This is a genomic window from Pseudomonas sp. SWRI77 (genome assembly GCF_014269105.1).
Taxonomy (GTDB): Bacteria; Pseudomonadota; Gammaproteobacteria; order Pseudomonadales; family Pseudomonadaceae; genus Aquipseudomonas; species Aquipseudomonas capeferrum.
Map to the genome: position 1 here is coordinate 1 of NZ_JABWRV010000031.1, position 57,671 is coordinate 57,671.

The 57,671-nt window shown below is 63.1% G+C and carries 34 protein-coding genes and 1 pseudogene; 16 read left to right on the forward strand and 19 right to left on the reverse strand.

The window, feature by feature from the left end; genetic code table 11:
- Positions 1–104 precede the first annotated feature (104 nt).
- The 5 genes and pseudogenes from HU766_RS23220 (at position 105) to HU766_RS23240 (ending at position 5,043) form a co-directional block, all read left to right on the forward strand.
- Complete coding sequence (locus HU766_RS23220) at positions 105–1,262, forward strand: phage major capsid protein (RefSeq protein WP_238338667.1); 1,158 nt, start codon at positions 105–107, stop codon at positions 1,260–1,262.
- Positions 1,263–1,391: 129 nt separating this feature from the next.
- Positions 1,392–1,589: a hypothetical protein gene (locus HU766_RS23225; protein ID WP_033698165.1), complete on the forward strand. Its 198-nt coding sequence runs from the start codon at positions 1,392–1,394 to the stop codon at positions 1,587–1,589.
- Positions 1,590–1,846: 257 nt separating this feature from the next.
- Entirely contained in the window at positions 1,847–2,206 is a 360-nt protein-coding gene (locus HU766_RS23230) for a hypothetical protein (RefSeq protein ID WP_186661015.1), read from the forward strand.
- A pseudogene (locus HU766_RS23235) lies at positions 2,206–2,806 on the forward strand (tail assembly protein). Before HU766_RS23230 ends, HU766_RS23235 begins: the two are co-directional and overlap by 1 nt.
- A gap of 398 nt (positions 2,807–3,204) precedes the next feature.
- Positions 3,205–5,043 carry an AAA family ATPase gene (locus HU766_RS23240; RefSeq protein WP_238338668.1) on the forward strand — a complete coding sequence of 613 codons (1,839 nt, stop codon included), beginning with the start codon at positions 3,205–3,207 and terminating at the stop codon, positions 5,041–5,043.
- Positions 5,044–5,564: 521 nt separating this feature from the next.
- Here HU766_RS23240 and HU766_RS23245 read toward each other — a convergent pair.
- Positions 5,565–6,695: a hypothetical protein gene (locus tag HU766_RS23245; protein ID WP_186661018.1), complete on the reverse strand. Its 1,131-nt coding sequence runs from the start codon at positions 6,693–6,695 to the stop codon at positions 5,565–5,567.
- Between the two features lie 401 nt (positions 6,696–7,096).
- On the opposite strand from HU766_RS23245, the gene HU766_RS23250 reads away from it, so the two are divergent.
- The gene (locus HU766_RS23250) at positions 7,097–7,513 is read left to right on the forward strand and encodes a hypothetical protein (protein ID WP_186661020.1); all 417 of its coding nucleotides are present in this window, start codon (positions 7,097–7,099) and stop codon (positions 7,511–7,513) included.
- A gap of 93 nt (positions 7,514–7,606) precedes the next feature.
- On the opposite strand, the gene HU766_RS23255 is transcribed toward HU766_RS23250, so the two are convergent.
- Positions 7,607–8,029: a VOC family protein gene (locus HU766_RS23255; RefSeq protein WP_186661022.1), complete on the reverse strand. Its 423-nt coding sequence runs from the start codon at positions 8,027–8,029 to the stop codon at positions 7,607–7,609.
- Between the two features lie 493 nt (positions 8,030–8,522).
- Here HU766_RS23255 and HU766_RS23260 point away from each other — a divergent pair, with 493 nt between their 5' ends.
- The 3 genes from HU766_RS23260 (at position 8,523) to HU766_RS23270 (ending at position 10,726) form a co-directional block, all read left to right on the forward strand.
- Complete coding sequence (locus HU766_RS23260; protein ID WP_186661077.1) at positions 8,523–9,170, forward strand: trypsin-like peptidase domain-containing protein; 648 nt, start codon at positions 8,523–8,525, stop codon at positions 9,168–9,170.
- Positions 9,171–9,258: 88 nt separating this feature from the next.
- The gene (locus HU766_RS23265) at positions 9,259–9,738 is read left to right on the forward strand and encodes a GNAT family N-acetyltransferase (protein ID WP_186661024.1); all 480 of its coding nucleotides are present in this window, start codon (positions 9,259–9,261) and stop codon (positions 9,736–9,738) included.
- 97 nt (positions 9,739–9,835) lie between these two features.
- Positions 9,836–10,726: a bestrophin family ion channel gene (locus HU766_RS23270; RefSeq protein ID WP_047583873.1), complete on the forward strand. Its 891-nt coding sequence runs from the start codon at positions 9,836–9,838 to the stop codon at positions 10,724–10,726.
- A gap of 29 nt (positions 10,727–10,755) precedes the next feature.
- On the opposite strand, the gene phnE is transcribed toward HU766_RS23270, so the two are convergent.
- From phnE to HU766_RS23290, 4 genes are read right to left on the reverse strand one after another with little or no spacing between them, the layout of a single operon-like run.
- Entirely contained in the window at positions 10,756–11,523 is a 768-nt protein-coding gene (gene phnE / locus HU766_RS23275) for a phosphonate ABC transporter, permease protein PhnE (RefSeq protein WP_186661026.1), read from the reverse strand.
- Positions 11,520–12,347: an ABC transporter permease subunit gene (locus tag HU766_RS23280; RefSeq protein ID WP_033701209.1), complete on the reverse strand. Its 828-nt coding sequence runs from the start codon at positions 12,345–12,347 to the stop codon at positions 11,520–11,522. The genes phnE and HU766_RS23280 overlap by 4 nt, the downstream gene beginning before the upstream one ends.
- Positions 12,341–13,144, reverse strand: coding sequence for an ATP-binding cassette domain-containing protein (locus HU766_RS23285; RefSeq protein ID WP_186661028.1), 804 nt, complete (start codon positions 13,142–13,144; stop codon positions 12,341–12,343). The genes HU766_RS23280 and HU766_RS23285 overlap by 7 nt, the downstream gene beginning before the upstream one ends.
- Positions 13,141–13,995, reverse strand: a complete 855-nt coding sequence (locus HU766_RS23290) for a putative selenate ABC transporter substrate-binding protein (RefSeq protein WP_186661030.1) — start codon at positions 13,993–13,995, stop codon at positions 13,141–13,143. The genes HU766_RS23285 and HU766_RS23290 overlap by 4 nt, the downstream gene beginning before the upstream one ends.
- Before the next feature lie 126 nt (positions 13,996–14,121).
- Here HU766_RS23290 and selD point away from each other — a divergent pair, with 126 nt between their 5' ends.
- Together selD and mnmH are read left to right on the forward strand one after the other, a co-directional pair.
- The gene (selD, locus tag HU766_RS23295) at positions 14,122–15,156 is read left to right on the forward strand and encodes a selenide, water dikinase SelD (RefSeq protein WP_186661032.1); all 1,035 of its coding nucleotides are present in this window, start codon (positions 14,122–14,124) and stop codon (positions 15,154–15,156) included.
- On the forward strand, positions 15,156–16,253 hold the full coding sequence (mnmH, locus tag HU766_RS23300; RefSeq protein ID WP_186661034.1) for a tRNA 2-selenouridine(34) synthase MnmH: 1,098 nt from the start codon (positions 15,156–15,158) through the stop codon (positions 16,251–16,253). Before selD ends, mnmH begins: the two co-directional genes overlap by 1 nt.
- A 105-nt stretch (positions 16,254–16,358) precedes the next feature.
- Here mnmH and HU766_RS23305 read toward each other — a convergent pair whose 3' ends face one another.
- The 13 genes from HU766_RS23305 to hmpA all read right to left on the reverse strand — a co-directional run bounded on the left by HU766_RS23305 (position 16,359) and on the right by hmpA (position 29,136).
- Complete coding sequence (locus tag HU766_RS23305; RefSeq protein ID WP_033701215.1) at positions 16,359–16,742, reverse strand: lysozyme inhibitor LprI family protein; 384 nt, start codon at positions 16,740–16,742, stop codon at positions 16,359–16,361.
- 20 nt (positions 16,743–16,762) lie between these two features.
- Positions 16,763–17,302: a hypothetical protein gene (locus HU766_RS23310; RefSeq protein WP_186661036.1), complete on the reverse strand. Its 540-nt coding sequence runs from the start codon at positions 17,300–17,302 to the stop codon at positions 16,763–16,765.
- Positions 17,303–17,438: 136 nt separating this feature from the next.
- Positions 17,439–18,002: a GNAT family N-acetyltransferase gene (locus HU766_RS23315; protein WP_027595514.1), complete on the reverse strand. Its 564-nt coding sequence runs from the start codon at positions 18,000–18,002 to the stop codon at positions 17,439–17,441.
- 372 nt (positions 18,003–18,374) lie between these two features.
- A complete protein-coding gene (locus HU766_RS23320; RefSeq protein WP_033701218.1) occupies positions 18,375–18,758 on the reverse strand; it encodes a YkgJ family cysteine cluster protein in 384 nt (127 codons plus the stop codon).
- Between the two features lie 170 nt (positions 18,759–18,928).
- Complete coding sequence (locus HU766_RS23325; RefSeq protein WP_186661038.1) at positions 18,929–20,056, reverse strand: hypothetical protein; 1,128 nt, start codon at positions 20,054–20,056, stop codon at positions 18,929–18,931.
- 113 nt (positions 20,057–20,169) lie between these two features.
- Positions 20,170–21,378, reverse strand: a complete 1,209-nt coding sequence (alaC, locus tag HU766_RS23330) for an alanine transaminase (RefSeq protein ID WP_186661040.1) — start codon at positions 21,376–21,378, stop codon at positions 20,170–20,172.
- Between the two features lie 335 nt (positions 21,379–21,713).
- On the reverse strand, positions 21,714–22,601 hold the full coding sequence (gene cyoE / locus HU766_RS23335) for a heme o synthase (RefSeq protein ID WP_186661042.1): 888 nt from the start codon (positions 22,599–22,601) through the stop codon (positions 21,714–21,716).
- An 11-nt stretch (positions 22,602–22,612) separates the two neighbouring features.
- Positions 22,613–22,945 (reverse strand): cytochrome o ubiquinol oxidase subunit IV, encoded by a 333-nt coding sequence (gene cyoD, locus HU766_RS23340; protein WP_186661044.1) that lies wholly within the window; start codon positions 22,943–22,945, stop codon positions 22,613–22,615.
- Positions 22,945–23,568, reverse strand: a complete 624-nt coding sequence (gene cyoC, locus HU766_RS23345) for a cytochrome o ubiquinol oxidase subunit III (protein WP_033701226.1) — start codon at positions 23,566–23,568, stop codon at positions 22,945–22,947. The genes cyoD and cyoC overlap by 1 nt, the downstream gene beginning before the upstream one ends.
- Before the next feature lie 3 nt (positions 23,569–23,571).
- Positions 23,572–25,590 (reverse strand): cytochrome o ubiquinol oxidase subunit I, encoded by a 2,019-nt coding sequence (gene cyoB / locus HU766_RS23350; protein ID WP_033701227.1) that lies wholly within the window; start codon positions 25,588–25,590, stop codon positions 23,572–23,574.
- Between the two features lie 3 nt (positions 25,591–25,593).
- Complete coding sequence (cyoA, locus tag HU766_RS23355) at positions 25,594–26,538, reverse strand: ubiquinol oxidase subunit II (protein ID WP_012316183.1); 945 nt, start codon at positions 26,536–26,538, stop codon at positions 25,594–25,596.
- Between the two features lie 558 nt (positions 26,539–27,096).
- On the reverse strand, positions 27,097–27,603 hold the full coding sequence (locus tag HU766_RS23360; RefSeq protein WP_033701229.1) for a disulfide bond formation protein B: 507 nt from the start codon (positions 27,601–27,603) through the stop codon (positions 27,097–27,099).
- Positions 27,604–27,957: 354 nt separating this feature from the next.
- Positions 27,958–29,136, reverse strand: coding sequence for an NO-inducible flavohemoprotein (gene hmpA, locus HU766_RS23365; RefSeq protein WP_156310420.1), 1,179 nt, complete (start codon positions 29,134–29,136; stop codon positions 27,958–27,960).
- A gap of 154 nt (positions 29,137–29,290) precedes the next feature.
- Here hmpA and norR point away from each other — a divergent pair, with 154 nt between their 5' ends.
- From norR to HU766_RS23390, 5 genes are all read left to right on the forward strand, one after another.
- Positions 29,291–30,841 carry a nitric oxide reductase transcriptional regulator NorR gene (gene norR, locus HU766_RS23370; protein ID WP_186661046.1) on the forward strand — a complete coding sequence of 517 codons (1,551 nt, stop codon included), beginning with the start codon at positions 29,291–29,293 and terminating at the stop codon, positions 30,839–30,841.
- A 186-nt stretch (positions 30,842–31,027) separates the two neighbouring features.
- Positions 31,028–52,795, forward strand: coding sequence for a BapA/Bap/LapF family large adhesin (locus HU766_RS23375; protein WP_186661056.1), 21,768 nt, complete (start codon positions 31,028–31,030; stop codon positions 52,793–52,795).
- Between the two features lie 64 nt (positions 52,796–52,859).
- Entirely contained in the window at positions 52,860–54,296 is a 1,437-nt protein-coding gene (locus HU766_RS23380) for a TolC family outer membrane protein (protein ID WP_033701236.1), read from the forward strand.
- Entirely contained in the window at positions 54,293–56,455 is a 2,163-nt protein-coding gene (locus HU766_RS23385; RefSeq protein WP_186661059.1) for a type I secretion system permease/ATPase, read from the forward strand. Before HU766_RS23380 ends, HU766_RS23385 begins: the two co-directional genes overlap by 4 nt.
- Positions 56,452–57,636: an HlyD family type I secretion periplasmic adaptor subunit gene (locus HU766_RS23390; protein WP_033701238.1), complete on the forward strand. Its 1,185-nt coding sequence runs from the start codon at positions 56,452–56,454 to the stop codon at positions 57,634–57,636. Before HU766_RS23385 ends, HU766_RS23390 begins: the two co-directional genes overlap by 4 nt.
- Positions 57,637–57,671 lie beyond the last annotated feature (35 nt).

A 57,671-nucleotide genomic window follows, 5' to 3' on the forward strand; every position in this document is an offset into this window, starting at 1 on the left:
GCTTTGCGACGGATACCGACTGAGGACGTCGAAGTTAACCGCTGACCGGGGTGTGCGTGCGCGCATAGGGTAGATGGCATTACTTAGACACCCCGGAGATACCCATGCCAGGCCCCTATCAGCAGGACATGACCGAGCTGAATTCAACCCTCAAAAACATCGGCACCCAGATCACCGACTTCAAATCGTCCTCAGCCGAGAAGCAAACCGAGTTCGGCGCCCGCCTCTTGGAAATCGAACAGAAGCTGGTGAATGTCAGCACCCGCCGAGGCGCCAACGACGACTCCACCGACTCCAATGCCGTGACTACCCAGGTCGTGGCCGCTGATGGCATCACCGGCTTCAGGGCCGGGATGAAATCCACTGGCCAGATCAGTTGCAAAGTCGGCGTTCGTGCGGCGATCACCAACCCCAACAAGGGCGTCACTGGTTCGACCAGCTACCCAACCGCCCCGCAGCGTGACGGCGCCGGCATCCGTGGCATTCCGCAGCCGCGGCTGAGCTTGCTGGATGTGCTGCCGATCGTGCCGGTCACCAGCGCTACCTACGAGTTCGTTCGCCTCGACGGCTACATCAACGGCGCGGCCTACCAGAAAGAAGAAGGTGAGGAGAAGGCCGAAGGGTCGATGCCCACCAAAATGGAGCGGGCGGAGATCGCCACCATCGCTACCTGGATTCCGGCGAGCCTCCAGGTGCTGCAGGACAATGACCAGCTTGAGGGGCAGATCAACACGCTGATGAGCGTGGGGGTTCGCCAGAAGCTGGAGGCCGAGCTCATCAACGGCGACGGTGGGCCAGGTGAAATCCTCGGGTTCAAGAAGCAGGCAACCGCTGCTGGCATCACCACCGGCAAGCCAGCTGACCGCATCGGCGCAGCCCTCACTGACCTCAAGGCCGAAGGTTGGAACCCGAACGTCATCGTGATGAACCCGCGTGACTGGTTCGCCATCGAGAGCGAGCGCGCCGAGGATGGCGACGGCCAGTATGTGATTGGCACCCCGCGCGATCCAGCGCCGCCCAGCCTGTGGGGCACCCCTGTAGTCGTCACCAACGGCATGCCGCAAGGCGAGGCATTGATCCTCGATACCAGCGTGGCCGCGTTGCTGGACCGCCAGGAAGTGACCGTGGAGGCTAGCCGCCACGACGGCGACAACTTCCGCCGCAACATGGTGACCATCCTGGCAGAGCTGCGCGCTGGCCTGGCTGTGTTCGCTCCCACAGCTACTCGACTCGTCACGCTGGCCGGCACGCCGACACCGTAACAACGAGCGTGGGTTAGCTGTGAGTGCCACGACCTCCTAACCGCAGCAGTCGGAGCCCTTCTTTCCTTTGTGGGGTGATCCGGCACTGGCCCGCACTCGCGGGCCTTTTCATTCACACCGGAGAAGACCATGAGCCATACCCATCTACCCAAGCCAGTTCAACGAGCCCTCAACCAGATCGCCCACAGCCGCGCCCTGTTGCGCCAGATGGAAGAGCGTGAGCGGTTGAGCAAAGAGATCGATCGCCTGTTGGCCAGCGGCCTGAGCGCAGCCGAAGCGCTGGAGCAGATCCGGTCGGCGCCGCCGTACATCGCGCCGACCTACTGAGGGGGGCGGGTCGAAAGTCTGGAAGGTTCGCTGACCTAGACCGCCTAGGACCCCACGTGCAGATTTTTTCCCCCTTTAACAAAAAATGTTAAAGCGACGTTAACACCCATGCCGAACGTGCATGGGGCTGTAAGCCACGGAAACAGCGGCATAGACGGCGTTAGGGCCCTCTGGCGGATGTTAACCGGGTTAACAGCTTTAACCTCGAAAAGTTAACGCTTTAACACCGACGAATTAACACTGGAGGCTAACCGCTGATGACCATTCAACCAGCTCCGTCCACCTTTCAAGAGCGTTTCGCCCGAGCCTGCGACGTGGCCACTTTCACCCTAGACAAAGGCGGCCCGTGCTATCTGCTGTGGGAAGTCGATCATGTCCAGGCCTGCCAAAGGGTGAAGCTCGATGGCGTATTTTTCACCGAAGAGGAGGCGCGCATATCCGCCGACTTGCTGCGTGGCACCCTGCGCGGAGCCCGCGCTTCCATGTGCAGCTATGCGCCCAACTGGAACCCTGATCCTGCCCGTGAGGCCGCCATCCGCCTGGAGGCGTTGCAGTGTCGCGAGATGCTTGCTCGGCGCCTGGGCGTTCACCTGGCTATGCCACAGGAGGCAGTGTGATGGCCGCAACCGCGATTGATTACGCGCCAAAGACCAAGATCCGCCTGGGCGGCTTCTTGGGCAAGAAGTACGGCAAACATCACCACTTCTTGCTGGAACGCGGTGACGCTAAAGAGGCCGCCAAAGCGTTGGATGCCAACTATCCAGGCTTCGGCCGTGACCTGGCGGATGCAGAGAGTCGTGGCCTGCGCTTCGCTATCTTCAAGAACGGCAAGAACATTGGTGGCGGTGACCTGGATCGAGGCGGGGCACGGGAGCTGTGGTTTGTCCCAGTCATTCACGGCAGCAAGCGCGGCGGGCTGCTGCAAACTGTTATCGGCGCGGCTCTGATCGTCGCCGCTTCATTCGCCTCGGGCGGCCTCGCTGCCGGTTTGATGGGCGCTGGTATTGCTAACGTGGCCGGTGGAGTGCTGCAGATGCTTAGCCCACAAGCCAGCGGGCTAAGCCATAGCGGCTCGCCCGAGAATCAGGCGAGCTACGCCTTTGGCAGTGCCAAAAACACTACAGCTAGCGGTCTACCGGTACCGATCTGCATCGGTGAGCGGCGTTGGGGGGGGGGCCATCATCTCTGCATCGATCGAGGCGCAGGACAAGGCTTGAAGTGAGCCTGGATCACTTTACATATCCCTGATCCCGGGTATGTAGGGGGTGTCCTCAGTTCTGAGGGCACCCAAAAGCGTTGCGCTCCTGCTGACGCTACTGAATGCCTACCCTTTGCACACGGCTTATGATCTATCAGCTGCAGAAGGACCCCACTGGCTGAGCCTGGCATCCATCCGGACCATCCAGGAGCTCTGCCCTTTGGCGATTGAAGCGCCTTTATGGGAGAGGGTTAGTGATTTTCAGTTCTAATTATCGTGGCTCACCTCTTTCCTCTGTGCTTTGGGTCTGGTGAGCGCGCGTGATGCGCTAGGGCCTCACTCAGCAAGCCTTTACCAAGCGGGCAGATTTTGCATACGACCTTTGGAGATTGAAAAAAATCGCCGGCTTAGGTAATGATGTCATTTGGATATCAATTTGATATCGATTCAGGGAATGATGAAAAAATGAGACTTCATAAATTAGAAATAGCTGGTTTCAAGCGAATCCACTCAGCAACAGTTGAGTTTGGCGAAGCGACGTTTTTGATTGGAGCGAATAACGCGGGGAAGAGCTCAGTACTGCAGGCAGTGGAGTGGCTGCTCTCGGCTAAGACTGTAATGGATCCGTCGTTCTATTGTTCAGAAGCTGATCCGGAAACAGGTGAAAATAAGATTTCGTGTAAGACCATCACACTCGAAGCTGAATTTCGTGATGTTCCAGAAAAATCATCTGACTGGAGAGGATTTAAGGGCAGAGTCTTTAGCTATGATCCAGGTGAGTCAGGAGAAACAGGGAAGAGTATATTTTACCGAAAGACATATGCCTTGGGGGAGAGCGTAGTTACCGAGTTAAAGTCTTTCGCTCGCACCCTCAACGAAAAATTTGCCGCAGTTACCAAGCCGGCAGAATTATTGGCTCTAGGTATTGATGAGCAAGTAGTTAAAGAGTTATTCAAGGATGCGGATAAGAAGATTGGTGCTGCCGATCGCTCCAAGCTAGAGTTGATTGATGAGATCTGGGATGTTTCAGAGGAAGAAGTTTGGGATAAAAACCCTGGCGGTATTGGCGGGGTAGTACTTTCAAAGCTGCCAAATTTCTTACTTATACCTGCCGAATCCTCATCTCACGAGTTCGATAAGGCTGGTGTATTACATAAGACTCTTAACGAGCTTTTTAAAGATGTCAGAGAAACTTCTGAACATTTTAAGTCCGCTCAAGATAGTTTAAATCTTCTTGCAAAAGAGCTTGATCCTTCCGACGATGCTTCGGAATTCGGAAAAATGATGCAAGAGCTGAACAAAGTCCTGAGTGGAGTATTTCCAGAGTCGAGGATTTTCGCTTCTGCAGATCTTTCCGGGCCAGAGTCTCTGAATCCGGTTTTCGCAATTGAGATGTCGAGTAACATCCGCACCACCATCGCTAACCAAGGTACGGGAATGGTGCGAGCTGCGGTATTCGGGCTTCTACGGTTCCGTCAACAATGGCTCAAAAAAAGGGGCGGAAATGATGATCGTGGACTTATAATAGGCTTTGAAGAGCCGGAAATATTCCTTCATCCAAGCGCAGCAAACCAAATGCGCGATCTGATTTACGAGCTTTCTGGCGGGACATCCCAAATTGTAGCAACTACACACTCTCCGTATTTAATTGATCTGGCGCGAAAGCCGAAGCAAGTTTTAAATCGATTCCATTATGAGCAAGGGCACTCTACGATACATGCCTTTTCAGTTTCTGAAAAATTTAAAGCGCTACAAGGAAATGATAAAGATCAAGTAAAGATGCTAATTAAGCTTGATGATCATGTGTCACGTATATTTTTTACTCGCAAGGTGGTTGTGGTAGAAGGGGACACTGAAGAAGTCCTAATTAAAGAAGCTATTCGTCGAATGTCCCCACTACAACGGGCAAAGCTTTTGTCTGGAAGCGAAATAATCAAAGCCAGAGGTAAGGCCGCCATCATAGGATTAGTAAAATACCTTAAAGCGTTGAATGTTAATTTTTATGTCATTCATGACAGAGATCAAGGTACCGCTGGCGCCGAAGTTTTCAATCAGCCGATTGCCGATGCTGTGGGGGACAATGCCAAAGTCACTATGCTGCACGAATGTGTTGAAGACTTAATAGGGTATGCTGCCCCCGCTACAGAGAAACCATTTAAGGCGTACAAGGAAACCTTAAATTGGGCGGACAATTGGGAAGGAGTGCCGCAAGCTTTGAGAGATGTAATGGCTAAAGCTTTTAGCCCTTATATCTAGTTTGTATTTCTAGGCCGTTCGCTAGCCATTGCCAGATTCAAAGGGTGAGCTGCCAGTTTCAATGAAAACGTGGATCTCAAGGATGAGATCCCTAATCAAATCCACTGCTGACACATAGTAACCCGCCGCGGGTATAGCCTGAGAACGGGCCTAGGTGTTGAGAAGGGGCGTAGACAGCGGCCCCTCCTCCAACCCTGAGCGTGATCCCACATTGAATCTCAGCTGCTGCCAGGTAGCCCCTGGCATTGGGTTGGCGGTTGTTCCAGCTCCGTATGACTGCTGGCGAGCTGGACAAACGGGGACGGAACGGGGAAAAACGAGAAGCTGATACACGAATGGCTTAGTCTCTTTAGACGTAAGCCATTGATTTTGTTGGTGGGCCCACACGGACTCGAACCGTGGACCAAAGGATTATGAGGCCCTTCCCCTCCAAATTTCAGATCTCGAAACGCCTGTTTGAACAGGCGTCTATTCCAAGAAACAACGTCATTTGAGCCAGAAACAAATGGTAAATACTCAAGTCAAGCTTCAGCGATGAAAAAATCTTTGATCCCAGGAATTCCGTAATCACTAGCGTTTTTTACAGCATCTTCCAGAGTAAAAGTGCACCCCTCACAATGGACCCGATGAGTATAGCGACGATAGTTTACCAGCTCATCAGTTTGTTCATCGTAGTCATAATCGGTCTCCTCGTGAACAATCAGGGATTTAGCACCACATGTCGGACACTCAGTTACGTGATTGTAATCTTGAGCGGCCTCACTTTTGGCAATCCTTTCCGCTCGCGCCTTCCTTTCAGAACCAAACATGGTATCGAAAATAAACTTTTTAGCCTCCTTCGATCTTTTTTTCACTTTAGTCACTGGAGGCAATCTGTTTTCGTATGCGGATCGTCCAAGCTCCTTGAAGAAGGCGACCTTTCCCACATCGTAAGTTTCGTTTGCAAAGTGCTTGATTATTTCTGCAATAGGATCTAAGCCACAAGCTAACGACTTGTACTTCCAATTAATCTCCTCGCCTTTAAACAGGGGGTGATTTAGAGTATCTACTACGTATGGCAGCAGGTAGCGCCCAACGAATTCGTCCAAAGCCGTATATTTCAGCACATACAACCCGCGATGCCAGACTCTATTGCGCAAACTATTCAGCTGCACAAGTGCATCATAATGCGCTAGAATAAATCCTAGCTTTTTACTTCCTTTCAGCTGGCCAGTCTTAACCAGATCCCTAAGCCTAGTCAGAGACTCCCCAAACTCCGCACTAAAAAGTTTTTGTTCCTCGTCAACTGTAAGCTTCTTTTTGTGCACCAGCTTGTGCAGCAACTCAGGAGCTCTGATAACACTGTCCGCCAAAAGCTGATGATCGTTCCGCAAAAAACTCTTGCAGCTAAGTTCGGCAAAATGTTGAAAATGAACAATGCATTCCGTGTACGCCTCGCAATACGCGGAGCGATGATTTAATATTATTTCTTCCTCGCTGGAGGCATTCTTTGCGTCGAGAGACCTGATTCGGTAAGAGAAACTTTTATAGGTAGCAAAATAAGCCTTGAGTGCAAGCCTAAGTGATATCAGGGCCAAATTTATGTTGGAAGATCCATCTTCATCAAGTTTAAATCCTTGCTCGGTTACCCGTTTGATATCCTTTGCCGTCATTCACAGTTCCTTTATTTACATCGTCAGTAAGCATCAGCCATTAATCTCTAGATTATATGCCATCTCCAGACGGTTCGGCGTTGTCGTTGCGAGATCATCAAACAGAGACAATGTGAGTAGATTTGTGAGTAGAAATTCAGAGCGAAGACCTACCAACCCTATTTAACAAGGATCAGCAGACCATGTTCGAGTCTCCCTCGGGCACCAAAATCCAGAAAAAACCGACCTTATGGTCGGTTTTTTTGTGCCTGGCGTTTAGCAATCCTCAAGCACCGTCGCGCGGCCCCTTGGCACAACTGCCCTCTGCCCCGGCTCAGCACCCTTCCCTACGCTGGCCCTTGCCTTCATCCCTCGTGCAAGGAGCCGCAAAATGAAAATGAACCCTGCAGGCGCCGATCACAGTGCAGGCCGGTGAGCCCGAGATCAGTGGCGCCTTCGAACTGGCCTATCAATTCGAACCGCGCGTGCAGGGCGACGACAGACCGCTGAGCCTTTCCAGCCTGGAATACGACCCCTTCAACAAGCGCCTGCTGGCCACCACCAGCCATGAGCAGGGTGACCAGATTGGTGGCTATTTGTGGGCATTGCCATTGTCACTGCTTGAACCGGACGGACCGGGTACACCGCTACCGTTCCTCGGGCCCGACGGCTCGCCCTTGTGGTTCGATAACAAACCGGAAGGCGTTGTAGCGTTGAATGCCCGCCAGGTACTGGTGGTCCACGATGATGATCGGGTTCAGGTTGCCGAGTCTGCGCGCGGCAAGGCCAAGCAGGCCAACGAGTTCACCTATAGCGTGATCGAATTGGGCAGTCCGTAGAAATGGCCAGCACACACTGGGACATCGAATGGCGCCTTGGATGATAGCGATGATCCAATCAACCCGAATGGGTAGTCGCTTTGACCGGTGCGGCTAGCAGGGTTTGCTGCCGATAGCTTCTGCAAAACGGAGCAAGTAACCATCCGGGTCGAGCAGCAGAAAATTGCGCTGACCAAACAGTAATTCACCGCTGCGGTACCAATGCTCTTCAACCGGGTTTCTGAGGGGATACCCGGCCGCCTCCAGTGTCGACACCAGCGCTGAAGCGTTCGGGCATTCGATGGACAGGTTGATACCACGCCCATAAGGCGGCTCAAGAGGCCCGACCCGCCAAGGCGATTCACTGTGCCAGTCCTGTTCCAACATAAGTTGGCTGCCGCCGAAAGAAAGAAAAGCGAAATGATCTTCTGGCCGCTCGTACTCGACCTTGAAGCCGAGTATGTCGCAGTAGAAGGCAAGGCTTCGTGTGAGGTCGGAAACAATGAGTTCGGGGACCAGGGGATTGAGCTTCAGCATGTTTGATTCCTTTCAGTTTTGATCTATGAATACGTGCGACCAATGCCCTGCGTACGCCTCGTCAACGTGGGCGTCCGGCCTTGATCCACGCTTGCACCTGGCTCATGCCCAGCCGATACCTGGCACAGTTATTCAGTGTCAGGGTATCCAGTTCAGCCTGCAACAAGGGCTCAAACTGCAGCTTCTCACTGTCCGACAAGCTCAATACAGCTCAATGGAGCTCAATGGAGCTCATCACCCTCATCGCGAGTGATGAGTAACACGAAAAACGCGCCCTTGATCCCTCATCAAATTGACGCCGCGTGCCTGGCGAGCGGGGCAGCAGCCATGCCTCGAATCTATTGGCTAGCCTCCTCCCCCCTACTTAAGATGTTACTCGTCGGATATATGCACAAAGTATTGCCAGAGTGATAGCACTTAGCCATATTTGCGCTCCCATTTTTCCATGACTGTGTGACACATGAAAACAACCGTGCCCTGTCTGGCGGCAATGATGCTGCTCAGTGGGTGCAATGGAGTGCCAACGTCCTACGTCTCCGATCCCGTCTACAGCCAGGCTTTCGTGGTCACCTCCGGTGCGCCGTTGCCGATGTTGCTGATGGCCAGTGCCATCCAGTGGAACGAAGACTACGCAGTGACCGCAAAACACACCCCCTTCCTGCGCAACGTGGTCCACGAGGGCCTCGGTGATGTCGTGTTCTTCAAGCACAAGGCGCGTGAGGTACCGCATTGGCGGCAATACGTGCCAGGTGAGTCGGTCACGGCCGTCGGCTTCAACAGCCTGATGATGCCCGTACAGGGCAAGGGCCATGCCCTGCCAACACTGGTACGCCTCGAAGGCACCCCGGGCAGTGTCTTCTACTCGTTGCACGACGGCCCCATGGTCAAGGGCATGTCGGGCGGGCCGGTGTTCGCCGATGACGGCCAGGTGGTGGGTATCAATGTCGCGTTCATCCCCAAGAACGAGATCGACGTGCGCGCTCGCCCGGACCTCGCCGATAAAGAGCGCGTCAGCGTGTTCATGTCGTACAGCGAGATCGACAAGGAATGGCGGCGCTTCCAGTACCTGCTGGCACGCAAGGCCAAACCGCATGCGCCTGCCGCGATCAAGGGGTTTGTGGCGGTGGCCGCCAAACCTTGAGCGGCGGCCAGGCGCTCCCGACAGGCCCGCGCCCCATGCGCAGTGCTACGCTGTGAGCGCCAGCCACACGCCTGTAAAAGGACCTGCCATGCACCTCAGCCACCGCCCTGTACAGCCCAATGACATCCCCGCCATCTGCTGCTTCCCTCAAGGCCCGGACGAACTGTTCTACATGTTCCCCAAGGCCACCTACCCGCTCACGCCCGCGCAACTGACCGACGCCATCGCCCAGCGCAACGGGTCCACGGTGGTGGAAGGCGGCGGCATGGTGCTGGCCTTCGCCAACTTCTACAAAGCCGAGCACGGCGGGGTATGCGCCCTGGGCAACGTGGTCGTGGCCCCAGCGGCCCGCGGCCATGGTGTGGCCAGCTACCTGGTCAACGCCATGGTCGAGCTGGCCCGCAAGCAGTTTGCGGCACGGGAGGTTTGGGTGTCGTGCTTCAATCACAACACGGCGGGGTTGCTGCTTTATCCACAGATGGGCTTTGTGCCGTTCGGCATCGAGGCGCGCCAGGCGCCAAATGGGGAGCGGGTGGCGTTGGTGCAGATGAGGCAAATACTTGGGTAGCTCGACACTTCTGTTAACACCCTAAGAGAGACTACACCGAACCATAACCCTCACTCGGCGTCCGATCCTGCATCCCCCGCGTTCCGAGGTACCCCGTGTGAAAGAGATCATCGCCCGCAAGTACCGCCTGGTCGTTAAGACCATCGGTTACATCGGCTGGTCGCTGTTCTGGCTGCTGATCTGGGATGTGCTGGTCACCATCGACTTCATGCTGTTCTTCAACAGCAAGTTCACCCTGCCGCTGATTCCATTGACCTTGCTGGGTTCGGCGCTGGTGGTGCTGGTGAGCTTTCGCAACAGCAGTGCCTACAACCGCTGGTGGGAGGCGCGCACGTTGTGGGGTGCCCTGGTCAACAGTTCGCGCAGCTTTGCCCGGCAGACGCTGACCCTGATCGACGACCCGGACGATAGCCTGAACCCGGCCAAGGCCACCTTGCTGCGCCGCCATATCGCCTATGTGAACTGCCTGGCGGCGCACCTGAAGGGTGACCGTTGCCCGGATGAACTGATGGCGTTCATCCCCCCAGCGGAGTTCGAGCGGCGCAACCGCTCGAACAACTTCGCCAATGACATCCTCAGCGGCTCGGCGGCCCTGCTGGCGCGGGAGTACCAGGCCGGGCGCCTGGACAGCATCCGCCTGGCGAGGCTGGAGTCGACGCTGGTGGACCTGTCCAATGCTCAGGGCGGAATGGAGCGGATTGCCAACACACCGCTGCCCTACCCTTATGTGTATTTTCCGCGGCTGTTCATCACGCTGTTCTGCCTGATCGTGCCGGTGGGGCTGGTCGAGTCGCTGGGCTGGTTTACCCCGCTGGCCTCGACGGTGGTGGGGTTCATGCTGCTGGCCATCGAGCGCATCGGCACCGACCTGCAGAGCCCGTTCCGGTTCAGCGAGCACCAGATCCAGATGGATACCATCTGCGAGACGATCGAGCGCAACCTGGAGTCGATGCAACGGGAGGCGCAGCATGGGGAACAGGTGACCTGACGGCTGTCGGGGCCTCTTTGCAGCCCCGATCAGGCGCGCACATAGCGCTGGCGCAGCACATCACTCAACGCATCCACCAGCAACACCAGCACCAGCATCGCCAGGATCACCGTGCTGGCCTGCGCCTCCTGGAACAGGCTCAAGGTGGTATAGAGCATCTGCCCCAAGCCACCCGCCCCAACAAACCCCAGCACGCTGGCCATGCGGATGTTGTTCTCCCAGCGGTACAGGCTGTAGGCCAACAACTGCGGCCACAGGTTGGGCAAAGTGCCAAAGCAGAACGCCGCAACCTGGCTGCCACCCTGCAAACGAATGGCGGCCGCAGGCTCGGCCGGCGCGTTCTCCAGGGCCTCGGCAAACAACCGGCCCAGCACCCCGGCGGTGTGCAACGCCAGGGCCAGGGTGCCGGCATTCGGGCCAAGCCCTGCTGCCAGCACGGTGAGCGCCGCCCAGACCAGCTCGGGGATGGCCCGCAAGGCATTGAGCAGCACCCGCGCCGCAGCCTGCAGCGGCCAGCCGAACCGGCCCGCCGCCGGCAACGCCAGCAGCACACCCAGCATGACTGCCAGCAAGGTACCCAGGCCAGACATGGCCAAGGTCTCCAAGGCGCCACGCCCCACCGCGCGCAAATGCTCGGCGGACAGGTCTGGCTGCAGGAAGCGCCGCGCATATTCGGCCATCTGCCCCAACCCGCCGTCACCTACCAGCGCCTGCAGGTCCAGCTCCAGGTAAGCGAACGAGGCCACCACCGCTGCCACAAGCGCGCCGAGCACCAGCAGGTTGATCACCCGGTTCATGCCAGCCTCGCCCGCAGGAAGCGGCTGAGCATGTCAGCAAAAGACACCAGCAACAGGAATGTCAGCAGCATGCTCGCCACTTGCGCACCGGCAAACATGCGCATCGACAGGTCGATCTGCTGCCCAAGGCCGCCGGCACCGACAAAGCCCATCACCACCGAAGCCCGCACCGCGCACTCCCAGCGGTAGACGGTGTAGGACACCACCTCCGACACGGCATTGGGCAAGATGCCGTAGAAGAAAGCCATCAGCCGGCCACTGCCCGCCTGCAACAGCGCATGGGCCGGGCGCTGGTCGACTGACTCGAAGATTTCCGCATAGACCTTGCCGAGCATGCCGCTGTAGGTAATGGCGATGGCCAGCACACCGGCCGTTGGCCCAAGCCCTACGGCACGCACGAACAGCAAGGCCCAGACGATTTCCGGCACGCTACGCAGAAAGATCAGTAGCCCGCGCACCGGCATGCGCAGCACCCGCGACAACAGCCCGGCCCGGCCGCCGCGCGAGGCCGCCCGCAACGACAAGGCGCGGCTGGCCAGCAGGCTGGCCGGCACCGCCAGCAGCAGCGCCAGGGCCATGCCGGCCGTGGCCACGGCAAGGGTCTGCAGCGTGGCCTCGAACAGCAGCAGCAAAAACTCGGCATCATGCGCCGGTGGCCAGAACGCCTGGGTGAAACTGGCGATCTGCTGACGATTCTCGGCCTGCCACAGCACACCCGGGTTCAGCTCGCTCAACTGCACCCCCGGCCATAACACCGCCAAGGCCAGCAGGGTCAGCAGCAACCGTGGCAGCGCCGCTGGGTCGCGGGTATCGGCCTTCAGCATCGTGGGATCTGTACCGTCAGCGCAAGCGTAGGCCCCGGCGTGGGCGGCGGCGCCAATTGTTCGTTGGCGTAGAGTGCCGCCAGCATCTGCGGGCTGACGGCTGCGGCCGGGCTGTCGAACACCACCTGCCCCTCACGGATACCGATCACCCGCGGGAAGTGCGCCAATGCCAGCTCGACCGCATGCAGGCTGGCCACCAGCGTGACGCCGTTGGCCTGGGCGTGACGGTTGAGCAATGCCAGGCTGTGGTCGGCCAGCACCGGGTCCATCGCCGACACCGGCTCGTCGGTCAGCAGCAGTGCCGGCCGCTGATACAACACCCGGGCGATGCCCACCCGTTGCAACTGGCCGCCAGACAGCTGCCCGCACTGCACGAAAAGCTTGTCGGCCAGCCCCAACTCTGCCAACGCCTGGCGCACGCCTGCTACATCGGTCGGGTACAACAGGTTGAGCAAGCCACGCAAGGTGCCCCACTGCCCCAGCCGCCCCGCCAGCACCGCCGTGACCACCCGTTGGCGCGGCGGCAAGGGCGGCGCCTGGTGCACCAAGCCAACCCGCGCCCGCAACCGCTGACGCGCCCTGCCAGACAGCGCCCAGGGCAGTTCACCGAACAGCTCCAGCCCCCCGTCACTGGGCTGGATAGCGGTGGCCATCAGGTGCAGCAAGCTGGACTTGCCCGCCCCTGACGGGCCGATGATCGCGACCCGCTCGCCCTGCTCGATACTCAGGCTCACCGCTTCAAGCGCACGCACCTGGCCGTGGCGCAGGCTGGCACCGTGCAAACGAATAGCCGTCACTTGAGCAGGCCGGCCTCGCGCGCGGCTTGTTCGGTGCCCAGGTAGTTCTCAGGTTTGGTCTCGATGAAACGGCTGGCCGCCTGCAGGTCGAGAATCGCCTTGTGCTCGGGGTTGGCCGGGTCGAGGTCGAGGAATGCCTTTTTGATCTTCGCCTTGAGTGCCGGGTCCATGTTGCCGCGTACGGTCCAGTTGTAGTCGAAATAGGTGGGCGTGGTGGCGAACACCTTGACCTTGCTGGTATCGACCTTGCCGGCATCCACCAGCTTCTGCCAGACACTGGCATTGAGCACCCCAGCATCGACCTTGCCCGCCTGCACCCAGGCCGCAGTGGCGTCGTGGGCACCGGAGTAAGCCACACGGCTGAAGTAGTCCTCAGGCTTTATCTTGTCCTCTTTGAGCATGAAGTAACGCGGCATCAGGCTGCCCGAGGTGGACGATATCGACCCGAACGCGAACGACTTGCCCTTGAGGTCGGCCAGGCTCTTCACATTGGGGTTGGCGGTGATGAACTTGGACGTGAACTGCGCGTCCTGCTCACGCTGTACCAACGGCGTGGCATTGGGGTCTTTGAGATGTACCTGGACAAAGGTGAAGCCGCCCAGCCAAGCCAGGTCGAGGCGGTCCGAGGCCAGCGACTCGACCACCGCCGGGTAGTCGGAGACCGGCACGAATTTCACCTCCATGCCCAGCGTGCGGGACAGGTACTCCCCCAGCGGCTTGAACTTGCGTTGCAGTTCGGTGGGGGCTTCGTCGGGGATGGCACTGACCCGCAGCGTTTCTGCAGCCTGAGCGATCACGGCACAGCAGGACAGCACGAGGCTGGCGACGAGCGCCACAGGGCGTTTGAACATTGACATCTCCAGGGCATTAGTGGGCTTAGGGGCGGCTGCCGCGCCGTCCGTGCAAATTATAAGGCGCCACGGCGCAATGACCAGCTTTGCTACAATCGCGCAACGATTTGATCTGCTGAGGAACGTATGAGCGAGCCAATCCGCCTGACCCAGTACAGCCACGGCGCCGGTTGTGGCTGCAAGATTTCCCCCAAGGTGCTGGACGTGATCCTGGCCGAAAGCGGCGCCCAGGCCCTGGACCCCAAGCTCTGGGTCGGCAATGCTTCACGCGATGATGCCGCCGTGTATGCCCTGGACGAGGAACGCGGCGTGGTCTCGACCACCGACTTCTTCATGCCGATCGTCGATGACCCCTACGACTTCGGCCGTATCGCCGCCACCAACGCCATCAGCGACATCTACGCCATGGGCGGCGACCCGTTGATGGCCATCGCCATCCTTGGTTGGCCGGTCAACGTGCTGCCGCCGGAAGTCGCCCGCGAAGTGATTCGCGGCGGGCGTGCGGTGTGTGCCGAAGCCGGTATTCCGCTGGCCGGCGGCCACTCCATCGACGCCCCAGAGCCGATCTTCGGCCTGGCCGTCACCGGCGTGGTCAGCAAGCGCCACCTCAAGCGCAACGACACCGCCACTGCAGGCTGCCAGCTGTACCTGACCAAGCCGCTGGGCATCGGCATCCTCACCACCGCCGAGAAAAAGGCCAAGTTGCGTGAACAGGACCAGGGCCTGGCACGCGACTGGATGTGTACCCTCAACACCCCCGGCAGCCGCTTCGGCAAGCTCGACGGTGTCATGGCGATGACCGACGTCACCGGCTTCGGCCTGCTGGGCCACCTGGTCGAACTGGCTGAAGGCAGCCACCTCACCGCCCGGCTGAACTACGCCGCAGTCCCCCGCCTGCCGAGTGTCGAGCATTACCTGGCCGAGGGCTGCATCCCAGGCGGCACGCTGCGCAACTACGACAGCTATGGCCACAAGATCGGCGCCTTGAGCGATGAGCAAAAGCACCTGCTGTGCGACCCGCAGACCAGCGGTGGCCTGCTGGTGGCGGTCAGCCCTGAGGGTGAAGCGCAGTTTCTCGCTGTGGCCGCCGAACTGGGCCTGGCGCTGGCACCCATCGGCACCCTGGTCGAACGACAGGGCCATGCAGTCGAGGTGCTTTGATGCGCCCCGACTGCACCGACTACCGCCAGCTGTTCTTGAACGACGTGCCGATGATGGACATGCGCGCGCCCGTCGAATTTGCCAAAGGCGCCTTTCCGGGTGTCGTCAACCTGCCCCTGATGAACGATCTGGAGCGGCAGAAGGTCGGCACCTGTTTCAAGCAGCAGGGCCAGGCCGCCGCCATCACCCTCGGCCACCAACTGGTCAGAGGCACGACCAAGCGTGAGCGCCTGCACGCCTGGGCCAGCTTTGCCCGGGCCCACCCTGACGGCTATCTGTATTGCGCGCGCGGTGGCCTGCGCTCGCAGATTGTCCAGCAGTGGCTGCGTGATGAAGCGGGTATCGACTACCCCCGCGTCAAGGGCGGCTACAAGGCCATGCGCACCTTCCTCCTCGATACCACCCAGGACGCCGTGGAGCACTGCGATTTCGTCCTGCTGGGTGGCCTTACCGGCACCGGCAAGACCGATGTGTTGCAGCAACTGAGCAACGTCCTCGACCTTGAAGGCCACGCCAACCACCGCGGTTCCAGCTTCGGCAAACGCGCCACGGCGCAACCTGCGCAGATCGACTTCGAAAACAAGCTGGCCGTCGATGTGCTGAAAAAGCGCGCACGCGGCATCGAGCAGTTCGTGCTCGAAGATGAAGGCCGTATCGTCGGCAGTTGCACGGTGCCGCTGGCGTTGTACCAAGGCATGCAGCAGTACCCGTTGGTGTGGCTGGAGGACAGCTTCGAGAACCGTGTCGAACGTATCCTGCGCGACTACGTGGTCAACCTGAGCGCCGAATTCGTCGCGCTGCACGGCGAAGAGCTGGGGCGGCGGCTGTTCGCCGAGCGCATGCTGCAGAGCCTGGCCAATATCCACAAGCGCCTGGGCGGTGAGCGATTCCAGCGGTTGTCGGCGGTCATGCGTGAAGCGCTGGACGAGCAACTGCGCTGTGGCTCGGTGGATTTGCACAGGGGTTGGATCGAAGGGTTGCTGACGGAGTATTACGACCCGATGTATGCCTATCAGCGCGATGCCAAGGCCGAGCGTATCGAGTTTGCCGGGGACGCTGTAGAGGTGCGCGAATACCTCAAGGCCCGCTCGTCGTAGGAGCGGCCTTGCGTCGCGAAAGGGTCGCGTAGCGGCCCCAAAATATTCGCGGCGAAGCTGAAATCTGGGGCCGCTACGCGACCCTTTCGCGACGCAAGGCCGCTCCTACACGGGCCCCAACACCCGCTCCAGCTCCGCCGCCCGGTCACGGGTCATGTCCATCACGCACGTGCCGCCTTCCAGCTGTGCCATGGTTCCGCCACTGGCCTGCACATGGAACATGCAGTTGCCATCACGGTAGGCCATCCACTTGCGCTGTACATCCCGAAGGGTCTTCTGCTGCCCGGCATCCAGCTTGCCCATCAGTTGCTTGTATACCCGGTTCAGGCGCTGGTCCTGCACGTGGGTCTCGGCGTTGATGCACTCGCTCATGGCCAGGGTGCTTGAAGCCTTGTCCATGCACTGCCCATAGGCCGGCGTATAGTCGTCCGCCACCGCCAGCGGCAGCACGCAGGCCAGTGCCAGGCCTGCCAGGTAATGCTTGATCATGCAAACCCTCCTTGTGAGTATCAAAATGACTGCGGTTGCTCCGGCGGCATCAGCACCTTGCCCGGCTCGAAACGCAACGACGGCATCTGCGTGGCGGCATACAACGCCACCCCCAGCGCAGCAATCAAGGCCACATCAAGCCAGCGCCAGCCAGGCATGTCGGCTGCGCTGCGGGCCTTCCAGCAATGCCAGGCCTGGCCCGCGCAGAACACTACGATCGCCGCAAGCCACAGATAAAAGCCCGCACCAAAGCCGGTGCGTGCATTGAAGTCGTAGCTCTGGCTGTCTGGCAGGCGGTCGATGCCAAAGCTGCTGGCGGCCAGATACAGCGCGGCCAGCCCGCACGCCAACGCCATCCGACGGAACCGCTGGTGGGCAAGAATTGCCACCGCCAACAACGGGTTGGCAAACCACTGGTACAACCCGAACGGCATGCCCCAGGGCCCATACAGCAACATCTGCAAGGCCGGCATGTGGCGGCCGCCACTCATCAGCGCGCCATCGAAAAAAAGCGCGAGCAAGTACAAAAGCAGGCTGATGCTCAGGTAGAAAACGGGCAAGGGGCACACCTGGGGGAAAACGGGACAGGCTGCGACCATAACCCAGGCCCTGCCCCGCTTCCAGATCTAAGTAGGTGCCGCGAAAGGCCAACTACGGTGGTGTGATACTCGGCGGGCGTTGATGCTCGCTACAACATCAAGCAACAGGTGGCTCCAGCAGCAAGCCGTAGATACCCGAGTCGGACAGCTCGCCGGCCACGCACCAACGCGCCCGCAAGGTGCCTTCGAGCACGAAGCCTTGACGCTCCAGCGTGCGTGCCGAACCCTGGTTGCGCGGGTCGATTTCGCCCTCAAGGCGGCGCATGTGCAGGGTATGGGCAAGGTAGTCGATGAAGCAGGTCAATGCCTCGTCCATGTAGCCCCTGCCCTGTACGGCGCTGGCCAGGCAGTAGCCGATTTCGCCACGGCGGGAAACGTCGTCGATATTGAACAGTTGGACCATGCCGATCAGTTCGCCGTTGTCACGGCGGTACATGCCTAGCTTGAGCTGGTCGCCATTGGCATAGGCTTCGCGGTCAGCGGCCAGTGCGCTTTCAGCCTCGGCAAGGTCTTGCCAGGGTGCATGATGCCAATAACGCATGACCTCGGGGTCGGCCATGATCGCCAGCCATTGCGCGGCATCGCCATGGCGCATCGGGCGCAATTGCAGGCGGGGGCTGTCGAGGCAGAGGTCACTGGGGAAACTGCGGGGTGGGGTCACGCCGGATCTCCTGTCCATTGCTGGGGAGATGACAGTTTAACGTCAAGCGGGGCGGCTGGGGGATGCCTTGGGTTTTTATAGTGTTTTGGGGATCATTTTGGGGTCTTGCGGTGGGGCGCAAAGTGTGATCGTGATCGTGATAACCAGCCTGCCGGATGGGTGCAACCCTTGCTCCGGCTTTGCGCAAAGCATGGCTGGATGGGCTGCTACGCAGCCCACTTGAGGGCCCCAAGCTGCACCCAATGCGCCGCGCGGGCGGCGCTCGATCTCAAGAGCGCTGCAGCCCTTGCGTCATGCACCTTTCAGCCATTACTCGCGCCCCGACAGGCCATTCAGGATGACCCTCTCGCGGGTACAGGCCACTCAGTAACCTCAAGCTACCTCAGCCCCGTCATCCGGCCAATGTGGCTCGTTAGCCCCTGGCGGGGTCAGCGGCGGTAGCCCATAGGCCGCGCGAGCATCGTCGCAGCTGGGGTTATGCACCCCACCCTCCCACGACGCTTCAAACTCTCGGCAAGGGCTCGAGCGGTTGGCGTAAATGGTACACGCCACCTCTTTGCCAATCTCGCCCGCAAGGCTCACGCAGCGGCAAGGCTTGGCATCGGTGCCGATCATGGCGACCCGGGTGGGGTTGATCTGCACCACCAGGTCGTCAGGCACAACGCCCCCGGCAGACTGGCATTCGCCCCAGAAGAAGGACACACGGAAGTACCCGCAGCAGGCGCCGCAGTCAAGGCAAGGGTTATATTCGGACATGAGGCCACGGAGGGAAGGTTGTTGTTATCGGGGCAGGGCCCGCTGCGCCATTTTCAATCCAACCGGGGCCGGCTGGATAGAGGGGCAATGCAAAAAAAATCGCCGCTGATCCGGGAAGCCCGAAGCCCGAAAAACAGGCGGCCAGCTCACTGGATGGCCGCCCGCCTGACCTATCGCAGGGCCTTGTAAGTGCTGGCATCCCAGTGTTGCAAGCCAAGGCCTTCGCCTGGGTCATAGCTTTCGCCGCTCACTTGGCTGAAGTGCGCCTGGGCTTCGCCGCAGTGCACCAGCCGGTCGTCCTTGCTGCCTTCGGTGAAGACGGTATACGATTGGCTACGCATGGCCTGGTATTGCTCATCGGCAGTGGCCATGGCCAGGTGATGCCGCATCAACTGGTCGTCATCCAGCGCCAGTCGCCTGTCCAAATCGACACCCCAACGGGTCAGGCACACTTCGGCGAAATGCCGCACGATCAAACCGGGCTCAGTCAGCACTTTGCCGTCGCCCGCGCCATCGACCGACGCATTGCCGACCAAGGTGGCATGCCGGCCCGGCATCGGATAAATGCAAATGTGCGTGCCGCTCTCTACAGAGGGGATCACGCAGGCAAAACCTTTGGAGCGCTCATCCCGCGAATAGAAACCGACGTACTCTCTGACATTGCCCGCCAGTTTTACCCGTTGCGTCTGGATGTTGCCAATGCCTGGCACCGGGTCGATGGCAAAAATGTTGACCGGGATATCTCGCAGCACCGGGTCTTGCGCCATCGCATTGGCCAGCATATGGCAACTGATACCACCCCGGCTCCAGCCCACCAGGTTGACCTGGGTGGGCAGGCGCGGCTTGCGGAACATGCTGATGATCTGCTCCTGCAGCTCCTGTGGGGTTGGGTGGCGGTCTCCATAGTCGTAGGTTCGCCAGAACCAGGATGCCGTTGCGGACGCATCCGGGATCGGTACGCCCGCGTCTTTGAGCCTTGTGTACGCATCCTCGCTAAGCTTGGTGCGCTGCCAGTTACTTTCGCCCTTGATGACTTGCAGCACATGGTTCACGTTTTCTTCCCAGCCGCGGCCGAACAACTGGCCACTCCAGTTGAAGTAGCCGCCTGGCTCGACGAACAGGTTGTCGTCCTGAAGGTTGCCGCTACCAGGCCCATCGACTGCAATCCAATGAGCGAACTCGAACCCTTTATCGTTGCTGGCCAACGTCGAGACCAGTTCACCGTTCCAGAAATTGGGGTTTGCATCATCGAAACGGTTGGAAGCGGTACCGCAGAAATAGGCTGTGAATACACTCATTTGAATACCTGAACAGGAAGAATGAGTGCTGAAGGTATTGGCGTGCATAACGGGCAGGCAGACGGAAGGCCAACCTCCTGCCCGATGGGGGCCGCGTTGCGGCCCCGCGCGGTTTACTTGTGGGTCATGCCGTCGGCCCTGAACATCTGGCGGATACCGCGGATCGCCTGGCGAATACGGTCCTGGTTCTCGATCAGAGCAAAGCGCACGTGGTCGTCGCCATAATCACCAAAGCCAATACCTGGCGACACGCAGACCTTGGCCTCGGCCAGCAGCTTCTTGGAAAACTCCAGCGAGCCCAGGTGCGCATACTCCGGCGGAATCTTAGCCCAGACGTACATCGACGCCTTGGGGTTCTCGACCATCCAACCCAGCTCGTGCAAGCCCTTCACCAGCAGGTTACGGCGTTGACGATACTGCTCGGCGATGTCCCGCACGCACTGTTGGTCACCTTCCAGCGCGGCGATGGCGGCCACCTGCAAGGGCGTGAAGGTGCCGTAGTCGTGGTAGCTCTTGATGCGTGCCAGGGCATTGACCAGCTCTGGGTTACCCACCATGAAGCCGATACGCCAGCCGGCCATGTTGTAGCTTTTGGACAAGGTGAAGAACTCCACCGCGATGTCTTTGGCCCCGGGCACCTGCATGATCGACGGCGCTTTCCAACCGTCGTAGACGATATCGGCGTAGGCCAGGTCATGCACCACCAGCACGTCATACTGCTTGGCCAGGGCCACCACCCGCTCGAAGAAGTCCAGCTCGACGCACTGCGCGGTGGGGTTGGACGGGAAGCCGAGGATCATCATCTTCGGCTTGGGGATGGACTCGCGAATGGCCCGTTCGAGCTCATTGAAAAAATCCACACCCGGCACCAGTGGCACCGAACGCACCTGGGCACCGGCTATCACTGCACCATAGATATGGATCGGGTAGCTGGGGTTGGGTACCAGCACCGTGTCGCCCTGGTCGAGGGTGGCGAGCATCAGGTGGGCCAGGCCTTCCTTGGAGCCGATGGTGACGATGGCTTCGCTTTCCGGGTCGATGTCGACCTCGTAGCGCTCCTTGTACCAATTGGAGATGGCCCGACGCAGGCGTGGGATGCCGCGGGAGGTGGAGTAGCCGTGGGTGTCTTCGCGCTGGGCGACCTGCACCAGCTTCTCGACGATGTGCGGCGGGGTGGCGCCATCGGGGTTGCCCATGCTCAGGTCGATGATGTCTTCGCCACGGCGGCGGGCGGCCATCTTGAGCTCGGCAGTGATGTTGAAGACGTAAGGGGGGAGACGATCGATGCGCGCGAAGCGGCGCGGCAAACCTGGGTTGGCCATGGTTTCCTCTGCAGACGTAAGCGCCCGGAACCGTCCGAGCGACGTTGGCCGATATAGCGGCCTGGATCAGAAGATAGTGCCGAAACAGGATACCTGTAAAGGACAATTTCCTGTTTTATTATATTTTTTCAGATGTATTTTTTGAAAATTAGAATTTTATGTTTTCAGGGCCGACCTCTTCGTGGGGCAAGCCCGCTCCCACAGGGTTACACAGGCATTGGGACTTGCCCTACACCTGTGGGAGCGGGCTTGCCCCGCGAAGAGGCCGGCACAGGAAATACAGGTAAAAAAAACCCCGGCACATGGCCGGGGCTTTCGTGTAACAGGCAGCGGTATCAGCGTGCGTAGGTCATCAGCACGTCCGCAGCAGTCTGGCTGTCCACCGACATCATCACGCTCAGGGCGGTAACGGTGAGGATGGAGAAGCCAAACACCTTGCGGGCCCACTTGCTGTCGTCCTCGGCCTTGTAGCCACCCCAGGCAATATACAGCCAGTACAGGCCCATGGCTGCCGCCACGGCCATGTAGCCGAGGCCGGCGTAACCGCCGAGGGTAAGCATCAGGGTCGCGAGCACGAAGGCCAGCACGTACAGCACGATCTGCTTCTTGGCAGCAAGAATGCCGCGCGCCACCGGCAGAACCGGGATGTTGGCAGCGCTGTAATCCTTGAAGCGGAAGATGGCGATCGCGAAGCTGTGCGGCATCTGCCACAGGCTGAACATCACCAGCAGGGTCACTGCAGCCAGGTCGAAGCTGTTGCTGACGGCGCAGTAGCCGATCACCGGAGGCATGGCACCGGACAGGCTGCCGACCAACGTGCCGTGCACCGATTTACGCTTCAGCCAGAGGCTGTAGAAACCGACGTAGACGATGAAACCGATCAGCGCACAGAACGCCGACAGTGGGTTGGCCTGGACATACAGCAGGCTGAAACCCGCCACCCCAAGCAGGGTGGCGTAGATCAGCGCGAGGGTCAGCGACATGCCGCCCTGGACCATGACGCGGTTCTTGGTACGTTCCATCTTGATGTCGATGTCGCGGTCGATGCAGTTGTTGAACACACAACCGGACGCCACCACCAGGGAAGTACCAACCACCACCGCCAGGAACAGGGCGAAGTCCACATGGCCCTTCGCGGCAAGGAAGAATCCGCCTGCCACGGAAAGCACGTTACCGAAAATGATCCCCGGTTTGGTGATTTGGATAAAGTGCTTAACGGACATGCAGTCTTACCTCACTTGGCCATCATTTCGATGTGGATGTTGAACATGATCCACAGCGACAGGCCGACCAGCAGTGCAATTACCATGGCGGTGAACAGGAACGTCGACACGTTGGAACGCTGCTCTTGCGAGCGGTCCATGTGCAGGAAGTACACAAGGTGCACTACCACCTGGATGACGGCCATGGCCACCACGACCAGGACGGTCAGGTTCTTCGGCAGGCTTGGGAACATCACCAGGCCGAACGGGATCGCGGTCAGGATGATCGACAGAACAAAGCCGATCATGTAGGACTTCACGCTACCGTGATTACCTTCGTGATGAGTGTCGTGTGCGTTAGCCATTACAGAACCCCCAGCAGGTAAACGACGGTGAATACGCAGATCCAGACCACGTCCAGGAAGTGCCAGAACAGGCTCAGGCAGCTCATGCGGGTCTTGGCGGTCGGCGTGATGCCGTGCTTGTTGATCTGGTACATCATGATTGCCATCCAGATCAGGCCGGCAGTCACGTGCAGACCGTGGGTACCGACCAGCGCGAAGAACGCCGACAGGAAGCCACTGCGCTGCGGGCCGAAGCCCTCGGCGATCAGGTGATGGAATTCATAGATTTCCATCGCGATGAAGCCTGCACCGAACAGGAAGGTCACAGCCAACCAGCCCAGTACACCTGCTTTATTGCCAGCGAACATCTTCAGCATGGCGAAGCCGAAGGTGATCGAGGACAGCAGCAGGAACGCGGTTTCTACCAGCACGAAATCGAGCTGGAAGATGTCATGACCCGACGGGCCGCCGGCAAAACTGCCGGACAGCACCGCGTAGGTGGCGAAGAGCGACGCAAACAGGATGCAGTCGGTCATCAGGTACAGCCAGAAACCGAGTACGGTCATCTGGCCCGAGTCGTGGTGGTGGTCGTCATGCCCATGGTCGTGACCATGAGCAGCGCCGTGCATTACTTGACTGGACATTGATTACACCCGCTCAAACGATTCGACACGTGCGCCGGCAGGCAGAGCACCTGCTTTGGCCAGCGCTTTCATGCGCTCGCCTTCGATGCGCGCCACTTCTTCGGCCGGAACCATGAAGCCCTGGTCGTCACGCGCGGCGTGGCGAACGAAGACAGCGATGGTTGCAACCAGGCTTGCGCCAACCAGCCACCAGATGTGCCAGATGAAGGCAAAGCCGAAGACGGTCAGGAACAGGCCCATGAACAAACCGGTAGAGGTGTTGCTCGGCATGTGGATGGCGTCGAACTTGGTCGCCGGCTTGTAGGCAACGCCGGTTTCCTTGGATTCATGCCATGCATCCAGACCAACCTGCTCAGGCATGTGGGCGAAGTTGTAGAACGGAGGTGGCGACGAAGTCGACCATTCCAGGGTACGACCGCCCCATGGGTCGCCGGTCACGTCCAGGTTCTGGTTGCGGTCGCGGACCGAAACGTAGAGCTGGATCAGCTGGCAAGCGATACCGAACAGGATCAGCACGGCGCCGACAACGGCTACGTACAGGTAGGGTTCCCACAGTGGGTTGTCGGAGTGGTTCAGACGACGGGTCATGCCCATGAAGCCCAGGGCGTACAGCGGCATGAACGCAACGTAGAAGCCCGAGATCCAGAACCAGAAGGCAGCTTTGCCCCACTTCTCGTTCAGGGTGAAACCGAAGGCTTTCGGGAACCAGTAGGCGAAGCCGGCGATGTAGCCGAATACCGCACCACCGATGATCACGTTGTGGAAGTGAGCAATTACGAACAGGCTGTTGTGCAGAACGAAGTCGGCACCTGGTACTGCCAGCAGAACGCCGGTCATGCCACCGATGGAGAAGGTGATCATGAAGCCCAGGGTCCACAGCATCGGCGCGGTGAAGCGCACACGGCCCTGGTACATGGTGAACAGCCAGTTGAACAACTTCACACCCGTCGGAATGGAGATCAGCATCGTCGCCAGGCCGAAGAAGGTGTTGACGCTGGCGCCGGCACCCATGGTGAAGAAGTGGTGCAGCCATACCGCGAAGCCCAGGATGGCGATTGCGCCCGATGCGTAGATCATCGAGTGGTGGCCAAACAGACGCTTGCCGGAGAAGGTCGAAGTCACTTCCGAGAACACGCCGAAGGCCGGCAGAATCAGGATGTAAACCTCAGGGTGACCCCACGCCCAGAACAGGTTGACGTACATCATCGGGTTCCCACCAAGCTCGTTGGTGAAAATATGGAAGTCCAGATAACGGTCAACAGTCAGCAGAGCGAGTGCAGCGGTCAGAATCGGGAAGGAAGCAACGATCAGCACGTTGGCCCAGGTGCAGGTCCAGGTGAAGATCGGCATGTCCATCAGTTTCATGCCAGGTGCGCGCATCTTCATCACGGTGACGAGGAAGTTCACACCGGTAAGCGTCGTACCCAATCCGGAGAGCTGTAGCGCCCAGATGTAGTAGTCGACACCCACTCCAGGGCTGTACTGAATGCCCGCGAGCGGCGGATAGGCAACCCAACCGGTCTTGGCGAATTCGCCGACGCCCAGGGAGATGTTGACCAGCAGCACGCCTGCCAGCAGCAGGTAGAAGCTCAGGGAGTTCAGGAACGGGAAGGCAACGTCACGTGCACCGATCTGCAGAGGAACCGCAAGGTTCATCAGGCCGGTGAAGAACGGCATCGCCATGAAGATGATCATGATCACACCGTGAGCGGTGAAGATCTGGTCATAGTGTTCAGGCGGCAGGTAGCCTTCGGAGCCGCCGGTAGCAGCAGCGAGCTGTGTACGCATCATGATGGCGTCGGCAAAGCCGCGCAGCAGCATGATCATCGCGACGATGATGTACATCACCCCGATTTTCTTGTGGTCGACCGTGGTCAGCCACTCGGTCCACAAGTAGGTCCACTTGCGGAAATAGGTGATAAGGCCGACGACAGCGATACCGCCGAGCGCGATCATGGCAAGCGTCACCATGACTATCGGCTCGTGATAGGGTATCGCCTCCAGGCTTAATTTACCGAACATCTCTTACTCCTCTGCACCGGCAGCTGGTTGCGTACTCGATTCCACACCCGTGGTGGTGGCCAGATCTTTGCTGCCTGCTTCTTCGTGGACCGGCTTGCCGCGGTTCATGCCTTCGTACTTGTCGACGATGGTCTGGAACAGCTCCGCTGGCGCCTCGCTGTACAGCGCGACTGGGTTGTATTCGCTAGGCTTGGCCAGTGCTTCGTACTCGGCCTTGCCCAGTTTCAGAGGCGACTGCTTCACTTCGGCGACCCACTTGTCGAAGTCTTCCTGGGAAGTGGCAGTAGCCTTGAATTTCATGCCGGTGAAGCCAGCACCGCTGTAGTTGGCGCTGATACCGTCAAACACACCGTTCTCGTTGGCGATCAGGTGCAGCTTGGTGGTCATGCCGGCCATGGCGTAGATCTGGCCGCCCAGGCCCGGGATGAAGAACGAGTTCATCACGGCGTCGGAGGTGACGCGGAAGTTGACCGGAGTGTTAGCCGGGAAGTTGATCTTGTTGACCGTCGCGATGCCCTGCTCCGGGTAGATGAACAGCCACTTCCAGTCCAGTGCGACCACGTCGATCTGGATCGGCTTGACGTCCGAATCCAGCGGACGATACGGGTCCAGCTTGTGGGTGGACTTGTAGGTGACATAACCCAGCGCGATGATGATCAGGATCGGGATGATCCACACCGCAGCCTCGATCTTGGTCGAGTGCGACCAGTCAGGCGTGTAGGTCGCAGCCTTGTTGGAAGCACGGTACTTCCAGGCGAACGCCACGGTCATGATGATGACCGGAATCACCACCAGCAGCATCAGGCCGGTAGCGATGAGGATGAGGTTCTTTTGCTCAATGCCGACCTGACCTTTCGGGTCGAGCAGGGTCCAGTTGCACCCACTGAGTAAAAGCATGCCTAAAAAGGGCAATATGCCAAACAGTCTGGGGTAACGCTTTTTACTCATCTCACGACCTCTAGATCAGCTTGCTTCAATGCAATTTGTGTTTTGGTAGCCAACACTTCGTCCTGCCAAGTGAGGCATTTCGCGCCCGTACTCGCTCCTGCCTGGGGTCCGACTGCAGGACCTTGGCTCAAGCGTGTTAGCGGTGCTTATGGTTTCGTAGGCAACAGGCCTGTACTTCAGACCAAGTCCATTTGGTGCGGGAAAACGCGGAGGGGTGTCCGCTCGGTATCGCCGCTGGGCGAAACTTGACGAAGTCAGCAAAAGGGAGCGCTGGGGCTTCCTTCAATCCTGCGACTCGCAAGCAGTGCCGAACGGAAATTGGGGGCGATTGTAGATAGGTCGCCAACCCTTGACTATGACTTATTGAGCAACAGTCTTTTACAGAATACGTAACAATGCACCCCGAAGAATCAACTTCGCGACAGTTTGTCGCACCCCGCCCGGTAGCCCTCAAAGCCGCATTCTACAAGGCTTCGTGATTGATCTGGATCAAGCGGGGAGCAACTTTCTGCGCATCTCACGCGGTGCAAAAGACCTCACACAATTCGGGACTTTTGTCTAAGACTGACGTCGGTTGCGGTAGATACCCAGCGGTACCAGAATGGCGGTGAGCACGAACGCGACCAGTGCCCATTGCGCCAGCGACAGACCGAGGATCGGTGGGTACGGCGTGCTGCAGAAGCCGTCGACCTGGAACGCCAGTGGCCACAGCTTGGCCAGGGGCAGGTCATCGACGATTGGCTGCAGGGTATCGATGCCGCAACTGACCATGGGGTTGGCGAGTATATACACATGGTTGCCGGCCGCAACGATTCCGCCCACCGCGCTGAGCACCACCAGGCCTTCGAACAAGGTCAGGCTGCGGCGCCCCGGCATCGCGGCGGCGATGAAGGCGAACACGGCGATAAACAGAAGGGCATAGCGCTGCAGGATGCACAGCGGGCAAGGCGCCTCGCCCAGCACCACTTGCATATAGAGGGCGCCACCGATCAGCGACAGGCAGATCAGCCCTAGCAGCACCAGAAAGCGCCGTTCCCGATTCAGGCGCGATGTTTGTTCGTTCATTGCCGATTCCTTCGATGGATAGTGGCCGCGTGGTCCGCCTGCCTGTGCGCAATTCTACACGCTGGGCAGGGCCTTTTGAGCGTGCCGAGGTGGCGGCGTGATGGCACTGCGCGGATTATCCGGAGATGGCTGAGACCGGCCTTGGCGACGTCGGTTCAACGCCCCACGGCAAAAAAGCGGCTACCCGGGTGCCGCACAGGAGCAAGCCCCTCGACACCCGGGAGTGAAGGATACCGTGATTAAAGGAGGATTAAAGATGAAAGGTTCGGGGCCTGTTTCATCTCTCCTTTATATAGATGAGGTGCTCTGGGCAGGCACGGCCTTGTCGGGGCGCCTACCCACAATAGGCGCAGGTTACTCCAGCGCTGCCGCCGGCCCGAAGAACTCGTAGCGGCTCTGCTGTTCAGGCACGCCCAGGCCCTTGAGGTGACGTTTGATCACTGCCATGAAGCCCTTGGGCCCGAGGAAGTAGGCATCGACGTCACGCTCACGCCCCAGCCACTGCGCCAACAGCTCCTGGCTCAGCAGGCCCACGGCATCGGCCTGGTCGTCGGCATCCTGCTCTGCGTAGCAATAGAAGCGCTTGAGCTGCGGGTGGCGCTCGGCCAGCCCATCGATCCAGTCACGGAAGGCGTGCACGGCACCGTTGCGCGCGCAGTGGATGAAATGCACCGGGCGCTGGGTCGCAAGCGCCGCTTCAAGCATCGCCAGGGTCGGGGTGATACCCACACCACCACTGATCAGCACCAGCGGCTTGTCGCTGGCGGCCAGGGTAAAATCGCCCGCTGGCGGGAACAGTTGCAACGTCTCGCCCACGACCAGTTCGTCGTGCAGGTAATTGGAGACCTTGCCACCGGCTTCGCGCTTGACGCTGATGCGGTATTGCTTGCCGTCGCACAGGGCCGACAAGGAGTAGTTGCGACGCTGCTCGGCACCGTCAATGAACAACTGCAGGCCAATGTACTGCCCTGGCTCGGCTTTGAGCACCGGCTTGCCATCCACCGGCGCGAAGTAGAACGAGACGATCTCGCTGCTCTCCTGCTCGCGGCGTACCAGGCGAAACGCGCGGGTACCGCGCCAGCCACCGGCGGCTTGTTCCTTCTCTTTATAGAGGCTTTCTTCGGCGCCGATGAGGATGTCGGCCAACTGGCCATACGCGGCGCCCCAGGCAGCGATCACTTCAGGGGTGGCGATTTCCTTGCCAAGCACTTCTTCGATGGCACGCAGCAGGCAGCTGCCTACGATCGGGTAGTGCTCCGGGAGGATCTGCAGCGCGACGTGCTTGTTGATGATCTGCCCGACCAGGCCACCGAGCTGTTCGAGCTGGTCGATGTGGCGGGCATACATCAACACGCCGTTGGCCAACGCACGTGGCTGGTCGCCGCTGGCCTGGTGGGCCTGGTTGAACAGCGGGCGTACTTGCGGGTACTCGTTGAGCATCATCTTGTAGAAGTGGGTGGTCAGTGCTTCGCCGCCGCTTTCCAGCAGGGGTACGGTGGCCTTGATGATTGCACGTTGTTCGGCATTGAGCATTGCAACGACTCCTGAACCTGTGGCTTGTAATGATTGAATTAGGCATATCACCAATCGTGCCAACTTTTATCGCCAGCAAAATCAAGGGGTTGACGCAGGCCATGTCATAATGACCCAGGCCGGCGTATAGTCATAATGACCAATAGGAGTCCTTATGACTGCAAAGCCCCTGCTCACCGCCCTCCTCCCTCTGGTCAGCGACCTGTCCCGCGACCTGAGCGACCACGAACGTTACCGTCGACTGCTTCAGGCCATGCGTGGGCTGCTGCCTTGCGACGCTGCCGCGCTGCTGCGCCTGGACGGTGAGTGGCTGGTGCCTCTGGCGGTGGATGGGCTGAGCGCCGATACCCTGGGCCGACGCTTCAAGGTCAGCGAGCACCCGCGCTTCCAGGTCCTGTTGAGCCGCCCGCAACCCACTCGCTTCCCCAGCGATTCGGAACTGCCCGACCCCTACGACGGCCTGGTCACCGCCGCCGATGCCGACCTTGAAGTGCATGACTGCATGGGCTGCCCCTTGATGGTCGACGAACGCCCGTGGGGCCTGCTGACCCTCGACGCACTCACCCCAGGGCAGTTCCAGAGCCTGGAACTGGATGCCCTGCAGGCCTTCGCCAGCCTGGCCGCCGCCACGGTGACGGTGGCCGAGCGCATCGAGCACCTGGCCCTGCGCGCAGAAGACGAACACCACCGCGCCGAGATCTACCGCCAGGCCAGCACCCAAGACAAGCAGCTGATTGGCCAGAGCGCCGCGCACAAACGCCTGGAAGAGGAGATACGCCTGGTCGGCGGCAGCGAACTGACCGTGCTGATCACCGGTGAGACCGGCGTCGGCAAAGAGCTGGTGGCCCAGGCCCTGCACCAGGCCAGCAACCGTGCCGACAAGCCCCTGATCAGCCTCAACTGCGCCGCATTGCCCGACACCTTGGTGGAAAGCGAACTGTTCGGCCACGTGCGCGGCGCCTTCACCGGCGCCCATGGCGAACGCCTTGGCAAGTTCGAGCTGGCCAATGGCGGCACGCTGTTCCTTGATGAAGTCGGTGAACTGCCACTGATGGTGCAAGCCAAGCTGCTGCGGGTGCTGCAGAGTGGCCAGCTGCAACGCCTGGGGTCGGACCGTGAGCACCGGGTCGACGTGCGCCTGATCGCTGCCACCAACCGTGACCTGGCAACAGAAGTACGCGACGGTAACTACCGCGCCGACTTCTACCACCGCCTGAGTGTGTACCCGCTGCACGTGCCGCCGCTGCGTGAACGTGGGCGTGATGTGCTGCTATTGGCGGGCTATTTCCTCGAACAGAACCGTTCGCGCCTGGGCCTGAACAGCCTGCGCCTGAGCAGCGAAGCCCAGGCCGCGCTGCTGGCCTACGACTGGCCAGGCAACGTGCGAGAGCTGGAACACCTGATCGGTCGCTCGGCACTCAAGGCGCTGGGCCAGCACCCCGACCGGCCACGCATCCTCACCCTGGATGCCATCGACCTGGACTTGCGTGCCGCCCCCGCGTTGCCCCCCCTGCCCTCACCCACCCCGCTGCAAGCGGCGTCATTGCCCGAGGGTGGGCTGCGTGAAGCCATGGATGACTACCAACGCCAGGTCATTGAAAACTGCCTGCAACGGCATGCAGAAAACTGGGCCGCCGCTGCGCGCGAACTGGGCCTGGACCGCGCCAACCTCAGTCGGCTGGCGCGTCGGCTGGGGCTTCGCTGAGGGCTATCTACCAAAGGATTAACCCAGAAAGCCATCTGGTTGCTTCCTGCTGGGCTGCTATATCTCCCTAACTACCGGTATCACGGCCGTCATGGTCGAGGCTGCGCGCAACACGTTCTTTCACGTTGCGCCGGCCCTGGGTCGCGAAGTCGAGCCAGTGTAGCCGCACACCAGCAGGGAGCATCCATGGACAACATCGTCGTCGCCGATAAGCAATCCGCAGTCGCCACCCAGAGTGCCTGGGGCAATGTCAGTCTCAACGGGCCAGGCGTCGTGCAGATGCCGGTTTCTCCCGATAAAGTGGCAACCGTCACCCAGCGCGGGCAAGACCTGATCGTTACCTTGAAGTCAGGCGAGAAGGTCACTATCGGCAACTTCTTCGCCGTGGATCAGGCGGGGGTCGGCAGCGACATCGTCTTCGTCGGTGAAGACGGCACCCTGTGGCATGCAAACTACGATGCAGCAGCATTCACTGGCTTTACCTTCGACGAAGTGGCTTCGCTGGATGAACTGGTCGCGGGTATCGGTGTGGCCGGTAGCGAGATGCCCACCTGGGCGATTGCCGGGCTCAGCCTGCTGGGTATCGGCGGCGCGGCGGCCGCTGCAGACAGCAGTGGCGGTGGCAGCAGCGGCAGCTCGGACCCGGGCGATACCACCGCCCCTGCCACGCCCATCGACCTGCTGGTGTCCCCCGATGGCCTGCGCCTGACCGGGCGTGGCGAAGCAGGCACCACGGTGAACATTCGCGACGCTGCGGGCAACCTGATCGGCAGCGGCACGGTGGGTGCCGATGGCAGTTTCAATGTGTCGCTTACCCCCCCGCAGATCAACAGCGAGAACCTTCAAGTCACCCTGACCGATGGCGCTGGCAATGTCTCGGCCCCAGGCAGTGTTACCGCCCCGGATGCAACAGCCCCCGTAGCGCCGACCGAGCTTGCCATCAATGAACAGGGTACAACCCTCACCGGCCGTGCCGAGCCCGGCTCCACGGTAGCGGTGCGGGGCGCCGGTGGCGTGCTGCTGGGCAGCGCGGTGGCCGGTGCCGACGGGCAATTCAGCATTGCTTTGCAGCCTGCGCAGACCGATGGCCAGGCCCTGGAAGTGACCGCCCAGGATGCGGCTGGCAACACTTCGCCAGCCGCCGGGATCACGGCCCCGGATGTCGAAACACCGCCCGACACTACCCCGCCGGATGCGCCAACCGACCTGCTGATCGCCCTGGCCGGGCGGCAACTCAGCGGCCGCGGTGAAGCGGGCACCACGGTGCAGGTGCGTGACGCCGCCGGCAATGTGCTGGCGACGGGCACTGTGGGTGCAGACGGCACTTTCGTGATCGCGCTTGACCCTGCCGTGATCGACGGCAGTACCTTGCAAGTGACCCTGACCGACGCCGCTGGCAACGTTTCGCAACCAGGCTCGGTTACCTCGCAAGACCAGCTGCCACCGGAACAGCCGACTGACTTGGCCCTGGCCGAGGGCGTGACCCTCACCGGTCGCGGTGAACCAGGCGCCACCGTGCAGGTTCGCGACGCTGCGGGTAACGTGATTGGCACCGCCCTGGTGGGCGCAGACGGCAGCTTCAGCCTGACGCTTTCGCCCGCTCAAGCCAACGGCGAGGCGCTGGATATCCGCCAGGTGGATGCCGCTGGCAACACCTCCGCCCCGCTGCAATTCGATGCCCCGGACATTACGCCGCCTGCTGCTGTCAGCAACATCGTCGTCGGCGCCGGAGGCGTGGCCCTGAGTGGTCGCGGCGAGCCGGGGGCCACGGTTGAAGTGCGCGACGCCAACGGCAATGTGATTGGCACCGGCACCGTATTGGCCAACGGCACGTTCCTGATCGACTTGGACCCTGCCGTACAACCTGGCGAACACTTGAGCCTGGTGCAGACCGACCCGAGCGGTAACGCTTCGGTTGCCTTTGAATACGATGTGCCACAGACCACCGCGCCAGCCAGCCCGAGCGACCTGGCCATCGATGCCGACGGCACCACCCTTACCGGTACCGCCCCAGCCGGCAGCCGTGTGGAAGTCCACGATGCCAATGGCACGCTGATCGGCAGCGCCATTGCCGGTGCCGATGGCACCTTCACTCTCGAACTCAACCCGGCACAGGCCAACGGCGAACTGCTGGACGTGGTCGCCATCGATGACACAGGGTTGTCGTCCCTGCCTGCGCAGATCACCGCGCCGGACATCACTGCTCCAACCGCACCGAGTGAACTGGTCGTCAGCGCTGACGGCACTGTTATCACCGGCCGCGCCGAACCCGGCAGCACCGTGCGTATTCTTGCCGCCGACGGCACCGAACTGGGCAGCGCCCTGGTCGGCCCGACCGGCGTGTTCAACATCACCCTCGCTCCGCCGCAAGTCGATGGCGAAGTACTGCAAGCCACCGCAACCGACGCCGCAGGCAATACCTCGACAGCCAGCTCCGTCACCGCACCCGATATCGACGGCGGCGACACCACGCCGCCTGACGCCCCTGTTGATCTAGTGATCGGCCTCGCGGGCCATCAACTTACTGGTCGTGGCGAAGCAGGCACTACCGTGCAGGTGCGCGATGCTGCCGGTAATGTACTGGCGACCGGCACCGTCGGTGCAGATGGCACCTTCGTGATCGCGCTCGACCCTGCCGTGATCGACGGCAGCACCTTGCAAGTCACCCTGACCGACGCCGCGGGCAACGTATCGCAGCCGGGCTCGGTCGCTTCGCAAGACTTGCTGCCACCGGCGCAGCCGACCGACCTGGCCCTGGCCGAAGGCGTGACCCTTACCGGTCGTGGCGAGCCAGGGGCTACGGTTCAAGTTCGCGACGCAGCGGGCACGGTGATCGGCACCGGCCTGGTGGGCGCAGATGGCCTGTTCAGTGTCACCCTCGCCCCCGCTCAAGCAAACGGCGAGGCACTGGATATCCGCCTGGTGGATGCTGCTGGCAACGGCTCGGCTCCGCTGCAATTCGATGCCCCGGACATTACGCCGCCTGCTGCCGTCAGCAACATCGTCGTCGGTGCCGGAGGCGTGGCCTTAAGTGGTCGTGGCGAGCCGGGTGCCACGGTTGAAGTGCGCGATGCCAATGGCAATGTGATTGGCACCGGTACGGTATTGGCCAACGGCACGTTCCTGATCGACTTGGACCCTGCCGTACAACCTGGCGAACACTTGAGCCTGGTGCAGACCGACCCGAGCGGTAACGCTTCGGTTGCCTTTGAATACGATGTGCCACAGACCACCGCGCCAGCCAGCCCGAGCGACCTGGCCATCGATGCCGACGGCACCACCCTTACCGGTACCGCCCCAGCCGGCAGCCGTGTGGAAGTCCACGATGCCAATGGCACGCTGATCGGCAGCGCCATTGCCGGTGCCGATGGCACCTTCACTCTCGAACTCAACCCGGCACAGGCCAACGGCGAACTGCTGGACGTGGTCGCCATCGATGACACAGGGTTGTCGTCCCTGCCTGCGCAGATCACCGCGCCAGACATCACCGCGCCGGCCGCACCGAGTGAGCTGGCCGTCAGCGCTGACGGCACTGTCGTCACTGGCCGCGCCGAACCCGGCAGCACCGTGCGTATTCTTGCCGCCGACGGCACCGAATTGGGCAGCGCCCTGGTCGGGCCGACCGGCGTGTTCAACATCACCCTCGCTCCGCCGCAAGTCGATGGCGAAGTACTGCAAGCCACCGCAACCGACGACGCAGGCAATACCTCGACAGCAAGCTCCGTCACCGCACCCGATATCGACGGCGGCGACACCACGCCGCCTGACGCCCCTGTTGATCTGGTGATCGGCCTCGCGGGCCATCAGATCACTGGCCGTGGCGAAGCGGGCACTACCGTGCAGGTGCGTGACGCCGCCGGCAATGTGCTGGCGACCGGCACCGTGGGTGCAGACGGTAGCTTCGTGATCGCGCTTGACCCTGCCGTGATTGACGGCAGCACCCTGCAAGTCACCCTGACCGACGCTGCCGGCAACGTATCGCAGCCGGGCTCGGTCGCTTCGCAAGACCTGCTGCCACCGGCACAGCCAACTGACCTGGCCCTGGCCGAAGGCGTAACGCTTACCGGTCGCGGCGAGCCTGGCGCCACTGTTCAAGTTCGCGACGCAGCGGGCACAGTGATCGGCACCGGCCTGGTAGGCGTAGATGGCAGCTTCAGCCTGACGCTCTCCCCAGCTCAGGCCAATGGCGAGGCGCTGGATATCCGCCAGGTGGATGCCGCAGGCAACAGCTCTGCTCCGCTGCAATTCAATGTCCCAGACATCACCCCCCCGGATGCCGTCAGCAACATCGTGGTCGGCCCTGGCGGCCTGGTACTGGGCGGTCGTGGCGAAGCGGGCGCCACCGTGGAAGTACGCGACGCCGATGGCAACCTGCTTGGCCGCGGTGTAGTCGGCGCCAACGGTACGTTCCTGATCAACCTGGACCCGGCTGCGCAACCGGGCGAACAGCTGAGCCTGGTACAGGTTGACCCAAGCGGCAACGCGTCGGCCGTGGTGGCGTTCGATGTCCCTCTGACGACCGCACCCGCCAGCCCGAGTGGCCTGGCCATCGATGCCGACGGCACCACCCTCACCGGTACCGCCCCAGCCGGCAGCCGTGTGGAAGTGCATGATGCCAATGGCACGCTGATCGGCAGCGCCATTGCCGGTGCCGACGGCACCTTCACTATCGAGCTCAATCCAGCCCAGGCCAACGGCGAACTGCTGGACCTAGTCGCCATCGATGACACGGGGCTGTCGTCCCTGCCTGCACAAATCACCGCGCCAGACATCACCGCGCCGACCGCACCGAGCGAGCTGGCTGTCAGCGCTGACGGCACGGTTATCACTGGCCGCGCCGAACCGGGCAGCACCGTACGTATTCTTGCCGCCGACGGCACCGAACTGGGCAGCGCCCTGGTCGGCCCGACTGGTGTGTTCAACATCACCCTCAACCCGCCTCAGGTCGATGGTGAAACGCTGCAAGCCACGGCGACCGACGCCGCTGGCAACACGTCGCTTACCAGCTCGGTCATCGCGCCGGACATCGACGGGGTAGACACTACGCCACCGAGCGCACCGACCAATCTGGTGATCGGCCTTGCCGGCACTCAGCTCAGCGGCCGTGGCGAAGCGGGCACCACCGTGCAGGTGCGTGACGTCGCCGGCAATGTGCTGGCGACCGGGAGCGTGGCTGCAGACGGCACCTTCGTGATCGCGCTTGACCCTGCCGTGATCGACGGCAGCACCCTGCAAGTCACCCTGACCGACGCCGCTGGCAACGTATCGCAGCCGGGCTCGGTCGCTTCGCAAGACTTGCTGCCACCGGCGCAGCCGACCGACCTGGCCCTGGCCGAAGGCGTGACCCTTACCGGTCGCGGCGAACCAGGCGCCACGGTGCAGGTGCGTGACGCCGCAGGCAACGTGATTGGTACCGGCCTGGTCAATGCGGATGGCAGCTTCAGCCTGACGCTTGCTCCGGCTCAAGCTAATGGCGAGGCACTGGATATCCGCCTGGTGGATGCTGCTGGCAATACCTCCGCCCCGCTGCAGTTCGATGCCCCGGACATTACGCCGCCTGCTGCAGTAAGCGATATTGTCGTCGGCGCTGGCGGCCTGATGCTGAGCGGTCGCGGCGAAGCCGGGGCCAGTGTTGAAGTGCGTGATGCCGACGGCAATGTAATCGGCACCGGCACGGTGGCCGCCAATGGCACCTTCATCATCGACCTCGACCCCGCCGTACAACCTGGCGAACAGCTAAGCCTGGTGCAGACCGACCCGAGCGGCAATGCTTCGGTTGCCTTTGAATACGATGTGCCCCTGATCACCGCGCCAGCCAGCCCGAGCGACCTGGCCATCGACGCCGACGGCACCACCCTCACCGGTACCGCGCCGGCCGACAGCCGTGTCGAAGTTCACGATGCCAATGGCACACTGATCGGCAGCGCCATTGCCGGTGCCGACGGTACCTTCACCCTCGAACTCAACCCGGCCCAGGCCAACGGCGAACTGCTGGACGTAGTCGCCATCGATGACACGGGGCTGTCGTCCCTGCCTGCGCAGATCAATGCGCCAGACATCACCGCACCGGCCGCACCGAGTGAGCTGGCCGTCAGCGCTGACGGCACTGTCGTCACCGGCCGTGCCGAACCCGGCAGCACCGTGCGTATTCTTGCCGCCGACGGTACGGAACTGGGCACTGCCCTGGTCGGCCCGACTGGCGTGTTCAACATCACCCTCGCTCCGCCGCAAGTCGATGGCGAAGTGCTGCAAGCCACCGCAACCGACGTTGCGGGCAATACCTCGACAACCAGTTCCGTCACCGCGCCGGATATCGACGGCGGTGATACCACGCCACCGGAGGCACCGACCAACCTGGTAATCGGCCTCGCTGGCGCGCAGCTTAGCGGCCGCGGCGAAGCAGGTACCACCGTTCAGGTACGTGATGCTGCCGGAAATGTACTGGCGACCGGCACCGTCGGTGCAGACGGCACCTTCGTGATCGCGCTTGACCCCGCCGTGATTGACGGCAGCACCCTGCAAGTCACCCTGACCGACGCTGCCGGCAACGTTTCGCCACCGGGCTCGGTCGCGTCGCAAGACTTGCTGCCACCGGCGCAGCCGACTGACCTGGCCCTGACCGAAGGCGTAACCCTTACCGGTCGCGGCGAACCAGGCGCCACTGTTCAGGTTCGCGACGCCGCAGGCACCGTGATCGGCACCGGCCTGGTCGGCGCCGATGGCCTGTTCAGCGTCACCCTCGCCCCCGCTCAGGCGAACGGCGAGGCGTTGGACATCCGTCAACTGGACGCTGCTGGCAACAGCTCGGCCCCGCTGCAGTTCGATGCCCCGGATATCACGCCGCCTGGCGCAGTAAGCGATATTGTCGTCGGCGCTGGCGGCCTGGTGCTGAGCGGTCGCGGCGAAGCCGGGGCCAGCGTCGAAGTGCGTGATGCCGACGGTAATGTGACCGGCACCGGTACCGTGGCCGCCAATGGCACCTTCATCATCAACCTCGACCCTGCCGTGCAACCTGGCGAGCAGCTGAGCCTGGTGCAGACCGACCCGAGCGGCAACGCTTCGGTGGCCTTCGAATACGACGTACCGCTGACCACCGCACCGGCCAGCCCGAGCGGCCTGGCCATCGATGCCGACGGCACCACCCTCACCGGTACCGCCCCAGCCGGCAGCCGCGTGGAAGTGCATGATGCCAATGGCACCTTGGTCGGCAGCGCCATTGCCGGTGCCGACGGCACCTTCACCCTCGAACTCAGCCCGGTCCAGGCCAATGGCGAGTTGCTGGACGTGGTCGCCATCGATGACACAGGGTTGTCGTCCCTGCCTGCGCAGATCACTTCGCCAGACATCACCGCACCGGCTGCACCTGCCGAATTGGCCGTCAATGCCAACGGCACCGTCATCACTGGCCGCGCCGAACCGGGCAGTACCGTGCGTATTGTTGCTGCCGACGGCACCGAGCTGGGCACTGCCCTGGTCGGCCCGACCGGCGTGTTCAACATCACCCTGGATCCGCCGCAAGTCGATGGCGAAGTCCTGCAAGCCACCGCAACCGACGCCGCAGGCAACACTTCTACAACCAGCTCCGTCACCGCGCCGGACATCGATGGCGGCGACACCACGCCACCGGAGGCGCCGACCAACCTGGTGATCGGCCTCGCTGGCTCGCAGCTCAGCGGCCGCGGCGAAGCAGGCACCACCGTGCAGGTGCGTGATGCCGCCGGCAATGTGCTGGCGACCGGAACCGTCGGTGCAGATGGCACCTTCGTGATCGCGCTTGACCCTGCCGTCATCGACGGCAGCACCTTGCAAGTGACCCTGACCGATGCTGCCGGCAACGTTTCACAGCCGGGTTCGGTCGCCTCGCAAGACCTGCTGCCGCCGGCACAACCCACCGACCTGGCCCTGGCCGAAGGCGTGACCCTTACCGGTCGCGGCGAACCAGGCGCCACTGTTCAAGTACGCGATGCAGCGGGCACGGTGATCGGCACCGCCCTGGTGGGCGCGGATGGCCTGTTCAGCGTCACCCTCGCCCCCGCTCAAGCAAACGGCGAGGCACTGGATGTCCGCGTGGAGGATGCCGCCGGCAACACCTCCACCCCGCTGCAGTTCGATGCTCCGGACATCACCCCACCTGGCGCTGTCAGCAACATCGTCGTCGGTGCCGACGGCCTGGCCCTGAGCGGCCGTGGCGAAGCGGGTGCCAGCGTTGAAGTACGCGATGCCAGTGGCAATGTGATTGGCACCGGCACGGTACTGGCCAACGGCACCTTCCTGATCGACCTCGACCCGGCCGCACAGCCTGGTGCGCAGCTCAGCCTGGTGCAAACCGACCCGAGCGGCAACGCCTCCGAAGCCCTGCTGTACGACGTACCCCTGACCACCGCGCCGGCCAGCCCGAGCGACTTGGTAGTGGCCGAAGACGGTACCAGCATCAGTGGTAATGCCCCGGCTGGCACCCGTGTTGAAGTGCATGATGCCAACGGCACCCTGGTCGGCAGCGTGGTGGCGGGTGCCGATGGCACGTTCACCGTCATCCTCGACCCGGCCCAGGCCAACGGCGAACTGCTGGATGTGGTGGCCATCGATGACACGGGCTTGTCGTCCCTGCCTGTGCAAATCGCAGCACCGGACATCACTGCCCCAACCGCCCCAAGCGAGCTCGCCGTGAGCGCGGACGGCAGCACAGTCACCGGCCGCGCCGAACCGGGCAGCACCGTGCGTATTCTTGCCGCTGACGGCAGCGAACTGGGCACTGCCCTGGTCGGCCCGACCGGCACCTTCAACATCACCCTCGACCCGCCGCAAGTCGATGGGGAGGTGCTGCAGGTCACCGCAACCGATGCTGCGGGCAATACCTCCACAGCCGGCACGGTCACAGCGCCGGACATCGACGGCGGTGACACCACGCCACCGGAGGCACCGACCAACCTGGTGATCGGCCTCGCCGGCAGCCAGCTCAACGGCCGCGGCGAAGCCGGGGCCAGCGTGCAGGTGCGCGATGCCGAGGGCAATCTCCTGGCCACTGGCACGGTCAACCCGGATGGCAGCTTCCAGCTCACCCTGGACCCAGCCGTGAACGACGGCAGCACCCTGCAAGTGGTACTGACCGACGCCGCAGGCAACGCCTCCGAACCCGGCTCGGTCATCTCGCCAGACCTGCTGGCCCCTGAGCAACCGACCGGCCTGGGCCTGGCCAATGGCGTGACCTTGACCGGTAGCGGCGAACCGGGCGCCACGGTGCAGGTTCGCAATGCTGCTGGCGACCTGATCGGCACCGGCCTGGTCAACGACAACGGCAGCTTCAGCCTCACACTGTTCCCTGCGCAGGCCAATGGCGAGGCGCTGGATGTGCGCCTGGTGGATGCCGCTGGCAACAGCTCCACCCCACTGCAATACGATGCCCCGGACATCACCCCACCGGCGGCAGTCAGCAACATTGTCGTCGGCGCCGACGGCCTGGCCCTGAGCGGTCGGGGCGAAGCAGGAGCCAGCGTCGAAGTGCGTGACGCCGATGGCAACCTGATCGGCACCGGCACCGTTGGCGAAAACGGCACCTTCCTGATTGACCTTGCGCCAGCTGCCCAACCGGGCGCGCAACTGAGCCTGGTGCAGACCGACCCAAGCGGCAACGCCTCCGAAGCATTGCTATACGACGTACCCCTGACCACCGCGCCGGCCAGCCCAAGCGACCTGGTGGTGGCCGAAGACGGTACCAGCATCAGCGGTAGCGCCCCAGCCGGTACGCGCGTGGAAGTGCACGATGCCAACGGCACCCTGGTCGGCAGCGTGGTGGTCGGCGCCGAAGGCACCTTCACCGTCATCCTCAACCCGGCCCAAGCCAACGGCGAGTTGCTCGACCTGGTGGCTATCGACGGCACCGGCGCATCGTCGCTGCCAGTGCAAGTGGGCGCACCCGACATCACCGCGCCCGCCACACCGACCGAACTTGCCGTCAGTACCGATGGCAGCGTGGTCACCGGGCGTGCCGAAGCCGGTAGCACCGTGCGGATCCTGGCGGCCGATGGCACTGAACTTGGCAGTGCACTGGTTGGCCCGACCGGCATCTTCAACATCACCCTCGACCCACCTCAGGTCGACGGTGAGGTGTTGCAAGTGACGGCCACCGACAACGCCGGCAACAGCTCCACGGCGGGAACCGTCACGGCCCCGGACATCGACGGCGGTGATACCACCCCACCGGAGGCGCCAACCAACCTGGTGATCGGCCTCGCCGGCAGCCAGCTCAACGGCCGCGGCGAAGCCGGTGCCAGCGTGCAGGTGCGCGATGCAGAGGGCACTCTCCTGGCCACCGGCACGGTCAACCCGGATGGCAGCTTCCAGCTCACCCTGGACCCGGCCGTCAAAGACGGCAGTACCCTGCAAGTGGTACTGACCGACGCCGCAGGCAACGCCTCCGAACCTGGCTCGGTCATCTCGCCAGACCTGCAGGCACCCGAACAACCGACCGGCCTGGCCCTGGCCAATGGCGTGACCTTGACCGGTAGCGGCGAGCCGGGTGCCACGGTGCAGGTCCACGACGCTGATGGCGACCTGATCGGCACGGGCCTGGTCAACGACAACGGCAGCTTCAGCCTTACGCTGTCGCCTGCACAGGCCAATGGCGAAGCCCTCGACATCCGCCTGGTGGATGCCGCCGGCAACACCTCTGCTCCGCTGCAGTTCGATGCCCCGGACATCACCCCACCGGCAGCGGTCAGTACCATCGTGGTCGGTGCCGACGGCCTGACTCTCAGTGGCCGCGGCGAAGCGGGGGCCAGTGTCGAAGTGCGTGACGTCGATGGCAACCTGCTGGGCAGCGGTACCGTGCTTGCCAACGGCACCTTCCTGGTCGACCTCAACCCCGCCGCGCAGCCGGGCGAACGCCTGAGCCTGGTCCAGACCGACGCGGCCGGCAATGCCTCTGAAGCCCTGCAATACGATGTGCCGCTGGCCACCGTACCCACCAGTCCAAGCGAGCTGGTGGTCGCTGAAGACGGCACCAGCATCAGCGGTAGCGCCCAGACCGGCACCCGCGTAGAAGTGCACGATGCCAACGGCACCTTGGTCGGCAGCGTGGTGGTCGGTGCCGAAGGCACCTTTACCGTCGTGCTCACACCCGCACAGGCCAATGGCGAACTGCTGGATGTGGTGGCCATCGACAGCACCGGTGCATCGTCCCTGCCGGTACAAGTCAGCGCACCGGACATCACCGCCCCCGACACGCCCACCGAACTCGCCGTCAGCACCGATGGCAGCGTGGTCACCGGGCGTGCCGAAGCCGGCAGCACCGTGCGGGTGCTGGCAGCCGATGGCACCGAGCTGGGCAGCACGCTGGTCGGCCCAAGCGGCGCCTTCAGCGTCACCCTTACCCCACCCCAAGTCGATGGCGAACAACTGCAAGTCACTGCCACCGATACCACGGGCAATAGCTCGACAGCCGGCACCGTCACCGCGCCGGATATCGACAACGGCGGCGATACCACGCCGCCAGAGCCGGCCACCGACCTGGTGGTCAGCGATGACGGGCGCACTGTTTCTGGTCGAGGCGAACCTGGCGCGACGGTCGAGGTACGCAACGACCAGGGCCAACTGCTGCAAAGTGGCACGGTAGGCCCTGACGGCGACTTCACCGTGCAACTGCCGTCGGCGGTTGTAGACGGTTCGTCCCTGCAAGTGACCTTGACCGATGCCGCCGGCAACGTTTCGCAACCAGGCTCGGTGGCCACACCGGACCAGGTTGCCCCGCTGCAACCCACCGACCTGGTGCTTACCGCTGGCAACAGCCTCACCGGTAGCGCCGAACCGGGCGCGCGGGTGAACGTACGTGACGCCTTGGGCGACTTGATCGGCAGCGCCATCGTCGAGCCCGACGGCACCTTCACCCTGACCCTGAACCCTGCCCAGGCCAATGGCGAGACCCTGGCCATCACCGTGGTCGACGCCGCCGGCAACGCCTCGGTGCCGTTGAGCTACGTGGCACCGGACATCACCGCGCCAGCGATCATCACCGACGTCGTCGCCGGTGCTGGCAGCCTGGCCGTGTCCGGTCGCGGCGAAGCCGGCGCCGAAGTGGAAGTGCGGGATGCCGGTGGCACTGTCATCGGCGCCGGCACGGTGGCCCCGAATGGCACCTTCGTGATCGACCTCGCCAACCCATTGGCCGCTGGCGAGTCGATCGTACTGGTGCAAACCGACGCCGCTGGCAACACCTCGGTGGGCATCGACGTCATCGTTGCCGATGCACCGCTGCCCGAAAGCCCGAGCGATCTGGTGCTGGCACCTGACGGTTCATCCATCAGCGGCACTGCCCCAGCGGGCACGCAAGTTGAGGTGCGCGACGCCCAGGGCACTGTCATTGGCAGCGTCCAGGCAGGCACCGACGGCACCTTCACCATCGGCCTGACACCTGCTCAGGCCAACGGCGAAGTGCTTGATGTGGTCGCCGTCGATGCCGATGGCAACAGCTCGCTGCCGGCCCAGATCACCGCACCCGACATCACCCCGCCCAACCAGGCCAGCGACCTGCAGCTCAGCGCCGATGGCAGCGTCCTCACCGGGCGCGGCGAGCCAGGCACCACCGTGCAGGTCATCAACGCCCAGGGCGATGTGCTGGGTAATGCCCAGGTCGGCGACAACGGCGTCATCAGCGTTATCCTGACCCCCGCGCAAACCGACGGCCAGGAACTGGACGTGGTACTGCGCGACCCCGCAGGCAACACCTCCAGCGCAACCGTCAATGCGCCTGACCTGGATGGCCCGCTGCAGCCTTCGGGCCTGGCCATCGATACCGCCGGCATCCACCTCACCGGGCAGGGCCAGAGCGGTTCGATCGTGACCGTGCGCGCCGAGGACGGCACCGTGCTGGGAACCGCCACGGTGGCTGCCGACGGCCGCTTCGACGTCACCCTCAACCAGCCGCAGCGCAATGGCGAAAGCCTGACCGTGGAAGCCACCGATAACCTGGGCAACAGCGCAGGCCCGGTCGACTTCACAGCGCCCGATACCACGCCACCGCAAGAGGTCACTGGCGTCGCCATCGATGACGTAGGCACCACCGTCACCGGCACCGGTGAACCCGATGCCACGGTCATCGTGCGGGGGCCGGACGGCACCGTACTGGGCAGCGTCGTGGTCGGTGCGGGCGGCACCTTCGAAATCACCCTGGACACGCCGCAAACCAACGGCCAGGCACTGACCGTGGAGCAACGTGACCCCACCGGCAACTTGTCCACCGCCGTCACCCTGCCGGCACCGGACAGCGAAGCGCCAGACACCCCGACAGGCCTCACCTTGTCGGGCGATGGCCGCACCCTTAGCGGCACCGGCGAGCCGGGTGCGCAGGTTACCGTCACCGGCACGGCCGGCGCGATTGTGGGCACCGCCGTGGTCGAGGCCGACGGCAGCTTCCGCGTAAGCATCGACCCGCCACAACTCAACGGGCAGACCCTGTCCGTCACCCAGGCTGACGGCGCCGGCAATGATTCGACGCCTGGCACCGTGACCGCGCCTGACCTCGAAGCACCGGCAGCGGCGCAAGGCCTGGGCCTGAACCCCGAAGGCACGGTACTCAGTGGCCAGGGCGAACCGGGTAGCACCGTGGAAGTGCGCAACGCAGCCGGCGACCTGCTGGGCACCCTCCCGGTGGGCGAGGACGGCACCTTCAGCGTTACCCTCACGCCCGCCCAGACCAACGGCGAAGTGCTGTCGGTAGTACTGATCGACAGCGAAGGCAATGCATCGCCATCGGCCACCTTCACCGCCGATGACAGCACCGCCCCTACCGCACCGGACGGGCTCTCCATCACCCCCGGCGGCAACGCGATCCAGGGCACCGGCGAAGCGGGCTCGACTGTTGAAGTGCGCACCCCCGACGGCACCTTGGTGGGCAGTGTGGTAGTACCGGCTGGCGGCCTGTTCACAGTACCGCTGGCGCCTGCGCAGCTCGATGGCCAGGCGCTGGACGTGACCTTGACCGACGCCGCTGGCAACCAATCCCTGCCTACCCAGATCATCGCACCGGACGTCACGCCGCCAGCACTGCCCACCGACGTGGTGGTCAGCCCGGATGGCACCACCGTTACCGGCAACGCGCCAGGCGCCACTTCGGTGACGGTGCGGGACGCGGACGGCAACGAAACCACCGAGCCGGTGAACCCCGACGGCAGCTTCAGCGTGACGCTGCCGACCCCGCAGACCAATGGCGAAAGCGTGACCGTGGTAGTCACCGACGGCGCCAACAACGGCTCCGCGCCGATCACCATCACCGCACCCGACACCACCGACCCGCTCCCGGCCACGGGGGTTACCGTCAACCCGGATGGCAGCATTGTCGGAGGGGGCGCCGAACCTGGCAGCACGGTGGTCATCCGTAACCCGGACGGCAGCGAGCGCGGCAGCGAAACCGTGGGCCCGGACGGCACCTTCGTGGTACCGGTCAGCCCACCACTGACGGCGGGCGAAACCGTCGACGTGGTGGTGATCGACCCTGCCGGCAACGAGTCCACCCCGGTCTCGCTGGACGGCCCGGATGGCACCGAAGCCGCCACTCCAAGCGGCCTCGCCCTCAGCGCCGATGGCTTCCTGCTGATCGGCCAGGGCACCGTCGGGTCGCTGATCACCGTGACCGCCGGCGGCACCACCCTGGGCACGGCGACGGTTGGCAGCGATGGCACCTTCCGGGTGTTCTTCCAGAATGCCCAGCTCAATGGCGAGACCCTTGTGGTCACCGCTCGCACCTCGGTCGATGGCAATCCGTCGGTACCGGCCACCCTCGTGGCCAACGACAGCACAGCGCCGGATGCGCCGACCCAGGTTGCCATCGACCGTACCGGCAGCACGCTGACCGGCCAGGGCGAAGTGGGTGCGACCGTTCGCGTGGTCAATGCCCAGGGCGACGTGCTTGGCACCGCGACCGTCGGCAGCAATGGCTTGTTCAGCATCAGCTTCGCGCCAGCGCTGGCCAATGCGCAAAACCTGATCGTCACCCAGGTCGATGGCGCGGGTAACGTCTCGCTCGCGGCCACCCTGCAGGCGCCTGACCTGCAGGCGCCGCTGGCAGCCAACAACCTCAGCCTGAACAGCGCGGCCACCGTGCTCAGCGGCGAAGGCGAAGCCGGTGCCAACGTCACCGTGCGTGATGCCAGCGGCGCGATCCTGGCCACCGGCACCGTCAACCAGAACGGCCAGTTCCAGATCACCCTGCCGAGCGCGCAAACCGACGGCAGCCCCCTGCAGGTCACGCTCAGCGATGCTGCGGGTAACGTGTCTGGCCCGGCCAGCATGGCGACGCCAGACCGCACACCGCCTGCCGCCATCAGCAACCCCGTCCTCAGCCAGGACGGCCGGCAGCTGTCGGGCAGCGGTGAAGTGGGCGCCACGGTCCAGGTCCGCAATGCCGCCGGCACCGTGCTCGGCACCGCCGTGGTCGGGGCCGATGGGCGCTTCACGGTGGTGTTCGACACACCGCAGGCCAACGGCCAGGCCATCGGCGTCACGCAAGTGGATGCTGCTGGCAATACCTCGACGGCAGTCAACGTCAGCACCCCTGACCTGACCCCACCCGCGCCGCTGACCAATGTGGTGCTGAACAACAACGGCCTGACCCTGAGCGGCCTCGGTGAAGCAGGCGCCACCGTGACCGTGCGCGGCCCGGATGGCACCATCATCGGCACCGGGCTGGTGGCCGCCAACGGCAGCTTCACACTGACGCTCGACAATGCACAGCTCAACGCCCAGCACTTGAGCGTGACCCAGACCGACGCGGGCAACAACACCTCTACTGCAGTGGCAGTCACCGCGCCGGACTTCACCCCACCACCGGCACCGACCACCCTGGCCCTGGCTGCCACCGGCCTGCAACTGACCGGTAACGCAGAAGCGGGCAGCACCGTGACCGTGCGCGATGCCGCAGGCAACGTGCTCGGCACTGCAGTGGCCGGCAGCAATGGCACCTTCCAGGTCACCCTGAACAGTGCCCAGACCAACGGCCAGACCGTGCAGGTAACCGCCACCGATGCCGCAGGCAACGTGTCGCCAGCCGCGCCTTACACCGCAGCCGATACCACGCCACCTGCCGTCGTGACCAACCTTGCTGTAGCGGCCAATGGCGCGACCCTCACCGGCACCGGTGAAGCCAACGCCACAGTCACCGTTCGCGCACCGGACGGTAGCGTGCTAGGCACCGCCACCGTCGGGGCCGATGGCCACTTCAGCGTGGCCCTGTCACCGGCTGCCATTACCGGCGAAAGCCTCAGCGTGGTGCAGGCCGATGCCGCGCAGAACGTTTCGCCTGCGCAAACCGTCACCGCGCCGGGCGTGCTGGCGCCGGATACACCCGACAACCTGGTACTGGCTGCCGATGGCCTGGCAGTGACCGGCACGGCAACCCCAGGCAGCACGGTGAATGTGTATGGCCCCAATGGCGTACTGCTGGGTACCGCCCCGGTCGCCAACGACGGCACCTTCACGGTCAACCTCGGTAGCGCCCAGGCCAACGGCGAAGTGCTGCAAGTCAGCGCCGTAGGCACCGACGGCAGCACGTCGCTGCCGGCCAGCCTGCAAGCGCCCGACACCACCGCACCGTTGCCACTGGCCAATGTCGTGCTGTCCAGCGACGGGCTGGTGCTCAGTGGCCGCGGCGAGCCGGGTGCCACCGTCACCGTGATCGGTGAAGGCGGCATCGATCTCGGCACCGGTCTGGTCGATGTCAATGGCAACTTCAGCATTGGCCTTGGCAGCGCGCAGATCAACGGCGAACAGCTCAGCGCCAGCCAGTCCGATGTTGCCGGCAACGAGTCCAACAGCATCAGCCTCACCGCGCCTGATCGCGTGGCACCCGATGCCGCCGAGAACCTGGCCTTCGCCGGGGGCGGCAGCCTGCTCAACGGTACCGGCGAAGCGGGCGCCACTGTCCGCGTGCTGGCTGCCGATGGCAGCGTGCTCGGCACCGCGGTCGTGCGTGGCGACGGCAGCTTCCAGGTAGACCTCGGTACGCCGCAGGCCAACGGCCAGCAGGTGCAAGTGGTGCTGATCGATGCCGCCGGCAACCAGTCGGATGCCAGTGCCATCACCGCGCCCGACACCACGCCACCAGCCGCACCAACCGAGCTTGCCATCTCCAGCGATGGCATCACCCTCACCGGCCGCGGCGAGGTTGGGGCAGAGGTCATCGTCACCGCGCCGAATGGCGATGAAGTCGGCAGGGCCACGGTCGACGCCAGCGGGCATTTCACCGTCACCCTCACCCCGGCGTTGGGTAACAGCGAGCTGCTCAGCTTCACCCAGACCGACGCTGCCGGCAACGTATCGGCGGTAGCCACCCTGCAGACCCCAGACTTCACCCCGCCCGCCGCGCTCACCGAGGTCGACATCAGTGTCGACGGCAGCGTGGTGACCGGCCTGGGCGAAGCCGGGGCAACCGTCACCGTGCGCAACACTGCAGGCACCGTGCTGGGCTTTGGCACCGTGCAGGCCGACGGCAGCTTCCGCGTCGAGCTGACCCCCGCGCAGATCAACAGCGAACCGCTGTCGGTACAACAGGCCGACCCACCCGGCAATATCAGTGCGCCGGTCAACATCCTGGCGCCCGACCTCACGCCACCAGCGCCTGCGACCGAGCTGCGGCTCAACGTGGCGGGCGACCAGCTCAGCGGCATCGGCGAAGCGGGCGCTACCGTTCGCGTCTATGTCGGCATCACCCAGATCGGTACCATCGAGGTGGGTGCCGACGGTAAGTTCGTGGTCGACCTGAGCTCGGCGCAGCTTGACGGGCAGGTGCTGCAAGTGACCCTGACCGATCCGCGCGGCAACGTCTCGCCGATCAGCACGACCACCGCAGCTGACATTACCCCGCCAGCCACAGTGATCGCCGTGATCAACGACAGCGGCACCCAGCTGGTTGGTACCGGTGAAGCCGGCGCCCGCGTCACCGTGGTAAACAACAATGGCGACCTGCTTGGCCAGGTGACAGTCGACCCGGACGGCACCTTCGTGCTCGACCTGAACGCTGCGCAGATCAACGGCCAAACCCTGACCCTCATCGCCCAGGACGCCACCGGCAACCCGTCCGCGCCACTGCAAGTGACCGCACCGGACCTGACGCCACCGCTACCACCGACCGACTTGTTGCTCAACCCGGCCGGCACCTCGATGACGGGTACTGCCGAAGCAGGCACCACCATCACCGTTCGCGGGCCGAACAACGCGGTGGTTGGCACGGTGGAGGTACCTGAGAACGGCCAGTTCACCGTCACCCTCAACCCGGCCCAGAACAATGGCCAACTGCTGACCGTGGTGTCCACCGACGATGCCGGCAACGCCTCGCTGCCTGCCAGCTACCAGACCAACGACACCTCGCCGCCTGCGGTGGTCACGGACATGGCCATCAACAACACCTTCAACGTGCTGACCGGTAAAGGCGAACCCAATGCGACGGTCACCGTCAGCCGCGGCGGCATCGTGCTGGGCACTGGCGAGGTGGATGCTGCCGGCAACTTCCAGGTAACCCTGGTGCCGGCAGCCGGCAGCCTTGCCACGTTGGCGGTGACGCAGTCTGACGGCTTCAACACCTCGGCGGTCGCGACCTATATCACGCCACTGCTGGCACCGCCGGTGCCGCCCACCAACGTGACCCTGGGCAGCGACGGCCTGACCCTGTCGGGCAACGCGCCGAGCGGTGTCGGCATCCGCGTGTACGATGCCGCAGGCAACCTGATCGGCACGGGCGGGGCCACACTCAATGGCACCTTCACCCTGCAACTGGACACGGCGCAGCTCGACGGCCAGCACCTTAGCGTGACGGCAGTGGCACTGGTGGGCGGCGAATCGCAACCGACCTTCGTCCAGGCCGCCGACATCACGCCACCGGCCAACCCGCTGGTGACCGGCCTGTCCGCCAATGGCCTGGTACTCACCGGTACCGGTGAGGCCAATGCTACGGTGACCGTGCGCGACGCCGCCAACAACGTGCTCGGCACCGGGGTGGTGAATGCCGGTGGCGTGTTCAGCATCAACCTGATCACGCCGCAGCTCAATGGCCAGGTATTGGCCGTGAGCCAGGCCGATACGACCGGCAACGCGTCTGGCAGCACCAGCTTCACGGCTATCGATGTACAGCCGCCTGTTGCGCCTACCAACGTGGTCATCAACGGCACGGGTACCGAGCTCACAGGGCGTGGCGAGGCCGGTGCAACCGTGACCGTGCAAGGCCCGAGCGGCCCGCTCGGCTCGGCCGTGGTGCAACCCGACGGTACCTTCACCATCACCCTGACCACAGCGCAAAATGATGGGCAATTGCTGGTCGTACGCCAGTCCGACCCGTCCGGCAACCTGTCCGCCAGCATCAGCCTGACGGCGCCGGACACCACGCCACCGGCAGCGCCGCTGGCAACCATCAACGCCAACGGCACGGCCGTCAGCGGCTCTGGCCAGGTCGGCAGCACCGTCACCGTGCGCAACAGCGCAGGCACCGTGCTGGGCACTGCAACAGTGGGCAGCAACGGCCTGTTCGTGGTCAGCCTGACTGCGGCGCAGATCGACAACCAGGCCCTGAGCGTCACCCTCACCGACGGTGCGGGTAATGCCTCAACCGGCACCGCGCTTACCGCACCTGACCTGACCCCACCAGCGGCCGCCAGCAACCTGGTGATCAGCGCCGACGGCAGCAGCCTCACCGGCAGTGGCGAGGTGGGTGCCACCGTCACCGTGCGCAGTGCCAACGGCACCGTGCTGCAGACGGCGGTGGTGCAACCGGACGGCAACTTCACCGTGGCCCTGAGCCCACCTCAGGATAATGGCCAGTTGCTGTCGGTCACCCTCAGCGACGGGCGCGGCAACGTGTCCGGCAACGTCAACATCACCGCGCCCGACGTCGACGCCAATGCCCCGGTGATCGCCAGCGACAACCTGGTGACCGCCGAGGTCAACCTGGCACCGGTGGTCAGCTCGCGGACTTATCAGGACAGCTTCACGACCTTGCTGGCGGGCTTCACCAAGACCTACACCTGGACGGTAGGTGCCGGTACCACCGTGGACCCGACGCTGACCCTGAACACCAGCAGCGCGCTGTCGCTGCTCGACAACACGACCTTCACCCTGCAGGTGAAGAACGCTGACGGTAACTGGGTGACCTTGGCCACAGGCACCAGCCAAGGCCTGCTCGACCTGATCCTGCTGCCGCTGGGCCAGGGCATCCGCGTCGATATCGGCGTGCTGCAGGCGGGGGACTATCGCCTGACCGTCGGCAGTGGCGGCATCGGCCTGATTACCAACGTGACCACCACGCTGGACATCGAAACCACCAGCCTCACGCAGTTCACCGGCACCGGCACGGCAACATCGGGGAACGTCATCACTGACGTCGGCACCGACGGCGCCGTCGACGCCCTTGGCCCGGACAGCGCCGCCGTCCTTCAGGTCATGAAGGACGGCAGCTATGTCTCGGCGGGCAGCGCCACCACGGTGCAGGGCTTGTACGGCACCCTGGTGATCCGCGGCGACGGCAGCTACACCTACACGCCTAACGGCAGCCCATCGAGCGTCGGCAAGGTCGATGTGTTCAGCTACCAGCTGCTGCATGCCAACGGCGCGTCCGATGCCGCCAACCTGTATGTGCGCATCGACAGCCCACAAGCCACGGAAATCTGGAGCGACAGCAACTACGGCGCACCGGCCACGGTGGTCGACGCGGTCAACGATGCCGGTACCAGCCACCTCACCCTGGCCAACCGGGTAGACACCAACAGTGACACGCTAGGCACGCTCCGCTTGCCATTGATTGGTTCACGCCAGGCCCTCTACGACACTAGCGTTGCCGCCGACACCACGGCCAACCTGCAAGTGGTAGTCAACTCCACCAACCTGTTGAGCCTGCTCAATGGCACCACCCTCGACCTGCTCAAACTCAACCCGGCTACCGGCCAGTACGTGCTGGTGCAGTCGGTCGGTGGCGGCTCACTGATCAGCCTGCTTGGCGGCGGTGCCGGCTACACGTTCCAGAACCAAGGCGCCGGCGCCTACCAAATACGTGTCACCGCAGGCGGCATCGGCCTGGCCAGCTCGATCACCACCAGCGTCAACGCCACTACCACGCACCTGACCGAGTTCGTGGTCAGCGGCGCCACCGCAGTCACCGGCAACCTGTTGACCGACGACAACGTCGGCTCGCCATTGACCGTGCTGAGTGTGATGACGGCGGCCAATACCTACACCATCCCGGGCTACAACGGGGTCAGTGTGGAGGGCAACTACGGCACCTTGCTGGTGCACGCCGATGGCAGCTACACCTACACCCTCGACGCCGGGCTGACCAATGCGGTGATCGGCCAGCATGAAACCTTCACCTACGAACTGACCCACCCCAACGGCACCACCGACACCGCCAACCTCACCATCAACCTGGACAACGCCGCCAACTTCACCGCCACCAGCTCGCTGCTGGCCGACACCGGCGACGAAGGTGTGGCACTGGCCAGTATCGCGGCGGCGGCCTCCAGCGAAGTGATCGCCGGCACCGACGGCAACGACCACCTCGATGGCAGCCAGGGCGGCCACATCACCCTGCAAGGGGGGGCGGGCGACGACACCTTGGTGGTGGTCGACCAGAACTTCGCCAGCGTCGATGGCGGCACCGGTACCGACACCCTGCTGTGGGGCGGCGGTGATGCCAGCATCGACCTGGGTAACCTGGCCGGGCGGGTGCATGACATCGAAGTGATCGACCTCAACGACACCAGTTCGGTGGCGCTGACCCTGAACCTGGCGGACGTGGTCGCGATCACCGAAACCGGCACCGACACACTGGTCATCAAGGGGGATGAAAACGACTCGGTTCACATGACGGACAACTGGGCGCTGGTCGGAAACCAAACCGCCGACGGCATCGACTATAACCAATACACGGCCCAGGAGGATCCAAGCCAGCACCTGTGGGTGCAGAACGGTATCCATGTCGTCTGAGGCCGCTGCAACCCCGCCGGGCCATCGCCCGGCGGCAAGGACGGAATAGCAGTAAGGGAACTATGTGAAGCGAAGCAGTCCGCTGTCACCGCTGTTGCTGGGAGCCTTGGGGCTCCTGGCCCTGAACTTCAACACGGCTGCCCAGGCGGCCGATGACATCGACCCACAACTGCGCCAGATCGGGCCATCACTGTTACGTGATGCGCCCGATGCAGTGCCCGCCCGCCCTGCCATCGGCATGGCCCCCGTCGCCAATGGCGACCGCCTTGGCCTGACCGAAGCGGTGCTGCAAGCCGCGCAATGGCACCCCAGCATCGCCGAGGCCATCGGCAACCTCTACAAGCAAGGCGAAGGCATCAATGTTGCCCGCGCCGGTTACTACCCGCAGATTTCCGGCGGTGTGCGCACTGGCTATGACACCGGCTACGGCGGCGACCGCAACAGCCAGGCGCTCAACCTGTCACTCAAGCAGATGCTCTACGACTTCGGCAAGGTCGACAGCGCCGTCAGCGCTGCCCAGGCCGCCGCCGCCCGCGCCCAAGCCAATATCCTGCTGGTGGTCGACGAACTGGCCCGCGACACCGCCTATGCCTGGGTCGAAACCCGGCGCTACGAACAACTGATCACCATTGCCCGCGACCAGATCCGCGGGGTGGGCGACATCGCCGGCATGGCTCGCCAACGCAGCGACATGGGCGCCAGCACCCGCTCCGACGTGGTCCAGGCCGAGTCCCGCGTGGAAAGCGCCCGCGCCACCCTGGAGGAATACCAGTCACAGTACGAACGCTGGCGCTCGACCCTGGCATCGTTGCTGGGGCGGGTCACGCCACCGGCGCTGGCCGAAGAATCGCCACCCGAGCTGAACCAGGCCTGCAAGCGCCCGGCACAAGGCGACGACCGCTTGCCCGCCGTGCTGATGGCCTTGGCCCAACGCGCCCAAGGCCAGGCCGAACTGGCCCAGGCCAAGGCCGAAGCCTACCCCACCGTGTCGCTGCAGCCGCAGATCAACCACTACCTGGACAACGACTACGACCGCGACAACTCACGCATGGACCGCACCCAGGCAGGCATCTACCTGAACGTCGAGGTGCCCATCTACCAGGGCGGCGCCATCAGCGCCCGCAGCCGCGCCGCCGGCCATGCGCTGACTGCCGCCGACTCGGCCGAAGATGCCGCCCGCCTGCAGGCCCGCCGCGGCCTGGCCGAGGCCATGGCGCAGACCTCGGGGCTGGGCCGTCGGCTCAGTTCGCTGGAGGCCCGCCAGGTCAGCATTCAGGAAGCCCGCATGCTGTACGGCCGGCAGTACCTGGACCTGGGCACCCGGCCCCTGCTCGACCTGCTCAACGCCGAGCAGGAAATCTACCAGTCACGCTTCGAACTCGCCGGCACCCGCTCCGACCTGCTGCGCCTGGATGTCGACTGCCTTTACAACACCGGCGCCCTGCGCACGGCCTTCGGGCTCGAGGGGCGTAACCTGCAAGGTGTGGAGATCCAGCCATGAACGAATCCGTCAATGTGACCCTGCCCAGCCAGCCCCCGGAGCAAACGGCCCAGCAACGGCCAGACCTGGGGCCTTGGCTTGAGGTCATGCTCCAGGTCGCGCACCACTACCGCCTGGACGTGTCGCCGCAACGCATACGCCTGGCGGCCGTCGAAGATGCCCGCCCACTGGATGAAATTCTTCGCCACATGGCCCGCCAGGCCGGGCTGGCGCTGCGCTTCGTGCGCTTCGATGCCAAAGGCCTGCGGCAATGGCGCACGCCGCTGGTACTGGAACTCGACGACGGCCAGTTGGCAGTGGTCGAGTCGGTAACCGAAGAGGACGACCTGGCGGTAGTCTTCGCCGGTGACCAGGGGCTGACCTCACGCCTGCCGCGCGACACCCTCAAAGGGCGCATCACCCGGGTTGCCCTGCTGCGCCCGGCGCGGCCGTTGCGCGATGTGCGCACCGACGACTACACCGCCCCCTACGACCGCCACTGGTTCGCCCGCATCGTGTTGCGCGACCTGCGCCCGTATGGGCAGGTGATGGTCGCCTCGCTGGTGGCCAACGTGCTGGCCCTGGCCGGCGTGCTGTTTTCCATGCAGGTGTACGACCGGGTGATCCCCGCCGAGTCCCTGCCCACGCTGTACGTGCTGTTTGGCGGTGTAGTACTGGCGCTGGTGTTCGACTTCAGCATGCGCCTGCTACGCCTGAAGGTGACCGACCTGCTGGGCAAGCGCGCCGACCTGCGCGTCTCCGACCTGGTCTATGGGCATGCCTTGCGCCTGCGCAATTCGGTGCGACCCAAGTCGACCGGCTCGTTCATCTCGCAGTTACGCGAGCTGGAGTCGATCCGCGACCTGATCACCTCGAGCACCGCCACGGCCCTGGCCGACCTGCCGTTCTTCCTGTTGTTCCTGTTCGTGTTCTGGCTGATCGGCGGCGTGCTGGTGTTCATCCCGCTGGTGGCGTTGCTGGCCATGGTCCTGCCCGGCCTGCTCGCGCAACGGCGCCTGGCCCGCCTGGCCAATGCCTCGATGCGTGAGTCGGCGCTGCGTAACGCCATGCTGGTTGAGAGCATCCAGGGCCTGGACGAAATCAAGGCACTGCAAGCCGAGGCACGCTTCGAGCGCCAATGGAACCAGTACAACGCCGCCTGCGCCCACACCAACCTGCGCCTGCGCACCCTGACCAACGGCCTGGTGACCTGGACGCAGAACGTGCAGGGTGCGGTGTTTGCGGTGGTCATCGTCATCGGCGCACCGATGGTGATCGCCGGCGACCTCACCACCGGTAGCCTGGTGGCGGCGTCGATGCTGTCGTCGCGCATGATGGCGCCGCTGGCACAACTGACCCATGTGCTGACTCGCTGGCAGCAGGCCAAGGTGGCCCTGCAAGGCCTCGACAAGTTGATGCAGTCACCGGTCGATCACCCCGAAAACGAAGCCCGCGTGCACCTGCCGGCCATCCGCGGCGAGTATCAGCTGCGCCAGGCCAACTTCCGCTACAGCCCGGAGGCCCCGCCCGTCCTGAGCATCGCCCAGCTGGACATCCAGCCGGGTGAACGCATCGCCGTGCTCGGCCGCAACGGTGCCGGTAAATCCACCCTGCTGCAGGCCCTGGGCGGTGCCATGGACCTGGTGCAGGGCGAAATCAACCTGGACAGCATCGCCCTGGCCCACCTCGACCCTGCCGACCTGCGCCGCGATGTCGGCCTGCTGCCGCAGTACTCGCGGCTGTTCCACGGCACCCTGCGGGAAAACCTCACCCTGGGTGCCGGCCAGGCCAGTGATCAGGAGTTGGTCGCCGCCCTGGCCGCCACGGGGGCGCTGGACTTTGTCCGGCGGCTGCCCAAAGGCATGGACCACTTGATTCTGGAAGGCGGCGTGGGCCTGTCCGGCGGCCAACGCCAGGCCCTGGTGCTGTCACGCCTGCTGGTGCGCCAGCCGCAGGTGCTGTTGCTGGACGAACCCACCGCGTCCCTCGACGACATGACCGAACGCAAGCTGCTGGATAACCTCGAACGCTTCTGCCAGGGCCGCACCCTGGTGATCGCCACCCACCGCCTGAGCGTGCTGCAGCGGGTCGACCGAATCCTCGTGCTCGATGGCGGGCGCATCGTCATCGACGACAAACGCGATGCCGCGCTGGCGAAACTGCAAGGAGCCCAGGCATGAGCAACCATGAACTCCCGGCGTCCTACCTGGACGGGCAGGACGACCAGGCGGTGTTCCGCGCCGGCCGTATCATCACGATCTGTGCGCTGATGCTGGCGGCGTTCCTGGCGTGGGCGGCCTGGTTCGAGGTGACCGAAGTGTCCACCGGCACCGGCAAGGTGATCCCCAGTTCACGCGAGCAGGTGATCCAGTCGTTCGAGGGCGGCATCGTCGCGCAGATGAGCGTGGCCGAAGGTGACCTGGTCGACCGCGGGCAGGTACTGGCCCAGCTCGACCCGACCAAGACCTCCTCCAGCGTCGGCGAAAGCGAAGCCAAGTACCGCGCGGCCAAGGCCAGCCAGGCCCGCTTGCAGGCCGAGGTGACCGGCAAGCCGTTGGTGTTCCCCGACAGCCTGCGCGACTCACCCGACCTGATCGACGCCGAGACCGCGCTGTACCAGACCCGCCGCCGTGGCCTGGAGCAGACCCTGGCCGGTATCGAGGACTCGCTGCAACTGGTGCGCAGCGAGCTGAAGATCACCGAGAACCTGGCGAAGATGGGCGCCTCGAGCCGGGTCGAGGTGATCCGCTTGAACCGCCAGCGCTCGGAACTGCAGCTCAAGGCCAACGAAGCGCGCTCCGATTACCTGGTGCGTGCACGCGAGGAACTGGCCAAGGCCAGCGCCGAGGCCGACAGCCTGTCCGAGGTGATCCGCGGGCGCAGCGACTCGCTGACGCGCCTGACCCTGCGCTCACCGGTGCGCGGCATCGTCAAGGACATCGAGGTCAATACCTTGGGCGGTGTGGTGCAGCCCGGTGGGCAAGTGATGAAGATCGTGCCGATGGACGAGCGCCTGCTGATCGAGACCCGCATTGCCCCACGGGACATCGCCTTCATCCACCCCGACCAGGCGGCCAAGGTCAAGATCAGTGCCTATGACTACTCGGTGTACGGCGGGCTGGAAGGCAAAGTAGTCGGCATCTCGCCGGATACCCTGCAGGACGAGGTGAAGCCGGAGATCTACTACTACCGGGTGTTTATCCGCACCGAGCAGGACAGCCTGCAGAACAAGGCCGGCAAGCACTTTGCGATCGTGCCCGGGATGATTGCCACGGTGGATATCCGCACGGGCGAGAAGACCATCCTCGACTACCTGATCAAGCCGTTGAACCGAGCCAAGGAAGCCCTGCGCGAACGGTAATCGTGGGGGCGCTTTGCGCCTCCCGCTCTATCAGG

Bases quoted from the DNA above. Each gene is read 5' to 3' on its own strand.
- HU766_RS23375 (WP_186661056.1), top strand. From the start codon at position 31,028: ATGGACAACATCGTCGTCGCCGATAAGCAATCCGCAGTCGCCACCCAG.
- cyoA (WP_012316183.1), bottom strand. From the start codon at position 26,538: ATGAGTAAAAAGCGTTACCCCAGACTGTTTGGCATATTGCCCTTTTTA.
- HU766_RS23390 (WP_033701238.1), top strand. From the start codon at position 56,452: ATGAGCAACCATGAACTCCCGGCGTCCTACCTGGACGGGCAGGACGAC.
- HU766_RS23225 (WP_033698165.1), top strand. From the start codon at position 1,392: ATGAGCCATACCCATCTACCCAAGCCAGTTCAACGAGCCCTCAACCAG.
- hmpA (WP_156310420.1), bottom strand. From the start codon at position 29,136: ATGCTCAATGCCGAACAACGTGCAATCATCAAGGCCACCGTACCCCTG.
- cyoD (WP_186661044.1), bottom strand. From the start codon at position 22,945: ATGGCTAACGCACACGACACTCATCACGAAGGTAATCACGGTAGCGTG.
- HU766_RS23290 (WP_186661030.1), bottom strand. From the start codon at position 13,995: ATGTTCAAACGCCCTGTGGCGCTCGTCGCCAGCCTCGTGCTGTCCTGC.
- HU766_RS23385 (WP_186661059.1), top strand. From the start codon at position 54,293: ATGAACGAATCCGTCAATGTGACCCTGCCCAGCCAGCCCCCGGAGCAA.
- alaC (WP_186661040.1), bottom strand. From the start codon at position 21,378: ATGGCCAACCCAGGTTTGCCGCGCCGCTTCGCGCGCATCGATCGTCTC.
- HU766_RS23230 (WP_186661015.1), top strand. From the start codon at position 1,847: ATGACCATTCAACCAGCTCCGTCCACCTTTCAAGAGCGTTTCGCCCGA.
- cyoC (WP_033701226.1), bottom strand. From the start codon at position 23,568: ATGTCCAGTCAAGTAATGCACGGCGCTGCTCATGGTCACGACCATGGG.
- HU766_RS23360 (WP_033701229.1), bottom strand. From the start codon at position 27,603: ATGAACGAACAAACATCGCGCCTGAATCGGGAACGGCGCTTTCTGGTG.
- selD (WP_186661032.1), top strand. From the start codon at position 14,122: ATGAGCGAGCCAATCCGCCTGACCCAGTACAGCCACGGCGCCGGTTGT.
- mnmH (WP_186661034.1), top strand. From the start codon at position 15,156: ATGCGCCCCGACTGCACCGACTACCGCCAGCTGTTCTTGAACGACGTG.
- HU766_RS23265 (WP_186661024.1), top strand. From the start codon at position 9,259: ATGCACCTCAGCCACCGCCCTGTACAGCCCAATGACATCCCCGCCATC.
- HU766_RS23325 (WP_186661038.1), bottom strand. From the start codon at position 20,056: ATGAGTGTATTCACAGCCTATTTCTGCGGTACCGCTTCCAACCGTTTC.
- HU766_RS23280 (WP_033701209.1), bottom strand. From the start codon at position 12,347: ATGCTGAAGGCCGATACCCGCGACCCAGCGGCGCTGCCACGGTTGCTG.
- HU766_RS23260 (WP_186661077.1), top strand. From the start codon at position 8,523: ATGCTGCTCAGTGGGTGCAATGGAGTGCCAACGTCCTACGTCTCCGAT.
- cyoB (WP_033701227.1), bottom strand. From the start codon at position 25,590: ATGTTCGGTAAATTAAGCCTGGAGGCGATACCCTATCACGAGCCGATA.
- HU766_RS23220 (WP_238338667.1), top strand. From the start codon at position 105: ATGCCAGGCCCCTATCAGCAGGACATGACCGAGCTGAATTCAACCCTC.
- HU766_RS23240 (WP_238338668.1), top strand. From the start codon at position 3,205: ATGTCATTTGGATATCAATTTGATATCGATTCAGGGAATGATGAAAAA.
- norR (WP_186661046.1), top strand. From the start codon at position 29,291: ATGACTGCAAAGCCCCTGCTCACCGCCCTCCTCCCTCTGGTCAGCGAC.
- HU766_RS23305 (WP_033701215.1), bottom strand. From the start codon at position 16,742: ATGATCAAGCATTACCTGGCAGGCCTGGCACTGGCCTGCGTGCTGCCG.
- HU766_RS23245 (WP_186661018.1), bottom strand. From the start codon at position 6,695: ATGACGGCAAAGGATATCAAACGGGTAACCGAGCAAGGATTTAAACTT.
- phnE (WP_186661026.1), bottom strand. From the start codon at position 11,523: ATGAACCGGGTGATCAACCTGCTGGTGCTCGGCGCGCTTGTGGCAGCG.
- HU766_RS23320 (WP_033701218.1), bottom strand. From the start codon at position 18,758: ATGTCCGAATATAACCCTTGCCTTGACTGCGGCGCCTGCTGCGGGTAC.
- cyoE (WP_186661042.1), bottom strand. From the start codon at position 22,601: ATGTCCGTTAAGCACTTTATCCAAATCACCAAACCGGGGATCATTTTC.
- HU766_RS23255 (WP_186661022.1), bottom strand. From the start codon at position 8,029: ATGCTGAAGCTCAATCCCCTGGTCCCCGAACTCATTGTTTCCGACCTC.